Origin of the sequence: Marinobacter xiaoshiensis (assembly GCF_031631795.1) — a bacterium.
Taxonomy (GTDB): Bacteria; Pseudomonadota; Gammaproteobacteria; order Pseudomonadales; family Oleiphilaceae; genus Marinobacter; species Marinobacter xiaoshiensis.
Genome location: NZ_JAVMBO010000014.1, coordinates 1 through 57671 on the forward strand (window position 1 = coordinate 1; position 57671 = coordinate 57671).

General features: G+C 53.4%; 46 protein-coding genes, 1 other RNA gene, 1 pseudogene and 1 riboswitch (1 of these 49 running past the window's edge). Of the genes and pseudogenes, 36 read left to right on the plus strand and 12 right to left on the minus strand.

Annotation, left to right across the window (positions count from 1 at the left end; translation table 11 throughout):
* The 4 genes and pseudogenes from RKA07_RS09895 to prsK all read right to left on the minus strand — a co-directional run.
* Positions 1-266: pseudogene (locus RKA07_RS09895) on the minus strand (PEP-CTERM sorting domain-containing protein); the annotation flags it as partial.
* Between the two features lie 40 nt (positions 267-306).
* A riboswitch (cyclic di-GMP riboswitch) is annotated at positions 307-389 on the minus strand.
* A gap of 191 nt (positions 390-580) precedes the next feature.
* A complete protein-coding gene (locus RKA07_RS09900; protein WP_310966238.1) occupies positions 581-3220 on the minus strand; it encodes a tetratricopeptide repeat protein in 2640 nt (879 codons plus the stop codon).
* Positions 3221-3270: 50 nt separating this feature from the next.
* Complete coding sequence (gene prsR / locus RKA07_RS09905) at positions 3271-4644, minus strand: PEP-CTERM-box response regulator transcription factor (RefSeq protein ID WP_200200822.1); 1374 nt, start codon at positions 4642-4644, stop codon at positions 3271-3273.
* Between the two features lie 102 nt (positions 4645-4746).
* Positions 4747-6879 carry an XrtA/PEP-CTERM system histidine kinase PrsK gene (prsK, locus tag RKA07_RS09910; RefSeq protein WP_200369481.1) on the minus strand — a complete coding sequence of 711 codons (2133 nt, stop codon included), beginning with the start codon at positions 6877-6879 and terminating at the stop codon, positions 4747-4749.
* A 251-nt stretch (positions 6880-7130) separates the two neighbouring features.
* Here prsK and RKA07_RS09915 point away from each other — a divergent pair, with 251 nt between their 5' ends.
* Entirely contained in the window at positions 7131-7847 is a 717-nt protein-coding gene (locus tag RKA07_RS09915) for a PEP-CTERM sorting domain-containing protein (protein ID WP_310966239.1), read from the plus strand.
* 62 nt (positions 7848-7909) lie between these two features.
* Here RKA07_RS09915 and RKA07_RS09920 read toward each other — a convergent pair whose 3' ends face one another.
* The 3 genes from RKA07_RS09920 to RKA07_RS09930 form a co-directional block, all read right to left on the minus strand.
* The gene (locus RKA07_RS09920) at positions 7910-8869 is read right to left on the minus strand and encodes an SDR family oxidoreductase (RefSeq protein WP_200369482.1); all 960 of its coding nucleotides are present in this window, start codon (positions 8867-8869) and stop codon (positions 7910-7912) included.
* Entirely contained in the window at positions 8869-9684 is an 816-nt protein-coding gene (locus RKA07_RS09925) for a lysophospholipid acyltransferase family protein (protein ID WP_200200819.1), read from the minus strand. Before RKA07_RS09925 ends, RKA07_RS09920 begins: the two co-directional genes overlap by 1 nt.
* A 62-nt stretch (positions 9685-9746) precedes the next feature.
* Positions 9747-10664 (minus strand): D-hexose-6-phosphate mutarotase, encoded by a 918-nt coding sequence (locus RKA07_RS09930; RefSeq protein ID WP_310966240.1) that lies wholly within the window; start codon positions 10662-10664, stop codon positions 9747-9749.
* 209 nt (positions 10665-10873) lie between these two features.
* Here RKA07_RS09930 and ffs point away from each other — a divergent pair.
* The 17 genes from ffs (at position 10874) to RKA07_RS10015 (ending at position 27240) form a co-directional block, all read left to right on the plus strand.
* Positions 10874-10970: signal recognition particle sRNA small type (gene ffs / locus RKA07_RS09935), an RNA gene on the plus strand.
* Positions 10971-11101: 131 nt separating this feature from the next.
* Positions 11102-12982, plus strand: coding sequence for a DNA polymerase III subunit gamma/tau (dnaX, locus tag RKA07_RS09940; protein ID WP_310966241.1), 1881 nt, complete (start codon positions 11102-11104; stop codon positions 12980-12982).
* A 3-nt stretch (positions 12983-12985) separates the two neighbouring features.
* Positions 12986-13309, plus strand: a complete 324-nt coding sequence (locus tag RKA07_RS09945; RefSeq protein ID WP_200200816.1) for a YbaB/EbfC family nucleoid-associated protein — start codon at positions 12986-12988, stop codon at positions 13307-13309.
* 35 nt (positions 13310-13344) lie between these two features.
* Positions 13345-13947 (plus strand): recombination mediator RecR, encoded by a 603-nt coding sequence (gene recR, locus RKA07_RS09950; protein WP_200200815.1) that lies wholly within the window; start codon positions 13345-13347, stop codon positions 13945-13947.
* Positions 13948-13991: 44 nt separating this feature from the next.
* On the plus strand, positions 13992-15140 hold the full coding sequence (locus RKA07_RS09955; RefSeq protein ID WP_200369486.1) for a ribonuclease D: 1149 nt from the start codon (positions 13992-13994) through the stop codon (positions 15138-15140).
* Positions 15137-15430, plus strand: a complete 294-nt coding sequence (locus RKA07_RS09960; RefSeq protein ID WP_200369487.1) for a YcgL domain-containing protein — start codon at positions 15137-15139, stop codon at positions 15428-15430. Before RKA07_RS09955 ends, RKA07_RS09960 begins: the two co-directional genes overlap by 4 nt.
* Complete coding sequence (locus RKA07_RS09965) at positions 15427-15873, plus strand: YcgN family cysteine cluster protein (RefSeq protein WP_310966242.1); 447 nt, start codon at positions 15427-15429, stop codon at positions 15871-15873. Before RKA07_RS09960 ends, RKA07_RS09965 begins: the two co-directional genes overlap by 4 nt.
* Complete coding sequence (locus RKA07_RS09970; protein ID WP_200200811.1) at positions 15873-16217, plus strand: hypothetical protein; 345 nt, start codon at positions 15873-15875, stop codon at positions 16215-16217. Before RKA07_RS09965 ends, RKA07_RS09970 begins: the two co-directional genes overlap by 1 nt.
* Positions 16218-16247: 30 nt before the next feature.
* The gene (locus RKA07_RS09975; protein ID WP_310966243.1) at positions 16248-18242 is read left to right on the plus strand and encodes a VWA domain-containing protein; all 1995 of its coding nucleotides are present in this window, start codon (positions 16248-16250) and stop codon (positions 18240-18242) included.
* 18 nt (positions 18243-18260) lie between these two features.
* Complete coding sequence (locus RKA07_RS09980; RefSeq protein WP_200369490.1) at positions 18261-19103, plus strand: AAA family ATPase; 843 nt, start codon at positions 18261-18263, stop codon at positions 19101-19103.
* Between the two features lie 22 nt (positions 19104-19125).
* Positions 19126-20304 carry a vWA domain-containing protein gene (locus RKA07_RS09985; RefSeq protein WP_310966245.1) on the plus strand — a complete coding sequence of 393 codons (1179 nt, stop codon included), beginning with the start codon at positions 19126-19128 and terminating at the stop codon, positions 20302-20304.
* A gap of 400 nt (positions 20305-20704) precedes the next feature.
* Positions 20705-21202, plus strand: coding sequence for an AraC family transcriptional regulator (locus tag RKA07_RS09990; RefSeq protein WP_310966246.1), 498 nt, complete (start codon positions 20705-20707; stop codon positions 21200-21202).
* A 6-nt stretch (positions 21203-21208) separates the two neighbouring features.
* Positions 21209-22546 (plus strand): tetratricopeptide repeat protein, encoded by a 1338-nt coding sequence (locus RKA07_RS09995; protein ID WP_200369491.1) that lies wholly within the window; start codon positions 21209-21211, stop codon positions 22544-22546.
* Positions 22543-25374 carry a tetratricopeptide repeat protein gene (locus tag RKA07_RS10000; RefSeq protein WP_310966247.1) on the plus strand — a complete coding sequence of 944 codons (2832 nt, stop codon included), beginning with the start codon at positions 22543-22545 and terminating at the stop codon, positions 25372-25374. Before RKA07_RS09995 ends, RKA07_RS10000 begins: the two co-directional genes overlap by 4 nt.
* Positions 25364-25852 (plus strand): tetratricopeptide repeat protein, encoded by a 489-nt coding sequence (locus tag RKA07_RS10005; RefSeq protein ID WP_227714603.1) that lies wholly within the window; start codon positions 25364-25366, stop codon positions 25850-25852. Before RKA07_RS10000 ends, RKA07_RS10005 begins: the two co-directional genes overlap by 11 nt.
* Before the next feature lie 3 nt (positions 25853-25855).
* The gene (locus tag RKA07_RS10010; RefSeq protein WP_200369493.1) at positions 25856-26230 is read left to right on the plus strand and encodes a hypothetical protein; all 375 of its coding nucleotides are present in this window, start codon (positions 25856-25858) and stop codon (positions 26228-26230) included.
* A 5-nt stretch (positions 26231-26235) separates the two neighbouring features.
* Positions 26236-27240, plus strand: coding sequence for an AgmX/PglI C-terminal domain-containing protein (locus tag RKA07_RS10015; RefSeq protein WP_310966248.1), 1005 nt, complete (start codon positions 26236-26238; stop codon positions 27238-27240).
* A gap of 17 nt (positions 27241-27257) precedes the next feature.
* On the opposite strand, the gene RKA07_RS10020 is transcribed toward RKA07_RS10015, so the two are convergent.
* Positions 27258-27749, minus strand: coding sequence for a MaoC/PaaZ C-terminal domain-containing protein (locus RKA07_RS10020; protein ID WP_200200804.1), 492 nt, complete (start codon positions 27747-27749; stop codon positions 27258-27260).
* 186 nt (positions 27750-27935) lie between these two features.
* Between RKA07_RS10020 and RKA07_RS10025 the strand changes: the two genes are divergently transcribed.
* The 8 genes from RKA07_RS10025 to dinG all read left to right on the plus strand — a co-directional run bounded on the left by RKA07_RS10025 (position 27936) and on the right by dinG (position 41702).
* Entirely contained in the window at positions 27936-29612 is a 1677-nt protein-coding gene (locus RKA07_RS10025; RefSeq protein ID WP_200369494.1) for an AMP-binding protein, read from the plus strand.
* Positions 29613-29617: 5 nt separating this feature from the next.
* A complete protein-coding gene (hrpA, locus tag RKA07_RS10030) occupies positions 29618-33358 on the plus strand; it encodes an ATP-dependent RNA helicase HrpA (protein ID WP_310966249.1) in 3741 nt (1246 codons plus the stop codon).
* Between the two features lie 121 nt (positions 33359-33479).
* The gene (locus RKA07_RS10035; protein WP_310966250.1) at positions 33480-34601 is read left to right on the plus strand and encodes a beta-ketoacyl-ACP synthase III; all 1122 of its coding nucleotides are present in this window, start codon (positions 33480-33482) and stop codon (positions 34599-34601) included.
* Between the two features lie 64 nt (positions 34602-34665).
* Positions 34666-35454, plus strand: a complete 789-nt coding sequence (locus tag RKA07_RS10040; protein WP_227715062.1) for an MlaA family lipoprotein — start codon at positions 34666-34668, stop codon at positions 35452-35454.
* Between the two features lie 29 nt (positions 35455-35483).
* Complete coding sequence (locus RKA07_RS10045) at positions 35484-36974, plus strand: DUF3336 domain-containing protein (protein WP_310966251.1); 1491 nt, start codon at positions 35484-35486, stop codon at positions 36972-36974.
* Between the two features lie 100 nt (positions 36975-37074).
* The gene (locus RKA07_RS10050; RefSeq protein ID WP_310966252.1) at positions 37075-38754 is read left to right on the plus strand and encodes an ExeA family protein; all 1680 of its coding nucleotides are present in this window, start codon (positions 37075-37077) and stop codon (positions 38752-38754) included.
* A gap of 3 nt (positions 38755-38757) precedes the next feature.
* Positions 38758-39465 (plus strand): general secretion pathway protein GspB, encoded by a 708-nt coding sequence (locus RKA07_RS10055; protein ID WP_310966253.1) that lies wholly within the window; start codon positions 38758-38760, stop codon positions 39463-39465.
* Positions 39465-41702 carry an ATP-dependent DNA helicase DinG gene (gene dinG / locus RKA07_RS10060; protein WP_310966254.1) on the plus strand — a complete coding sequence of 746 codons (2238 nt, stop codon included), beginning with the start codon at positions 39465-39467 and terminating at the stop codon, positions 41700-41702. The genes RKA07_RS10055 and dinG overlap by 1 nt, the downstream gene beginning before the upstream one ends.
* A gap of 244 nt (positions 41703-41946) precedes the next feature.
* Here the strand turns inward: dinG and RKA07_RS10065 are convergent, their stop codons facing one another.
* The gene (locus RKA07_RS10065) at positions 41947-44697 is read right to left on the minus strand and encodes a winged helix-turn-helix domain-containing protein (protein ID WP_310966255.1); all 2751 of its coding nucleotides are present in this window, start codon (positions 44695-44697) and stop codon (positions 41947-41949) included.
* Between the two features lie 252 nt (positions 44698-44949).
* Here RKA07_RS10065 and cysB point away from each other — a divergent pair, with 252 nt between their 5' ends.
* A complete protein-coding gene (gene cysB, locus RKA07_RS10070) occupies positions 44950-45927 on the plus strand; it encodes an HTH-type transcriptional regulator CysB (RefSeq protein ID WP_200200796.1) in 978 nt (325 codons plus the stop codon).
* Between the two features lie 29 nt (positions 45928-45956).
* On the opposite strand, the gene RKA07_RS10075 is transcribed toward cysB, so the two are convergent.
* Positions 45957-46679: a phosphoadenylyl-sulfate reductase gene (locus RKA07_RS10075; protein ID WP_310966256.1), complete on the minus strand. Its 723-nt coding sequence runs from the start codon at positions 46677-46679 to the stop codon at positions 45957-45959.
* 241 nt (positions 46680-46920) lie between these two features.
* Here RKA07_RS10075 and thrH point away from each other — a divergent pair, with 241 nt between their 5' ends.
* Entirely contained in the window at positions 46921-47535 is a 615-nt protein-coding gene (thrH, locus tag RKA07_RS10080) for a bifunctional phosphoserine phosphatase/homoserine phosphotransferase ThrH (RefSeq protein WP_200200794.1), read from the plus strand.
* 55 nt (positions 47536-47590) lie between these two features.
* Here thrH and pabB read toward each other — a convergent pair whose 3' ends face one another.
* Positions 47591-48994, minus strand: coding sequence for an aminodeoxychorismate synthase component I (gene pabB / locus RKA07_RS10085; protein ID WP_310966257.1), 1404 nt, complete (start codon positions 48992-48994; stop codon positions 47591-47593).
* Between the two features lie 185 nt (positions 48995-49179).
* On the opposite strand from pabB, the gene RKA07_RS10090 reads away from it, so the two are divergent.
* Positions 49180-49773 (plus strand): hypothetical protein, encoded by a 594-nt coding sequence (locus tag RKA07_RS10090; protein ID WP_310966258.1) that lies wholly within the window; start codon positions 49180-49182, stop codon positions 49771-49773.
* 176 nt (positions 49774-49949) lie between these two features.
* Positions 49950-50813, plus strand: a complete 864-nt coding sequence (locus tag RKA07_RS10095; RefSeq protein WP_310966259.1) for a DUF6160 family protein — start codon at positions 49950-49952, stop codon at positions 50811-50813.
* Between the two features lie 165 nt (positions 50814-50978).
* Here the strand turns inward: RKA07_RS10095 and RKA07_RS10100 are convergent, their stop codons facing one another.
* Complete coding sequence (locus RKA07_RS10100; RefSeq protein WP_310966309.1) at positions 50979-51572, minus strand: hypothetical protein; 594 nt, start codon at positions 51570-51572, stop codon at positions 50979-50981.
* A gap of 337 nt (positions 51573-51909) precedes the next feature.
* Between RKA07_RS10100 and RKA07_RS10105 the strand changes: the two genes are divergently transcribed.
* The 6 genes from RKA07_RS10105 to RKA07_RS10130 all read left to right on the plus strand — a co-directional run.
* The gene (locus RKA07_RS10105) at positions 51910-52941 is read left to right on the plus strand and encodes a DUF58 domain-containing protein (protein ID WP_310966260.1); all 1032 of its coding nucleotides are present in this window, start codon (positions 51910-51912) and stop codon (positions 52939-52941) included.
* Positions 52938-55052 (plus strand): transglutaminase TgpA family protein, encoded by a 2115-nt coding sequence (locus RKA07_RS10110; protein WP_310966261.1) that lies wholly within the window; start codon positions 52938-52940, stop codon positions 55050-55052. The genes RKA07_RS10105 and RKA07_RS10110 overlap by 4 nt, the downstream gene beginning before the upstream one ends.
* Positions 55045-56076, plus strand: a complete 1032-nt coding sequence (locus tag RKA07_RS10115) for a DNA polymerase III delta subunit-related protein (protein ID WP_310966262.1) — start codon at positions 55045-55047, stop codon at positions 56074-56076. Before RKA07_RS10110 ends, RKA07_RS10115 begins: the two co-directional genes overlap by 8 nt.
* 90 nt (positions 56077-56166) lie before the next feature.
* On the plus strand, positions 56167-56517 hold the full coding sequence (locus tag RKA07_RS10120) for a PilZ domain-containing protein (protein ID WP_200200787.1): 351 nt from the start codon (positions 56167-56169) through the stop codon (positions 56515-56517).
* Between the two features lie 14 nt (positions 56518-56531).
* A complete protein-coding gene (locus RKA07_RS10125) occupies positions 56532-57476 on the plus strand; it encodes an alpha/beta fold hydrolase (protein WP_310966263.1) in 945 nt (314 codons plus the stop codon).
* Between the two features lie 4 nt (positions 57477-57480).
* A protein-coding gene (locus RKA07_RS10130) for a DUF4892 domain-containing protein (protein WP_227714609.1) crosses the window boundary here: on the plus strand, positions 57481-57671 show its 5' portion. 712 nt of this gene lie beyond the right edge of the window; the window shows 191 of its 903 coding nt (coding positions 1-191); the start codon lies at positions 57481-57483; its stop codon lies off the right edge, out of view.

The window sequence follows — 57671 nt, forward strand, 5'->3', positions numbered from 1 at the left end:
GTTCCAGCGTTGCCGGCAATCTCCATTACAAATGTGCTAACACTGCCGCCAGTGCCTGTGATGTTCCAGTAGCTGTCTAAACCATCATCAAGTTGATCAGTGTTCACGTTAACTGATGAAGGGCCACCAACAGTTACAGTGTCAAGAACGTTCTGAATACCTGTACCTACGCCGTCAAGGCCGTCGTTGGTAACGAATATATTGGCTTGTGCTGAGACTGACAGTGCTGAAGCGGCAATGGCAGCTGCTAAGAGTTTGAGTTTCATAATATTTCTCCGGTTGTCTAGCTCTAATTCCATATAGTTTGCTTGCAACCAGGCTGTCTCTTATTGCTTTAGAGATCCTTGGCTTTCCGTCCCACCCTCACAGGTGGTTTGGCATACGACCGGTAGTACCCGATCCTATGGGTAATACAAAGCGATTCGCGTGCCAAGTTTTCAATACGCTGATATATATAGATATTTATTGGGCTCTGGATGTGACATGTAAAAAAAATCGACGAGCGTATAAAAAAAGGCCTGAGACGCTAATGCCTCAGGCCTTTTGTGTATTCGAACCCGACAGGGCTTGTCGAGGTTCTTTACATGGCTTTTTTAACAGCCTCTAGATGCTCTTCAATCTCGGCATTACCTGGTGCGAGATCCAGTGCTTTTTCTATCACTGCTTTCGCTTCTGTCTGTTGACCAGACAGGTGCAGGATCCAGCCATAGGTGTCCAATACAGCTGGGCTGTTCGGTGCGAGCTCGCTTGCTTGTTTCGCCAGATTGAGTGCACGCTTGGGGTTTTCTTCGCGAAGCGTCCAGGCAAGGTTGTTGAGCGCAGTTACGCTGTTTGGTTGTTTGGCTATCACCTGTTCATAGTGACTTACAGCAGCCGTCTCCTGACCATTGGTCAATAGCCAGTCGGCTCTTGCCATGTGTGCGGCAAGGCTTTGTGGTGCTTCCTGTACCCAGTTTCGGGTTAAGCCATCCATTGAGTCTGGTGCGCTCGCTTGGGCAAGCACAATGAGGGAGGGCATCAGGCTTGGATTTTTGGTGGCCTGCCATCTTTCTGAAAGATAGGCGTACGCACCTTCAGGGCCCTTTTGTTGTTGCAAGAGCCTGGTACGCGACAGGATGGTTGCGGGTAGTTCGCCGTGAATTTTTTCGACGCCATCCAGAGCACTAAAGGCATCGTCTAGTTTGCCTTCCATCTGTGCGATGCCTGCGGGCAAGAGTGCAAAACCGATGTTTTCCGGCTCAAGGGCTATGGCTTCGGCAGCTTTTGCCCGGGCTTTTGTCCAGTCCTTTTTGTCGGCTGCAGCCTTTGCTTCGGCCAGTAGCAATTGGCCGTGGGCGCGTTTTACAGTTATGGAATCGCTGTCTTTCCATTGCGACAGCGTGGCTCTGGCGGATGCCAGTTCGCCTTGGGTGATGGCGATCAGTGCGGTGAGTGTGTCTGTGTTCTGTTTAAGCTCAGGGTGCGCTTTGGCGACATCGGCTAACCAGCTTTTCGCCTCGGGTACTGTGTGGTCTTGCATGTAGATCTGGCCGGCTTGCTGCAGCGGGCGGATGGCATCTGGTGTGATGGTGGCAGCATCTACCAGTAAATCAACGGCATCACTGCGTTTGCCGGTTTGGGCATAGAGGCTTGCAAGTGCAACTTTCGGAGCCTGTAGCTCGGGGCTTTCTTTTGTTAGCTTTTCGAGGCGTGCTATTGCTGCATCGGGGTTTCCAAGCCGTGCGTCGGCAAGGCTTGCCAGCAGAATTGCCCGGGGTTGGTCTCCATAGCCGTTAAGCAGTGAGTCGCGGATTTCTGCGGCTTCCTGCTGTTCACCCTGCTGGATCAATACGTTCAGGTAGGTGCTGGTAGTAGACCAATCTGAGGGGTCGGAGGTGAATGCCATGCGCAATTGGCCAAGGGCCTGCTCGGGTTGGTCGTTTTGCAGGTAATGCCTTGCGAGGGCCAACCGCAACCTTACGCGCCCAGGCTCGTTTCCAACAGCTTTACTGAGGCTTGCGATACCAGCGTTCTCGTGGCCGGGCAGGCTGAGAGCAAGAATACCGTGCATGGCCAGCAGCTCGTTATCATTCGGGCGAGCCTCTATGGCACGGGTTAAGGTTGCAAGTGCATCTTCTCTATCGCCGGTATCAATCTGGGCCATGGTGGCCGCCCGTATGAACTGTACGGGGGTTGTTTCCGGGTCGAGGTTTTCTTTAAGTAGCTGGGCGCCTTCATCAAGATCGCCGGTGCCAGCGGATATGGCACCTAACATCAGGGCGACCTGCTCATTTTCAGGATCAAGCTTCAGGGTATCGCGAAGTATGGCTTTGGCTTCCTCAAAATTGCCTTCTTTGAGTGCAGCAACAGCGGCTTCGGCTTGTTCACGTGCGCCAGTGTTGATGTTTTCTGCCAGTATCCGGTTATAAATCTGGGCTTCGGTTATCTTGCCTTGCTCGGTAAGCACTCGAGACAGGGTGGTGAGTACATTGCGCCGAATGGGCAGGAAAATATCGGATGTGGGCAGCTCGCCAACCGCATCTGTGAGTGTCGCAGCGGCCAGATCAAGTTGATTCAGCCGGTACTGGGCCTGGCCTTTCCAGTAAAGAACTTCTGGGGCCGCCTGGTTTTTTGCAAGCCAGTTGTCGGCGGTTTCTACTGCTTGCTCGTTTTTGCCGAGATTGATCTGGGCTTGCAGAACACCGGTGATCGCCGGGATGCTAGAGCCATTGCTTGTGGCCAGGCTGGTGTACAGGGCAAGGGCTTCGGCTACTTCGCCGGATCTGCGCAAAGCTTCTGCCCGGATCAGTGAGGCTTCAAGTTGGTCATCTGGAGAGCTTGGGGTTTGCAGTGCCAGCGTTTCGGTTGCTGAAAGGTGCTTACCCTGTTCTACATAGGCGCGGGCCAAAGTCAGGGCCACGGCGTTTGGTTGTTCTTTCACCCAGGGAGCCAGGAGTTCTGCGGCTTCTTTGGAGGCGCCCAGCTCTAAATACATATCCGCCAGGCGAACGATGTGCTCAACATTGTTCGGGTCTTTCTGGATGGCATTTTTGATTTCCAGCAGGGCCGAGCGGTATTGTCCCTGGTCAGAATATGTCTCTGCACGTGTAATGTGAGAGAGCGCCTCCGAGGTATCTGGACCGCTGTTGCAGCCGGATAATAGCAGCGGTGCTGCAAGCATAAGGCTGCTCACCAGAACCAGCCCGGGAAGTGTTTTCTTTTTTGTTTGCCTTGTGATCATGTAAAACTGCTCCTTGAGCTGTGCGCTGCCATCGTGTGCCGGAGGGTTGCTTATACTTCCGGAGCCACTGCCGATGTGTCGATTTTATATTTGTCGGTGAGGTTGTACAGGGTAGGGCGTGTAATGCCCAAAAGCCGGGAGGCCTGAGTCATATTGAAGCCGCTGGTCTGAAGCGCCTGCATTATTGCTTTGCTTTCGGCCTGCTCCCGTACCTGGCGCAGGTTCAGGTGGCTTACTGCAGGCTCATCGCACCCCGGCAGTTCCAGGTCTTCGGCGGTTATCCGCTTGCCATCCGCCATGATGGTGGCTCGCTTCACTTTGTTGATCATTTCCCGAACGTTGCCTGGCCAGGAGTAGCTGTTAATGGCGTTTACGGCGTCGTCTGAAAAGGTAAGGTTTTGTCTGTCCATTTGCTTGCCAAGGGACTTCAGCAATGATTGGGCGATAACCAGTGCGTCACCATCTCGCTCCCTTACGGCGGGAACGTCGAGGGTTATTTCGCTGATCCGGTAATATAGATCCTCACGGAAATCACCGTTCTCAATAAGCTGGGAAAGCTTTTGGTGTGTGGCGCACACTACTCTTACGTCTACGGGAATGGGTTTAACAGACCCCACCCTGTCTACAACACGCTCTTGCAGGAAGCGCAGCAGCTTGGATTGAAGCGACATAGGCATGTCGCCGATCTCATCGAGAAAGAGAGTGCCGCCGTTGGCGCTTTCGATCTTGCCTTTTTTGGCTTGCGTAGCTCCAGTGAAGGCGCCTTTTTCGAAGCCGAACAGCTCGCTTTCCAGAAGGTTTTCTGGAATGGCGGCACAGTTAATGGCGGCAAAGGCATTGCCTGCACGAGGGCTGAGGTCGTGCAGTGCGCGGGCAAGAACTTCTTTGCCTGTACCTGTTTCACCGATGATGAGGGTGGTTACATCTGTAGGTGCAACTTTCTCCAGCGTGCGGCATACGGCCATCATTTGCGGGCTGGCTGCGATGATACCTTTGATGCTGGTACCGTTGTTTTGCTGAGAAAGATCCTGATTTTCCCGCTCCAGCTCGGCCAGGCGAAACGCGCGGTTAACTACAAAGGTGAGGATGTCGGCTTCCAAAGGCTTCTGGTAGAAGTCTGATGCGCCCATGCCGATTGCTTTGACGGCATTTTCCTTGTCCTCCCGACCGGTTACGACAATGACCTTGGTTAAAGGCGCAAGCCGCAGAATTTCCTCCAGCAGGGCAAAGCCTTCCGTTGCGCCGCCTGGATCTGGCGGCAGGCCAAGGTCCAGCGTTACCACGTGGGGTTCTTCGCGCCGCAGCGCGGTGAGGGCAGCTTCCCTGTCTGAGGCGACAGTCACTTCCAGGTCGTCGCTGAAACACCAGCGCATCTGGCTTTGCAGGCCCGGATCGTCTTCTACAATCAGTAGTCGTCTAGTCACAACAGCAACAAGTCCTTTGTTTTAATGTTCCAATATATCTGATTCTCAACTGAACATTGACACTTTGCAATGATCGATTCATCTGTTGTGCTTGCTCGCCATTTAATTGACAAACTCCGGCGGGCTCGGCAGGTCGATAATCGGCTGTTTATTCGTCTGATTTCCGTGTTCCGAGCGTTCTGCCAGGGGTATTCGCACTGAAAAACATGACCCTACGCCAGGTTCGCTGGTGGCATCTATTGTTCCGCCCAGCTTTTGTATGTATTCCCGGGCCTGGTAGGCGCCAATTCCCATGCCGGTTAGCCCTTTGGTACTTTCAAAGGCTTTGAACAGCCGATCATTAATAAAGTCATCACTCATTCCACAGCCGGTGTCTTGAATAAACAGCACAACATTGCCTTTGGCAATCTTTAGCGACAGGCTGACCTCGCCATCGGGGGGAGTGGCATCCTGGGCGTTTTGTATCAGGTGGCCGAGTACGCTTTTTAGCTGTTCGGGGTCGGCTTTCACGAGTATGTGCGGTTGACCACCGTCGAGTTTCGGTGCCGGTTGTTGCCTGCTGTAGTGATCAACGAGTTCGCTTACGAGTTCTGTCAGGTCCAGCTTTATGCACTTTTCCATGTCATCTGCTGCAGGTTTGCGAATGTGGGCTAGCAGGTTGGACATTTTTCGAACCGCATGGTCTGTGGTGTTGATCATGTCTTCAATAAATGCAGGGTTGTTTTTGTGTTTCTGCGCGTTGTTTACCAGTAGTGTTAGTTGCGCAACGACTGTTTTGAGGTCGTGCACCATGAAGGCAGATGCTTTGCTGACGGCTTCAAATTGCATGGCGCGGGATAGCCGGTTCTGTGCGTCAGCCTGTGCCAACAGGTTACAGGTTTGCCGGGCAACCACCTTAATAAGGTCGAAGTTCTCCCAGTTCAGGTCGACACGGGCGTAGGGTTGGCCAATCATTGCTATACCGTAGAGTTCATTGCTCAGGTACAGGGGGATAATCAGCCAGGCATCCGGGGTTTTGGCAATGGCATCGGGAATCTCCAGCAGGTCGTAGCTCACAGGGTCGGCTCTGTATTCGTCTAGATTGACTATCCATTCTTTTTCGTTGAATAAGCGCACCAGTTCGGCATCTTCATCTATAACTGTGTATCTGGGTGTGGCGAGATTGGCAGATTCTCTCAGGGTGTAGGCCCCTTGATCGCTTTTGAGCCAAATGGCGCCTGCGTTGCTCTCCACCAGTCCCGCCAGAATGCGGATTACTCGTTGGGTGAGGGGCGGTTCATCGGTCAGGTATGCCAGCTCTTTGGTGAGTTTTAGCCATTCATCCCGGTAATCGTATTTGTAGTCGAAGAAGTTCTGGCTGATCAGAACCATGAGTTTTGCTCGTATCCTGCGAGAGAGTACCAGGGTTGCCAGAAACACCAGAGCAACTGCAGACAGGAGTACCTGTAAGGCTTCGCCCCAATCGCCACCAAGAATTCGAACGTAATATCCACTCACAGAGAGGAGTAGCAGGTAAGCGCCGGCTATGATGAGCGTGCTGGCATGAAATACTGCTGAACGGGACAGTTGGAAATCAATAGGTTGTTTGCGAGTGTTGACTACGTTTATTGCAAACAGAGGGACCAGTGCTGCGTTAACGAAGCCCCGTGCGTTCCAGAATGAATCTGCAATCGAGCCAAACAGCAATGCGTCGGCGTACATCAGGAAATCAAAAATAAAGATGGTAGCAGTGCCTATGCACAGATACTTCATGCTGGACCGGCCGAGCGCGGGTGCATTGCGCCAGATCTGTTCTACCAGAGAGAGCCCGAGAAGTGACAGGGCAATCTGGCCGATGAGTTTGGTTTTGCCGTCCACCAAGGCGATGCCGAATATGAATTCAAGACTACCAATGACGAGTAGTGTGATGAGCAGAATGCTTGTCGCGCCACCAAGGAACTTTTTTAGTTGCCCGCTAAGCCGCCCATGGCGAAAGGTGTCTCGCAGCATTGCAAACAGAAGGAGGATCCAGGAGGTGTCGCGGAGCAATTCCAAAAGGTAGCGAATAAAAAAGCCGGGATGGCCCCATAGGCTTTGGGTAACGAGGGTTGAAGCCCACAGGGTGGTAACCAGGGCAGCAAGGAATAGAGCCCGATCTATGTCGCGACGCAGGTAACGAGTGCCTACAAGCACTGAAAGTATTGCAAATACCACAGCCGCTGCGCCGTGACTTATCACGCTCAAATCTGGAAGCATGCAATCTACCTATTCCATGGATAGGTGTAGTTTGAGGTTGCCGGCGGTTCTGTGCAACTCCCATGAGTTATTACTGAACATGCAAGCAGGTTGTATATGTCGGTAAATTTTACATGACAACTGACTGTTAGGCAGTTTCCCGTGTCGGGCTCTTTCTATGTGTATGAAAAATAGTCAATTGCGTATTGCTGGTGTGACTATTGCTGTTTTGGGGATGGTACAAACCGAACAGGATGCAAAAGGATCGCGCTATGAACAAAAAACTTAAATTGCTTGCTATTGCTTCGCTATCTGGTGCCATGTTTGCCGGGAATGTCGCTGCTGGCCCAACTATTGATTTGGATTATCAGGGGGCCACCCACGGCTTCAACAGTGGAAATCTGTCGAACACAGCTACAAGCAGTAATTACAACAACTACAATGCTGGCATGTTTAATTTCACAACGAGCAACGCTGTTGGAGCTTCGCCAATTGCCTGGACTGGCGCTCTCGACGCATTCTGCATTGACCTTGATGTGGTTCTGGATGAAAGCAACAGAACGTATGAGCTGAAAACGGCGGATAGTTATTTCAACAACGCAAATTTGGTGTCATCCATTAGCAAGCTTTACACCGGATACCAAAGCAGCGTAGCTGGTGTAGGTTCATCTGCTGCTTTCCAGCTTGCTTTGTGGGAAGTTATCTATGAGACAGGCGGTTCTTATGGCCTTCAGAGCGGTAACTTCCAGGCTGATACCGGTTTTAGTGGCTCCCGCACACTCGCTGATGGGTGGCTAGCTGGATTGGCTGGCCAATCTGAGGATTACGTTATGTATGTTCTGGACGCCGTCACTGTTCCAGGCGGTGCAGACTCTCAGGACCTTTTAGTGTTCACGCCCAAGCCTCCGGTAAGTGTGCCTGAGCCAGGCACTCTTGCGCTTCTGGGTCTGGGCCTGGCCGGACTGGCAGCCCGGCGTAAAAAAGCCTGACACTCGTCAGTTAATGCAAAAAGCCACCGTAATTCGGTGGCTTTTTGCATACTGCTTCATCTCTACAAAGGCTTTTTGTTGTCCCTGTAAAACCGGAATATTTCCTTAAGTGACCGTTTCGGTGTAAAGCCATACTCATTCTCAAAGGCTCTGCCGTCAATTACCACCGGATACTTGAAGAAATCCATCAAGTACGCAGGAAAGCGCTTTAGCCCGATGGTGCGCAGTATCAATCGTGGCAGTGCGGGTGGCACGGAGGGTATTGGAACTCGTGTGCAACCGCAGAGTTCCAGTGCTCGTTGGTAGGCTACCCAATCGTTTGGTGCCACGTTGAAAATTCCCCGTGTTGGCTTTTGGCTGGCGAGCACTATGGCGTCTGCCATGTCATCGATGTGTATAAACTGCATCATCGGGGAAAAGCCGGCCATTACTGGCGCCAGAGGGCTGGCGAGTAGTTTGGCTATTGTGTTGCGAACGCTGGGACCCACTATGTTGCATGGGCGCAGGACGCTGATGTTCAGCTCCGGGTAGCGCCACAAATAGATGCTTGCAAGGTTCTCCAGCTCTACTGAATCAATCAGATCGGCACTCAGGCCAGCACTCTTGAGAGGTGCCGATTCGTCGATCAGGGCCGGGTTGTAGGCCATGGCGCCGTATACATGGTAGGTGGAAAGCACGACAACTCGGCGAATACCGTACTTGTGGCTGAGGTCCAACAATTTTTGCGTGCCTAGCACGTTGGCGTTGTAGCGACGCATGCGGGAGAGTTGGCTGGATCGGATTCGGCCCATGTGTATCACGGTGTCGAACTGATAGCGGCGAAACAGGTCTTCGAAGGTGCGCTTGTTAAAATCGATGCAGTAGCTGGGGATCTGGTCGCCAAGTTCTACCCGTACGCGAGCGTCTACTGCCACAAGGTTGCAGGTTTCTCGCAGGCGCTGAATCACTTGTTGCGCGAGCGCGCCTGCGGCGCCTGTGATCAGAATGCTGGGCTTGGGTTGCTTGTTTTTGTGAGCGGGCATCAGAACAACCTTTTTCTTTCTGTCAGGCCTTTTTCAATGAGGCGGTTTATTTCCGTCTTTACTTGATCAACCCGTTCATCTATCTCTGCGTCTGAAAAGTCTCCCCCCTTAAAGTACATTGGCGGGCCGAAGTTAAGGTGAACCTTGGCGGGGAAGACAATCGGCAGTGCAAGCGGGACGTAGGGCACGCTGAGTGCTTTTGCCAAGGGTTTGATGTTGGCGATGGAGGGGACGGTTTCTTCACACCCCACTATGCCAACAGGCACGACAGCCGCATTGTATTTCATGGCCAGATGCATGAATCCGGCGCCAAAGCGCTGGAGTTTGTAACGATCCCGGTAGAGCTTGCCGGAACCACGCACACCCTCCGGAAACACTATTATTGCTTCGTTGTTGGCCAGCATTCTGGCGCAGTTCACCGGATCTCCGAGCACAGCGCCTACTTCATTCAACAGATTGCCGAGCCAGGGTACCGTCGGGAAGAAGCGTTCGATCATTGCGCGGGGGATGCGGGGGTTTTTCTTGCGGGAGGCCAGGGCATAACCAACAAGTATGCCGTCAATCGGGAGTTGGCCGCTGTGGTTCCCTATAATCAGGACAGGCCCCTCCGCCGGAATGTGGTCAACGCCATGGGCCTCGGTGCGAAAGTATTTCTCATAAATTGGCTTAACCAGCGAGAACCCGAATTTGACGGCCTCGTTATTATAACCCCAGGGGTCGTAGCCCAGTGTGCCTATGGGTTTTCGGATGCGGTTGATTTGTTCATCCAGTTCCGATGAGACCAGCAGGGATTTCACAAAGGATACCAAACTCATGTGCACTCCCTATATAGAGCCATGCTGTAGCCGCTATCTGCTGCCACTGATTGTTGTCAGTTTTAGCCACGCCCGATGAGAACACCAAGAGTGTGGCTCTGACCACTATTAAGCACTCTATAATCGCTGGCTGCATTGGCAGTTTCGACACATAGCATTGTCTGCCAGGCAGTGTCCGGGAAATCGCTTAGTTTTAGGGCTTTCTTCGGCCCCGGGTTCCATACCACGGTGGAGTCACTACCAATGGCTGTAAGTTTGCGGCTTGTAGCGGGTGTCACTACCGTGAGAGGGTCGCCATTTTCGTAAATTCGGTCGGTTTCCCCATCAAAATAGACAGGGCCGTCCTGGGTGCAGTATTCCCAGTTTTTCAAGGTATCTATGTAGTGGGCAAACCCTAAGCCCAGAATCCTTGTACCTTTGATATCACTTGTTGGTAGATAGGTGTGTAATGCCTGGCTGAAGGCGAGGGGCTCGCTACCGAGGTTTGTAGTGGTGAGGGCTAGTTGGCAACCGCGTACCGAAAAATTGAAGGTGAGCAGGGCCAAGGCATGGCCATGCCAGACATTGTCAAAATCCTGGTTGGCGTCAAGCGACAGGGATATTTCCACTTCATGGGCGCTTTCGCATACATCTTCAAGCTTCCACACAGCGGTGCGGCCAAGCCCATGTGGGCCTTGGGTTTTGATACGTTTTCGCACCTCGGGCGCATTGCGGGCGGGGTCGCCGAACCATGGCCAGCAGATGGGAATGCCGCCGCGAATTGCTCGGCCCGGTTCGAATCGAGCGGTTGGGCTCATCCATAGCCAGTTTTCATCGCTCTTGGGAATAAACCGGGTGAGATGCGCACCCTGCAGAAACAGCGTGGCTTCGAACAGGGGGTGGTGAATTTCCAGTGCTTCCAGTTGCCCGATTGTATTCCAGCGGATAAAGGACCATTGGCCCGGAGAAAGGGATAAAGGCGGTTTGCTGCTTTCAGGCATAGGGCTCTGTTCCGTACTTAAGTGCATCTGCTTGCTTCAAGAGTAAGTCAAAACCGTGTTTTGGGCGACTCCTGTCATACAATAGCTATCGGCACTATTTAATAGCAATTCGACGGTGTTGGGGATTTGCCGTTGTAGTCCGCAAACCCTTTTGTTAAGATTCGCGCCGCTTTCAGAGAGTTTGTTCTGAAACGCCGATATGGTGGCTCCATTGGTGCCTCCGCAACATGAAACCGCGAACCCGGTCAGGCCCGGAAGGGAGCAGCCGCAGCGGTGGAATTGTGTGCCGGAGTGTCGCTGGTGGGGCCACCCCCAGTTTTGCCCTTGGTTTTTCTGTCGAAATCCCCCTCAAGCTTTCATTCCCGCACCCTTATAACTTCTTATAAATCCGTGTCCGTGCTAAAGTTGCAGGCGTTTTTCTCAGCATTTGGCGGATCATGAGCTATCAGGTACTTGCCCGTAAATGGCGCCCTCGCATCTTTGAAGATATGGTGGGCCAGGAACACGTTCTCCAGGCGTTAATTCACGCATTGGAAAACCAGCGCCTGCACCATGCTTATCTGTTTACCGGCACTCGAGGCGTTGGTAAGACTACCATTGGGCGTTTGCTCGCTCGCTGCCTTAACTGCGAAACCGGGATAACACCTCGCCCTTGCGGTACCTGCTCCAGTTGTGTGGAGATTCAGGAGGGCCGGTTTGTTGACCTGATTGAAATTGATGCCGCATCCCGCACCGGCGTGGACGATATGCGGGAGCTGACGGATAACGTTCAGTACGCGCCCAGCCGCGGGCGCTATAAGGTGTACCTCATCGACGAGGTGCACATGCTTACCAATCAGTCGTTTAATGCGTTTCTCAAAACCCTTGAGGAGCCGCCTGAGCATGTCAAGTTCCTGTTGGCGACCACCGATCCTCAAAAGTTGCCCGTAACGGTTCTCTCGCGTTGCTTGCAATTTAATTTGAAGCGCATGACACCGGAACATATTGCCGGGCATCTCACAAACGTTCTTACGGCCGAGCAGATACCCTTTGAAGAGCCTGCACTTTGGCTGTTGGCCCGTGCAGCTGACGGCAGTATGCGGGATGCGTTGAGCCTTACGGACCAAGCCATTGCATTCGGTAACCAGAAGCTTTCTGCCAGCGATGTCAGCAGCATGCTGGGGACCATTGACCAGCGGGACATTGAGCGGATTGTAAATGCGCTGGTAGAGCGGGACGGCCCGGCCTTGCTGGCGGAAATCAACCGTATCTCGGACTTTGCCCCGGATTACAGCATTATACTCGCGGATCTTCTGTCGCTGTTCCATCGGGTAACTATGGAGCAAGTGGTTCCGGGAAGTGCCGATAACGCGCTGGGCGATGCCGCGCAAGTGCAATCCCTGGCCCGTAAGCTCAGTGCAGAAGATGCCCAATTGTTTTATCAGGCTGCGCTGATCGGCCGAAAAGACCTGGCAATTACTCCTGATGCCCGCATGGGTTTCGAGATGACATTGCTCCGTATGCTGGCCTTCCGTCCTGGCTCTGATCGCCGCGCGCCACCGGCTGCGAGCAATGCGGGCTCTGCAGTCGAAGGGGAGTCCAGGGATGAACCTGAGCCTGCCGCTGCTGCACCCGCACCCGCGCCAAAGGCAATCGAGCAGCCAGTGCCTGAACCTGAACCGGCGCCAGCGCCCGATCAGGAAATTGAGCCACAGGGCTACACCGATGCACCTGCCGACGATGCCTGGCTAGCCAGCCTTGATGCTCAAGCGGAATCTCAGCCAGATTATCCTGAGCCTGAGCCTGAGCCTGAGCCTGAGCTGGCGCGCGAAACAGAAGTTGCGCCACAGGCTGAGATGGCTAGCCCACCAGTTCCAGCAGAGACCTCGACAACGCCTATTCAAGACATGCCAACGCCAATGGCAGAGGGGGAGTTTGTCTGGGAGCGGGATTTTCGCAGCCTCGGCATTGTCGGGATGCCTGGCAATCTGGCCAGCAATGGCGCTATGTCACGCAGTGGTAACACCATCACGCTGCTGATTGATGATGGCCACGCCAGATTACTGAATGACAGGCACGAAGAAAAAATTCTGGCTGCCTTGAGAAATCACTTTGGCGACGCCATTCAATTGAAGATAGAGCAGGGTGACCCAGGCCCGAACACGCCAGCGGCTTTTGAAGAGCGCCAGCGAGTTCTGCGCCAGAGCGCTGCCGTAGAATCCATTCGTAACGACCCGCTGGTGCAGTCCATTGTGGAGCGGTTTGAGGCGCGGGTTGTTGAAGATAGTATCAGGCCAGTAGCAGCAGACGACCGGCCAATAGAAACAAGCAGGAGATAAACCATGCTGAATGATATGGGGGGGCTGATGAAAAAGGCCCAGAAGATGCAAGAACAAATGCAAAAGGCTCAGGAGGAGGCAGCCAAAGCTGAAATTACCGGCGAATCTGGTGCTGGCCTGGTAAAAGTAACCATGAATGGCCGCCACGATGTTCGCAAGGTGGAAATCGACCCCTCCTTGATGTCGGAAGAAAAGGACATCCTGGAAGACCTGCTGGCCGCGGCTGTTAACGATGCCGTGCGCCGGGTAGAAGCCAACCAGAAAGATGCAATGTCTGGCATGATGTCTGGGATGGGTATGCCTCCCGGCTTCAAAATGCCGTTTTAAAGACTCTATTCTGATCTGCAGTTTGAGGATGTTTCATGGCGTTCAGCCCGCTGGTTGATGAACTTGTCGAATCCCTTAGGTGTTTGCCCGGCGTTGGCCAGAAAACCGCCCAGCGCATGGCCTTCCACTTGCTTGAGCGTGCGCGCTCCGGTGGTACCCGGTTATCTGATGCTTTGAGCAACGCTATGGAGAAGGTCCGCCGCTGCGAAAGTTGCCAGAACTTTTCGGATACTGAAGTGTGCGGGATTTGTGAAAACCCGGTTCGTAGCAATGGCACACTCTGCGTGGTAGAAAGCCCATCGGATTTATTAGCCATTGAGCAGGCGGGGGATTACAAGGGCAGCTACTTTGTTCTTATGGGGCATTTGTCTCCCATAGACGGTGTCGGCCCTGATGAAATCGGCATTGAGCGCCTTTTGCGCCGGGTACGCTCCGAAGGCGTTACCGAGCTCATTCTTGCCACTAACCCTACGGTGGAGGGTGAAGCCACTGCCCACTACATCTCTGATCGACTTGATGGTTCCAATATCCTCATCACGCGCCTTGCCCATGGTATACCGGTAGGTGGTGAGCTTGGTTACGTTGACGGTTTTACTCTCACACATGCGTTTCGCGGCAGAAAACCCCTGCTGGACTGATTCCGCACTGGCGCCTGTATGGCGCTTTTTGACTGGCCTTTTTTATGACACTTCCTGAATCCGCTATTGCCGTTCCTCCGGCACCTGAAACCATCACCTGGATTGCAAAACCGGAGGAGTTAAATGAATGGCTGGACAGTGCACCGGGGCTACCCCTTGTTCTGGACACTGAATTTGAGCGGGTAAGTACCTTTTATCCCATTCCCGGGCTGGTTCAACTTGGTCTTGGAGACAGTTTTTGTCTGGTAGATCCGGACGTGGCCGAGCGGTCCACCCGTTTCCGGGAAATTCTGGCTGAACCTTCGGTGACCAAGCTACTCTACGCGATGAGTGAAGATCTTGAGCTCTTTCGTGATTGGCTGGGGATTAACCCAAAGGGTGTCGTAGACCTGCAAATTGGGGCGGCAATGGCTGGCGCCGGCTTTTCACTGGGTTATGCGCGGTTGGTTGAAACATTGTTTGGCGAAGCGCTGGATAAATCTGTTACCCGGTCTGATTGGGTCTCTCGCCCCTTGAGCGAGGCCCAGCAGCGCTATGCCATTGAGGACATACGCTTTCTGGCACCCATGTACGAGTGGGTTAGCGCACATCTGAGGGAGCGGGGCCTGGAGGCGGCGTTGGTGGAAGAATCTGCCCGCTTTGCAGAGGAACTCGCCGGGCAAGACGACCCGCACCATCATTATCTGCGTTTGCGAGGAGGCTGGGCTCTCACTGCCGAACAACAGTTTGTGCTGAAGGAATTGGTTATTTGGCGGGAACTGGAGAGCAGAGAGCGCAATCGCCCACGGGGTCGAGTGTTGGCAGACCCTCTGCTTATTGCAATTGCCGAGCGAATGCCCGGCAGCCTTAACGAGCTTTCGGATATCCAGGGTGTGCCCGGTGGCGTGGTTCGGCGCTATGGCGAAGCGTTGCTCAAGCTTGTTGACGAGGGGCGTGGTGCTGATACCACCGGGCTCGATCGTATAGCGCCGCCGCTAACCAGGGAGCAACAGGATTACTTTAAAGGCCTTAAGCGGTTTTTCAGGAAGGCGGCGGAAGCTGCTGATATTCCTATTGAATTGCTTGCGCCCAGGAAGCGGCTTGAGAAAGTTGTACAGGAAAGCAGCCTGGCTGGAAGCCCCTTTTTCCATGGCTGGCGCACAAGAATCCTTGCGCCGGTAATGAATGATATTGAGGATTACCTGCAATCATGAAAGATCGGGAGTTTGTGTCTGTTTTCCGGAGCAGCAAAAAAAGCGATACCTATATGTTTGTTCGTCGCGGGCAGAAGTGGGAAGAGTTGCCTGAGAGCTTGAGATCCATTTTTGGCGCGCCTGTGCATTCAATGGATCTGATCATGACACCCGAGCGCAAATTGGCCAGAACCAGTGGTGAGCAGGTACTTAAGGCTATCGAAGAAAAAGACTTTTTTTTGCAGATGCCTGAAGAACAGGATTCTTACGTTGTGGATTTCCGCACTAAGCCGGGAATGAAACATTCATGATTGCGCAAATCCCGTTCTGGCAACGCAAACGCCTGAATGAGATGACGCAGCAGGAATGGGAATCTCTGTGCGATGGCTGCGGAAAGTGCTGCCTGAACAAGCTTGAAGATGAAGATACGGGTGAGGTGTACCACACGGATCTTGTTTGCCGATTCATGGATGAAGATACCTGCCGGTGCACGGTTTACCCCGACCGGCTTGAAAAAGTACCAGGCTGTACAGTGCTGACACCGGACAGTGTAAGCGATTACCATTGGTTGCCCCATACCTGTGCTTACCGCACTTTGGCTGAGGGCAGGCCGCTTTCCGATTGGCATCCGCTACGTAGTGGGAGCCCGGATACGGTACACGAAGCCGGTGTTTCCATACGCCACAAGGTAATCCGAGAGGATAAAGTGGCAGAAGAAAACTGGGAAGAACATATCATTCACTGGGTTCTGTAATGATCGATACTGACGCACAAACTGCTTACGCCGTCTTCTGGGCGGCTTATGTCATAGCATTCGCCGTGTTCTTTTACATGATGAAAAAGCTGTTTCGTTTTTTACCCTTGTACGGTTTGCGCACGCTGCTTCTCGCAGCTTTGGTTGCTGTGCTGCTGACGCCTGTAGAATCCCCGGAACTGGCCGGTTGGTGGATACCCGCGTGGCTTTTCGGTGGGTATGAACTGATTCTCGGTGATGCAGATAACGCAGGCCGGGCTTGGCTTAACCTGGGTATCGGGGGGCTGGCAATGCTGCTTGTCTGGATTCTGGACTTGGTTCGCTATCGCTTATCCCGGCGCTGAGAAACCCCACTCATTCCTCCGAGAACAACAATGCCAAGATTCCTTTCGCTGATTTTGTTTACTGCTTTGTGGTTGCCTGCAGCTTTGTGGGGACAAGAGGCCACAAAGCTGACTCTGCCAGAAAGCCCGGATGTCCGGATTATTGTCGACATCTCAGGCTCCATGAAAGAGACCGACCCAAATAACCTGCGCCAACCTGCCGTAAGGTTGCTGGCCAGGATTATCCCTGAAGGCAGTACCGCCGGTGTGTGGACCTTTGGTCAGTATGTCAACATGCTCGTTCCCCATGGCGAAGTGGACGATACCTGGCGCCAGCTGGCAATTGATCGTACGCAACAAATAAACTCTGTAGCCTTGCGTACTAATCTTGGTAAGGCTATTGAAGTTGCCAGCGACGATTATGTAACGGGTGGCACCCTCCAAAATACCCACTTCATCTTACTGACAGACGGTAAAGTGGATATTTCAGACACTGCCGAAGTAAATCAGGCTGAAGAGAAACGTATCCTTGGGAAACTGCTGGACAGCCTTGTGGCGAAAGGTGCTACCTTTCATCCGGTTGGCCTGTCGAATCAGGCTGATGCGGCATTCCTGAAAACCCTTGCAGAGAAATCAAACGGCAGTTTCCGCATTGTAGAATCAGCTGAATCCCTTAATCTGGCTTTTCTTGACGCCCTGAATACAGCCGCCCCCCAAGAGCAGATACCGATTGAAGGTAATGCGTTTACCGTCGATGCCGGGGTAAAAGAGTTCACCGCGCTGATCTTTCGTGGTGAAACAGCGTATTCGGAAGAGCGGGGTGAGAACGCGCCAGCTGTTCTGGAGTTGGTCAAGCCTGACGGTGAAACTCTTCTCTACTCTGCACAACCGGATAACGTACGTTGGGCCCGGGAAGCTGCATACGACCTGGTGACCATTACCGAACCGGACGCTGGTGAGTGGCGCGTAACCGGTGAACTGGGTGAGGGCAGTCGCGTTACCGTGGTCAGTGATCTGAGAATGGTGGTCAGCCCCATACCGGCAACCTTTACTGCCGAATCGCCTGTGGATATCCGGGTGGCATTCTTTGAAGAAGCAAAAAAATTAACCAATGCAGAATTTCTCAACGTATTGAGTGTAACGCTCAGCTTGACCTCTGAAGACGGCCGAAGCGGCAGAAAATCACTCTCAGCTGATCGGCCGCCTGCGGATGGTGAATACACGGATACCATCAGTAAGCTGCCGACCGAAGGCTTGTACCGCATAGATGTGGTTGCAGATGGCAAAACCTTCGCACGCAAATTTAGCGCTACAACTGAATTTATAGTGCCCACGGGAATGGTTGAATCCTCCATTGGGGCCCCGATAGATACAAGCATGGTTGAAGAGGTGGAAAATTTACCACCCGCGCCGGTGGCGGAACAGGCTGTCGAACCCGAGCCGGCTGTGGAGCCTGAGGTTGCTGCTGAGCCGTCAGCACAAACAGACCCAGAACCTTTGGCTGAAGCTGAGCCTGAGGATGAGTCAGGTGAACTGCCAGTGCCGTTATCGATGATCGGCGCGGGTGCCGGAGCTCTAGTGGTTCTCGCACTGTTGATTTTCCTGCTGATACGCAAGCGCCGCAGTGGATCGTCTGCTGATATGACAACCGATGAAGAGGCTGAAGGCTTGAATGAATTGCAACAGGAAATGGCCAATATCGAAGCGGAAACTCCGATAATAATGCCTGAGCCTGAGCCTGAGCCTGAGCCTGAGCCTGAGCCTGAGCCTGAGCCTGAGCCTGAGCCTGAGCCTGAGCCTGAACCTGAACCTGAACCAGTGCTTGAGCCGGAGCCTGTGCTTGAGCCAGGGGAAGAGGATATACCGGTTGCGGATACGTTAGTGGAGCCCGAAGAGGCAATTCCCGAGTTGACGGAACCGGCAGACGACGATGATGACGAAGAGTTCGGTCTGGATGATTTTGACCTGTCCGAATTTGACGATTTACCCGATTACGAATTACCTGATGATCTGGACGAAAAGCCAGATGATGAACAGAAAAAGTAACTAACAGGAACTCTACGCATGAAGTTTACCGGTACCGAAAATTACGTAGCCACTGCTGACCTTCAAATGGCCGTAAATGCGGCTATTACGCTGCAACGCCCGCTGCTGATCAAAGGCGAGCCCGGCACCGGCAAAACCCTGCTGGCCGAAGAAATGGCCAGCTCGCTGGGCATGAAGTTGATTCCCTGGCATATCAAATCAACCACCAAGGCTCAGCAGGGCTTGTATGAATATGATGCGGTATCTCGTTTGCGGGATTCCCAGTTGGGTGATGAGAAGGTTAAAGACATCAGCAACTACATCGTCAAGGGTAAGCTTTGGGAGGCTTTCGAAGCTGACGAACAGGTCGTTCTGCTGATTGATGAGATCGATAAGGCAGATATCGAGTTCCCCAACGATCTATTGCTGGAACTCGATCGCATGGAGTTCTACGTATACGAAACCCAGCAGTTCGTAAGAGCAAAGAAGCGTCCTATCATCGTAATCACCAGCAACAACGAAAAAGAACTGCCCGACGCCTTCCTGCGCCGTTGTTTCTTCCATTACATCAGCTTCCCGGATCATGACACCATGAAGAGCATCGTGGATGTACACTTCCCGGGTATTCAGCAGCAGGTAGTGAAAGACGCACTGGAAGTCTTCTTTGATGTGCGCAAGGTACCGGGCCTGAAGAAAAAGCCCTCCACCTCTGAATTGATTGACTGGCTTAAGCTACTGATGGCAGACGAATTGACCGCCAAGATGTTACAGGAAAAGGACAGCAGCTCAGCGCTACCACCTCTGTACGGTGCTCTGGTTAAAAACGAACAAGACGTACACCTGTTGCAAAAGTTAGCATTTATGGCCCGCCGTCGCGGCTGAAATTCGGCAAGAGTGCGGTTTTATGTTGATTGATTTCTTTCTCGAAGTGCGGCGGGCCAAGGTGCCTGCCAGCCTGCGTGAATTCCTCGATCTGCTGGAGGCGTTACAACAGCGCCTGGCATTTGCGGATATGGAAGAGTTCTATTACCTCGCGCGTTTGTGCCTTGTGAAAGACGAGCGCCACTTCGACAAGTTTGATCTGGCCTTCAAATCCTATTTTGAAGGCATCGAGCATCTTGATCAGATGCTGGAAGCGCTGATTCCCGATGATTGGTTGCGTGCCGAGTTCGAGAAAAACCTGACAGAAGAGGAAAAGGCCAAGATTGATTCTCTGGGTGGCCTCGAAGAGCTGATTGAAACCTTCAAAAAACGCATGGAAGAGCAAAAAGAGCGCCATGCGGGCGGTAACAAGTGGATTGGTACCGGTGGTACATCACCCTTTGGTGCCGATGGATACAACCCTGAAGGTTTCCGTATTGGTCAGAAAAAAGGCCGTCACGGCCGTGCAGTCAAAGTTTGGGAAAAACGCGAATTCAAGGATCTGGACGACAGTGTCACCCTTGGTATCCGTAACATCAAGGTAGCGCTCAGACGCCTACGCAAGTTCGCCCGCCAAGGCGCAGCAGATAAGCTTGATCTGGACGATACCATTCGGTCAACGGCCAGAAACGCGGGGTATCTGGATCTGAAAATGGTTCCGGAGCGCCATAATGCGGTAAAGGTGCTGATATTTTTCGATGTGGGTGGTTCCATGGACCCCCACGTTCGGGTGTGTGAGGAGCTGTTCTCCGCTGCGCGCATGGAGTTCAAGCACATGGAGTATTTCTACTTTCACAACTTCGTTTATGAAAGTTTGTGGAAGAGCAATATACGGCGCATGAACGAGACAACCAGCACCTGGGACATCCTTCATAAGTATTCGCCAGACTACAAGGTTATCTTCGTGGGCGATGCCACCATGGCACCCTATGAAATTTCCCATGCTGGCGGTTCGATTGAGCACTGGAACGAAGAGGCTGGTGCGACCTGGTTTCAGCGCATCAGTGAGCATTTCCGCAAGGTGGTGTGGATCAACCCGTTACCCGAAGGCTATTGGGGAACCGGCGGTTCTCTGGGAATGACCAAGCAATTGGTAAATAACCATATGTATCCGCTCACTGTGGAGGGGCTGGAGTCGGCCATGAAGCATTTGAGCAAATAAAAAAGCCGATGCGGTTGAGACATCGGCAAAGCTCGGCATATCAAGCGGGGGCGTTAACAACGTATCCCCGCTTTTTATAATTAGCAAATATAGGGCCAGAAATATAAATCTGAAAATATACAGATAGTTATCAATTGATTGAGCCCTTGCTTCGTTACGTTTCCCTCAATGGCCAAATGCCCTGTGTCAAATAACTCGACGCTTTCCACGCAAGCACTCCGATAGTTAGGCTGGGGCGCCGGGTTTCCGATTTGGTGATCTGCATACCGTTCTTGCCGGTTACCAAGTGTTACTCTTCCTGTCAGCTTGTAACTGAGACGGTGGGAGTAATAGGCTTATGTTCGGCCTGAACAAAACACAAGGATGCCGGCGCGGCCAGGGGAGTGGATTCGTTAAGGCAATGAGTGCAAGCCTCCTCGTGATGTTGCTGATTGGGTTGAACCCGGTTGCAGCTTCACCCCTCGATGATGAAATCGAAACACTCAAAGCCGAAACCTCCGCTACCGCAAAAGATATGGCCACGCTCGAGCAAAAAGTGCGACAGCTGGTTGATACCCGTGTTTCGGTGTTTCTGACGCTAGGCAGCCGGGACGGGCTGGATCTGGATTCGGTGGAGTTGTTTGTTAACGGAAAACCTGCGGTTTCTCATCTTTACACGCCCGCCGAAAGCAGGTCGCTGAAACAGGGCGGAATTCAGCAGTTGTTCATGGGTAATCTGGTCAATGGCGCTCACGAACTGCAGGCGGTGATTACGGCCCGGGCAGCCAATGACCGTTTTGTGCGCAGAGAATCCTCCCACAGTTTCAAGAAGCGGCCGGGTGAGCTACGTTTGGAGATGGCTCTGGAAGCCAATGCGCCCGATTACGAACCCCGTGTTTCATTTATTGAGTGGAAGTAGCCAGTCATGAGGGTGTTCTTGCTGAGCTATGTCGTGCTTCCCACTTTCCTGTTCGGCATACTGCTGGCACCAGCCCACGCTGCCCAGCCGGATCCCTCGGCACTTAAGGCAGGCCTTGATCAGTTTGCTCAGGCCGCTACTAGCTGGAATGCAGGCTCTCAAACCGATACCGCCCCAAAATCAAATCAGCAAAAACTTTACGAAAAAGCCGAAGCTGCCCGGACCCGCGGCGATGCTGAAGGTGCAGGCAAAATCCTTGCGACAATGGATGAGGGTTACTGGTCAGCGGTTGGCTATCTGAACCTTTCGGCGGATTATGCCCGCAACGATCTGAAACCTTCACGGGCGCTTGTCGCGCTGCGTGTGGCCCTGGCGATGGCTGATAAAGACACGGATGTTCACAGAAAATCAGCACTGCGCAGCCGTATCCTTCTGCGCGCCGGGTACCTTGCCTACACAAGCGCGGATTATGAGAAGGCCATTGGTTTCCTTGAAAAAATACCACTCGATAGCCACAAAACGCCCCAGGCGCTTTATTTGCACGGTTTGGCACTGGCGGAGCAAGGCAATCACCGCGCCGCGATGCAGAGCTGGCACCGCGCTAAAAAATATCCATTGGCATACCCGGGGGTTGCTTACGCCTGGATAGGCATGGGGCGCGGTTATGACCTCTCAGGGTATCTTGGGCAGGCCGGCGAAGCCTACCTGGCAGCAAATGCAGCCTACGAGGGCGAGCGGGTTACTTTGCGTGCCTTGGCTACCCAGATTGAAGATCAGGGTGCTTACAAGGCACTGGTACTGGATGCGAGAAGTCAGAATACAGCTGCCGCAGGAGCCGGAAGGGCAGGGTCTGGTAAAACAACCTTGGGTAGCCCGAAGGTGGAATGGTTTCTTGCTGACAGTCGCACGCTAACCCAGCCACGCATGGCCTATTTACTGACCATGATGGAACAGCCGGCTGCACAGTTAGCGGTCGACCGGGTTGCAAAACTGGCACAAATAGCGGCTGATCTCGAACGCAACGCGCAGGATCTTGGTGTATTTATCAGCGCCTTAACTGAGGAGCTTGATAAACCGGGAAGTGTGACAGATAGGCGCTCTGACAACCTGCGAGGATTGCTCGCTGACAGCGATGAACTGCGTAACAAGACGCTTGCACACCTCGAATCCGTTTCGGCTTTACGTATTCAAGCTGAAAACTTGTTGGATCGCCTTGCACTGGATTTTGTTGCCGCGCAAGATCAAAAAATGGTGTATGCCCTGGATAAAACCGAGCAGCAGATTGCCCATCTTTATGAATACCTGGCATTGCAGGAACTGGATTCCGGGGAGCAAACGCGATGAAAGGTTTAAAGGCTTTGCTTCTGCCTTTTTGTTTGTTCTGTGGTGTCGCCAGCGGGCAGGAATCGTTTCGTGTAGAGCTGGGAAAAGACGGCGAAACCATTGCAGATATGCGTCCGGTGTTTCTGAAGTTCGAAACCAGGCCGCTTCCGGCGATTTCACCAGCCGAGGTTGCCAGGCGCTATCAGAAACTGTTCAGCACAACGGATGAGCCGTCTGTACGAGTGGATGCATTAAACCGCCTTACCAATATTCGCGATCGCTCCGGCCAGGACATAGGGTTCAGTCCTGCTGAAGAAGCGGTAGTGTATCAGCAGGCCATCGAAAGTTATGAATCCATTCTTGAGCGGGGAGCGTTTGGCGGTCGCTTGGACGAGCTTCTATATCAGATGGCCAAAGCCCATGCTCTGACCGGTCAAAACGAGGCGTCTGTCAAACGCCTTCAACAGTTGGTGGGTCTCTACCCGGATTCAGCTCTGGTACCTGAGGCTTGGTTCCGGGTTGCAGAGTCGGCGTTTGCTGCAGGTAGCTATATAGAAGCTGAGTCGGGATACCGCAATCTCGTTGACGGCAAAGCTGATGCTGGCGACTTGAGAAATAAAGCTCGCTATATGCTCGGATGGTCGCTCTACAAGCAAGGGCCACATGCCTGGGAACGCGCTGGAAAGCGATTTGTGGCGGTTCTTGACGAGTCCTTGCCAAACACTGAAAGCCTGCATCAAGTGTCTGAATCCAGTGTGGATAGTATTGACGACACGCTTCGCATACTTGCGCTGATGGCCAGCCAGCGCAATGGCGCAGAAACCTTGATGGCTTGGTTACAGCCGACACCTTTGCGCTCATGGACTCCGCTGGCGTTTGATCGCCTTGCGGATCTCTATGCGGTGCAAGGTAACGCAGAGGAAAGTGTAGCCACTAACCGCGCTTTTGCGACTTACTTCCCCTCACACCCCCAGCGTGCCGGCTTCATGGCGCAGGTGGTTGATGTATGGAACCAGGCCAGCCAGCCGGTAAAAGCCAGAGCGGCCATGGCTGACTATGTTGCGCTGTTTGATAATCAAAGCGATTACGCCGCTCTTGAGGAACGCTACCGTACAAAATGGCGGGATTTCAGTCGGGTTCTCGCTGATTTTTACTACACGGAGGGCGGTGCAGGGAGTGGCAGTGTTGCTGCCCGTAACTATGCCTCAGCCGCTACCTACTATGAAGGTTTGGCAAGCCGCAGCCCGGCGGCCGGAGAGTTCTACCGACTTGCTGGCGATGCGTGGCTGCAGGCCGAAGCATATCCTGCCGCCCTTAAAAATTATCGGTTTGCTGCCTACGATGTACCGGGTTACGAACACACGGCAGATGCTGGGTGGGCAGCAGTTGCCCTGATCAGGGCAGGTGTTAGTGGTGAACTGGCGCCTTCGGAATACAGGCCGGACCTGAACGAACTCGCCGTCGAAACGGATCGGTTCACGGCGCAGCATGGTGCTGATCCTCGCGCACCAGAGTTGCTCGCCTATGTGGCCAACCGTTGGCTTGAGGCAGGCAATGATGAACAGGCTTTGAACTATGCTGTGCGAGCCGTTACCCACGAACAGTCCGGGCCCAAAGTGCGCTACGCCGGATGGCTGGTTACGGCACAGGTGCGTCAAAATATGTTGGAGTACGGCCTTGCCGAAAGAGCTTGGCGTGAGGCCTTGGCATTGGCTGCAGGTGAATCCGCAACCGCCGCCATGAAACAGGAAATGCCGGAACTGCAACAGCAACTTGCTACCGTGATCTATCGCCAGGGTGAGCAGGCTGCTGAAGCTGGTAAGCCTGCGATAGCAGTTGCGCACTTTCAGCGCATTGAGACGGTATTGCCTGGTTCTGAAATAGCTATAAAAGGGCGTTTTGATGCGGCGAATACGCTGCTCAGAGCATCAGAATGGCAGCCCGCAATCAACGAGCTAAACCGTTTCAGAGCAGATTACTCAAGCCACGCCCTGGCGTCAGATATCAGCGAGAAATTGGTGTTGGCCTACACGGCTTCAGGCCAACCCGTTCGCGCAGCCGGAGAACTGATGGATATGGCGGATGGGTATATTGATAACGGCCAGTCAATTGCCACGGGTGAAGGTGCTTTGTCCTACCGGCTTCGGGCTGCGGAATTGTTCCATGCGGCAGAAGCAAATGATCAGCGCGATGCCATATACATAGATTACCTTGCATCAAGCCCTGTAGCTGAAGATGCCGAGGAACACATTCGCCTGCAGACTATGCGTCAGCGCTTGATAGAGTCCGGTAGACGTACAACACAGTGGCGCGTTGACCTGGTTTCTGCGGAGCTGCAAAGCCGGTGGCACTCAGAGCAAACCTTGCAGTGGGCAGCACAGGGTGCACTGACTCTTGGTGCTGAAGCCGCTAGAGAGTTTGCTGGAATTGAACTCGATATACCGCTTGAGAAATCACTGGCCGATAAACAGGTGGCCATGGAAAGAGCGCAAACCTATTTCCGCAATGCAGAATCTCTTGGAGGTTCTGAGGTTTTACCTGAGTCCCTGTATCGCAGGGCCGAGCTTCACCGCATTATGGCTAGTGATCTCATGGCGTCAACGCCACCGCCTGAGTTGAATGAACTCGAGCAGATGCAATACGCCATGCTGCTGGAAGAAGAAGCCTACCCATTTGAAGAGCGTGCGATTGCATTGCACTCTGAAAACCACCAAGGGATTGCGACCAATGGTTTCAATGCCTGGGTGGAAAAGAGTCTGAATGTTCTTGCTGAGTTGCACCCTGGCCGTTATCAGCGGTCTATGCGTTGGATGAGTGTGTCAGTTGAGGGAGGCAATGATGGTGCGTGAAACTTTCCGTCGGCTTTGGGTTATGAGCTTTCTGGTTGGCTCAGCGGCTGCGCTATTCGGCTGTGCTTCAACACCTGTGGAACCAGTGAGCAAACCGCCTGTGCTATATCCTCAGCAGGCTCAGGTACATGTTCAGCAAGGCGCCATCGCCTACGAACAAGGAGATATTTCAGCGGCGATAGAGGCCTGGAATCTAGCGGTTGAACTTAATCCGGCCGATGCGGTGATCGTGAATAACCTGGCCCTGCTGCTGAAACAAAAAAACCGTTTCGATGAGGCCGCTGCATTGCTTGAGAATGGGCTTAAGCTCTCACCGGAGGTTGCGGAACTGCATTACAACCTGGCGGTCATTTCCGAACTCTATTTGCTGGATCTCGACAGAGCACTTGTCCATTACCAGCGCTATCAAGGGCTTTCTGCTGATGAAGATAAAAAAGTAACCGGATGGATTGCAGATCTGGAAAGGAGGCTGGATTAAATCATGATCAGTTTTTTCCCCCTGTTACGCCGGGTTGGCCCTATTTGTCTGTCCGGCATATTTGCCTTGATTACACCTGTTCTTTGGGCGGCCTCTGGGTCAGGCAGTGAGGCGCAGCTAAAAGGTGTCAAAAGTAATTCACCAGCACGCTTGAGCATCGAAGGTATTTCCGCAAATGTCGGAGAGGATGAGCCGCGGGTGTTGACCATACTGCCCTGGCGAGCCCCTACCTTGCCGCGCCGACCAAGGGCAGAACTGGAAAGCATCGCACCGGAACTGGTTGAGCCACTGGATGCCCTTGTACTTGAGCGTCATCGGATATTTCGTCAGAACCTGGGTGTTGCTAACTCTGGCGGACAGCCCGGTGCACGGCGATGACAGCTATGAACTCAATGCCAGCCAGCAGTAGTATTGGCCTGACCAATACTTTGGGTAATGTGGCTTTGTCTTCGCTGTCCTGGAGTAAGGAAGAGGGCGAACGCTTGCGTCTTACCGTGATCACGGTGGTGGCGCTTTTGCTTTTCGTTCCATTGGCAGCCGTGATTACGACAACAGATGTACCTGAGCCCGCGCGGGAAAAAGCTGAAAGTGTGCCTCCCCAGCTTGCCAAGCTGCTTGTAAAGCCGGAGCCAATAACGAAGCCTGCGCCCAAACCTGTTGAAGAAATTGCGCCGCCAGAGCCAGTCCCTGAGCCGGTGAAGCCCGAAGCCCAGGTGGTAAAGCCCGTCGTGAAACCTATACCCGCACAACCTTCGCCAATCCCGGTAAGCCAGAGCGTGGAGCAGGCAAGGGAAAAAGCATCCCGATCCGGTTTGTTAAATATGAGAGATCGCCTGGCCTCTATGCGCCAACCAGCAGCTGCAGCTGCCCCTGTAATTCAGGCCAACACAGGACATATGGCAAGCGCTGAAAGCGGCGTTAAGGCTGGGGCAATACCGGATAGCAATGCACTAAAAACCAGCGGTGGTGTAAGCGATGCACAGGCACCACAAGTTGAAGTTGCGGTTGCCGGGCACGAAGTAAGGAAGGTGGAGGCTGCTCGGGAACCAGCGCCGGTTGTGGCAAGCGCCCCAGCTCGCAAGCAGACGCCTGCGGTGGGTGAGCGGGCAATGAGTAACATCCGCCAGGTATTTGACTCAGGCAAAACAGCTCTGTACTCCCTTTATCAAAGAGAGTTGCGACAGGACCCAACCTTGGCCGGTAAAGTTTTGCTTGAGCTGGTAATACAGCCAGATGGCTCAGTGTCTGCCTGCAAGGTTGTAAGCTCAGAGCTTGATAACCCGGCCCTGGAGCAAAAGCTTGCAATGCGGGTGCGCCTTTTTAACTTTGGCGCAGCTAATGTGGAAGCCCGAAAGGTTAGATTTCCGATTGATTTTCTTCCGGGCTGAGGTTGTATAAAGAGTAGTCAGTCGTAGCCATCTATGGTGATTTTTGGCAGTGTTGGCTTATAAAGGTCAACCTTTTCCGTCGGGGCAATCACTTTGGCTTCACCGGTAACTACTTTTTGATCATTCTGGTTTATCACATCGCACTGAAAGACCACCCGGTTTTTGGGCTCTTTTCTTAGTACCGTAAGATTAACAGTAAGCGTGTCGTCCAGTTTTACCGGGCGTTTGAATGAAAGGCTCTGTTCCAGATACACCGTGCCCGGGCCAGGCATAACGGTGGCAAGCGCTGCAGAAATCAAGGATCCACTCCACATACCGTGGGCGATACGCTCTCCGAACATAGAGCTCGCAGCATATTCAGGGTCCAGGTGTACCGGGTTAAAATCTCCCGATACAGCGGCGAACAGCACCAGTTCTTTTTCTGTTAGTGATCGCGTAAACGTTGCTGTATCGCCCTCGTTGAGCTCGTTGTAGGTAATGTTTTCAAGCGTATCAAAGGTGTCGCTCATCATCTGCTCCATGATCAAGGCGTGTTAGTACTGGTCTTTGGGGTTGGCGTTTGAAACTACCTCAACGTTACCAAAACTGCTATTCTCTCCCAACTTTTTTAAGGCTGATACTTATGTCGAGTTGACCAGGCTGGCGCTCGATGTTCGTGAATCACTATAAACAGAAGCGCCAGACAGGAGATGGTGATGGATTTCGAGAAGTTCTATCAAGACAAATACCCTGCCAGTGTTCCCCGTGAGGTGGATCTGAACAAATACAGCAGCATGGTGGATGTATTTGAGCAGGCGGTTAAAAAATACGCTGACCGCCCAGCATTCAGTGCTGTTGGTGCAACTCTGACCTATCGCGATCTGGACACCCAAACACGTAACTTTGCTGCCTGGTTGCAAAATAACACCGATCTTAAGCCTGGCGATCGTATTGCCGTACAAATGCCCAACCTGGCTCAGTATCCGGTTGTTGTGTTTGGTGCCATGCGTGCCGGCTTGATCGTGGTTAACACCAACCCGCTTTACACCACGCGCGAGATGGAACACCAGTTTAACGATTCTGGTGCCAAAGCACTGGTAGTGCTTGCCAACATGGCTGAAAGCGCTGAAAAAGTGCTGCCTCATACCAGTATTGAGCATGTAATCGTTACTGAAATTGCTGATATGCATTCGCCCATCAAGCGTACTCTGATGAACGCGGTTGTGAAGCATGTGAAGAAGATGGTGCCGCCTTTCAACATCCCTCAGGCCCACAAATTGCCGGCTGTACTCAGCGCTGGCGCCCGGGAGACGTTTACTCCGGTTCAGGTTAAATCTGACGATATTGCTGTGCTTCAGTACACCGGTGGCACAACTGGCGTGGCCAAGGGAGCCATGCTCACTCACGCTAATCTGGTGGCGAACCTTCTGCAGGTTCGCCCGATGATGGAAGACACGGTTATAGAAGGGCAGGAGGTCGTTATTGCACCGCTGCCCCTGTACCACATTTATTCGTTCACCCTGAACTGCGGCATTATGCTCGAGGCCGGTGGCCACAACATTCTGATCCCGAATCCCCGTGATATACCAGGCTTCGTGAAAGAGTTGAAGAACCACAAGTTCACCGCGTTCCTCGGGCTGAACACACTATTTGTTGCGCTGTGCAATAACGAGGAATTCCAGAGCCTCGATTTCAGCCATCTTAAACTCACATCTTCTGGCGGTATGGCACTTACCAGTGACACCGCAAAAATGTGGGAGCGTGTAACTGGCTGTCCTATCTCCGAAGGCTACGGTATGACAGAAACCTCGCCCGTCGTTACCTTTAACCCTCGTAGTGCCATTCAGTTGGGAACCATTGGCTTGCCGGTACCATCAACGTCGGTGAAAACCATTGATGATGAAGGCAAAGAAACAAAGCTGGGTGAGCCCGGCGAGCTTTGCGTGAAAGGCCCTCAGGTTATGCGTGGTTATTGGCAGCGCCCGGAGGATACCCGCAAATCTTTCACTGAAGACGGCTATATTCAGACTGGCGACGTTGCTGTGATCCAGGAAGATGGCTATATCCGTATCGTCGATCGCAAGAAAGACATGATTATCGTTTCCGGGTTTAACGTGTACCCGAACGAGATTGAAGATGTAGTAAGCAGCCACCCGAAGGTGGTTGAGTGTGCAGCAGTGGGTGTTCCCGATGCCAAGAGTGGCGAAGCGGTCAAGGTGTACCTGGTTGCTTCAGCTGAGGGTGTCACTGAAAACGAACTTAAAGAATTCTGCCGTGAGCGACTGACAGCCTATAAGGTGCCTCGCTTCTTTGAATTCCGCGATGAGCTTCCGAAAACAAACGTAGGTAAAATCCTGCGCCGTGAGCTGCGCGACGAACCAGGTAATAAGTAATAACGGTGACTTCAAGAGCTGATATTCGGGCGGCCCTGCACAAACCGATCAGTTTTCCGGCAGGGTTGCCGGTTTCTGATCGTGTGGATGACATCCGCGAAGCGATTGAGAACCATCAGGTTGTCATCGTTGCAGGTGAGACCGGATCGGGTAAAACCACTCAAATACCCAAAATCTGCATGAATATGGGCCGCGGCATTCGCGGCCTTATCGGCCATACCCAGCCAAGACGTATCGCCGCCCGCAGTGTCGCAGCTCGAATTGCCGAAGAGCTTGGCGAGCAGGTAGGCAATCAGATTGGCTACCAGGTACGTTTTACCGATAACACCTCAGAGCAGACCCGTGTCAAAGTCATGACCGACGGGATTTTGCTGGCAGAGATTCAGCACGATCGCTTCCTCAAGCGCTACGACACGCTGATTATCGATGAGGCCCACGAACGTAGCCTGAACATCGACTTTCTGTTGGGTTATCTCAAACAGCTTCTGCCCAAACGTCCTGACCTCAAAGTTATTATCACCTCTGCCACCATTGAAGTGGAACGCTTCAGCGAATTCTTCAACAAGGCCCCGGTACTGGAAGTTAGCGGACGTACCTTTCCTGTGGATATCCAGTACCGTCCATTAACAGGTGATGAAGACGATCGGGACCAAGGCTGGAACGATGGCGTGCTGGCGGTAATGGACGAAATCGAACAGCATGAGCGCAGTGCCAAGCTGCCGCCGGGAGATGTGCTTATATTTCTGCCAGGCGAGCGCGAAATTCGTAACATGAGCAAGATGTTGCGACATGCGGAGCTCAGGCACACCGAAGTGCTTCCTCTGTATTCCCGGCTGAGCAATCAGGAACAAAACCGGGTATTCCAGAATCACAGTGGCCGCAGAATAGTGCTTTCCACCAACGTGGCAGAAACCTCACTTACAGTGCCGGGGATCCGCTATGTTATCGACGCCGGTGTGGCACGTCTTAGCCGGTATAGTGTTCGCTCCAAAATTCAGCGCCTCCCCATTGAGCCGGTTTCTCAAGCCAGTGCAAACCAGCGGGCAGGGCGCTGTGGCCGGGTTGCGCCGGGTATCTGTTTTCGGCTGTACGACGAAGCCGATTTTCTCAACAGGCCCGAATACACAGATCCTGAAATTCTTCGCACCAATCTGGCAGCGGTTATTCTGCAAATGGCCACTTCCGGCCTGGGTGAAATCCGCCACTTCCCGTTTATAGAAGCGCCCGATAAACGCCTGATTAATGATGGCTATAAGCTACTTGAAGAGCTTAGTGCGGTAGACGGCAAGCGCCGGGTCACAAAGCTTGGTCGCACTATGTCCAAGCTGCCGCTGGACCCGCGCCTTGCCAGAATGCTCGTAACTGCCGCAGACCACGGTAGTCTCGCAGAAACTCTGGTGATTATTGCCGGGCTAACGGTTCAGGACCCCAGAGAGCGGCCACAGGACAAACAGCAAGCGGCCGATCAGGCCCATGCGCCTTTCAATGATAAAGAGTCCGACTTTGTTACCTTGCTGAATATCTGGAATTTCTACGAAGAGCAGCGCCAGGAATTGAGTCAGAATCAGCTGAAAAAGCTATGCCAGAAGAGTTTTCTGAGCTGGATGCGTATGCGGGAATGGCGAGATATCCACCGACAACTCACCCTGATTTGCCGAGAGCAAAAGCTGGCTCTCAACAAAGAAGCTGCCTCCTATGAAGCCATGCACAAGGCGATTCTGGCGGGACTTCTGGGCCAGGTAGCCACCAAGGTGGAGAAAAAAGAATACCTCGCCACTCGGAATCGCAAAGTGATGATCTTCCCGGGCTCAAAAGTGTCCAAAACCGGGCCCAAGTGGATTGTGGCCACTGAAATTGTGGAAACCAGCCGAGTATTTGCTCGTATGGTGGCGGCGATTCAGCCTGAGTGGATAGAGCCGCTCGCCGGCCACGTGGTGAAGCATCATTATTTCGAACCCCACTGGGAGCAGAAGAGAGCCCAGGTGATGGGGTATGAAAAAGTCACCCTTTATGGCCTTGATGTGGTGCCCAAGCGCAGCATCGCCTTCAGCAAAATAGACCCGGTTGAATGCCGCAACCTGTTTATTCGCCACGCCTTGGTGGTAGGCGATTACCGTTCGAAAGCGCCGTTCATTGCGCGCAACCGGGAGATGCTCACCAGTGTCGAAAACCTCGAGAGCAAAACCCGTCGGCGGGATCTGCTGGTAGACGATGAAGTGCTGGTCAGCTTTTATGACGAGCGCTTACCGGCAGAGATTGTTAGCGGTCGCCATTTTGAAAACTGGTGGAAAGGCCTGACGGCGGAAGAACTGCGTAACCTTGAACTGACCGAAGAAGACGTGTTGCAGCGCCCGGTAGATGCTCAGGCTGCCGAACTCTACCCGGATTTTCTGGAGTGGGAAGGGGTTCGTTACCCACTCAGTTATGAGTTTGAGCCTACCAGTGAGCGGGACGGCGTTACCCTCCACGTTCCGCTTATGGCACTCCGTCAGATTCCCTCCCGACGTCTGGAATGGCTGGTGCCCGGGCTTTTAAGGGAGAAATGCATAGCGCTGGTAAAAGGGCTTCCAAAAGCCCTGCGGCGCAATTTCGTGCCAGTGCCAGATTTTGTTGATGCCGCCGTTGCCAACTTACAGCCTTCCAATGAGCCTTTGGCTCTGCAATTGGGAGAGCAATTGCGCCGAATGACAGGTGTGCGTATTGATCCCGAAATCTGGCCTCGGGATGAACTTCCAAGGCACTTGCGAATGAATCTGAGGGTGCTCGGGGATGGTGGCAAGGTGATAGCTGAAAGCCGCGAAGCTACCACACTCCAGGATCAGCTTGAAGGGCGGGCCGAGGCGGCACTGGCATCAGCAACCAGCGAAGCTACTGATAAAAAGCCTGCCCTCGAATACACCGAGTGGGAATTTGGCGAGTTGCCCGCCAAAGTTCAAACTGAAAAGGGCGGTATGCAGATAACGGTGTATCCGGCGCTTGAGGATTTGGGCAAATCGGTGAAGGAAATTCGTTGTCTTGATCGGCTCACTGCAGAGGATACAACCCGTAAGGGTATTGCACGTCTTATTCTCAATCGGTTTGGCAATACGCTGGACGATCTGGAGCGCAAGCTCCCGCGGTTTAAACAATCGGCTTTGATGTTTGCGCCCATTGGCAAGGCAAAGTTGCTTCTCGACGACCTGCTTTTATCGACGGTAATGGCGCATTTTTTAAACGATCAGATGCCCGATTCCCGGGCGGCATTTGATGCGCTGTTTGACCGGCACAGGGGGGATTTTATACCGGCCCTTGAGCAAGCCGACGAGCGTCTGTTTCAGGCTATGACGGGCTACCAAAAAATAGCAAAGAAGCTGAAAGGCAAAATCAATCTCGCCTTGGCCAACAGCATGTCGGACTTGAAGTTTCAGCTGCAGAATCTTGTTTATCCGGGTTTTCTGGTTGCTACACCACCTGAGTGGTTAGCAGAGTTTGGCCGCTATTTTGAAGCTGCCCTGGCAAGGCTTGAAAAAATGCCGAGAGAAATGGGCCGTGAAAGAGAGTTCCTGCATGTTATGGAACCGCTTTGGGGCCGTTATGCGAGCAAGCGGGATGAACAGCAAAGGCAAGGAGTACGGGACCCGGAATTGGTTATTTACCGCTGGATGCTGGAGGAGTTTCGCGTATCGTTTTTTGCTCAGCAATTGGGCACTGTTATGACGGTATCCGCCAAGCGCCTTGATAAACAATGGCAGCTAACTCGCGTGTGACAAACGAATCCCCGCGTTTGCGAGTCCAGGCGGGGCGGGCAAATTCTGCGGACTGTGTTAGTATTTCTGATAGAGCAATTTACCTGTCTTCTTATTTTCATATTCATGACGTGGGGTTAGCGTGATTAAAGCCGTCATTAGCGGAACCGGCCTGTACACACCGCCGGCAACCATCGATAACGATGAACTGGTCGAAGCCTTTAACCAGTATGTCGAAATGTACAATTTGGAACATGCGGACGCCATTGAGCGCGGTGAAACAGAGGCTTTGCAGCCGTCGTCTTCAGCGTTTATAGAGAAAGCCTCGGGTATAAAGCGTCGGCATGTCATTGACAAAACGGGCATAATTGATCCGAAACGCATGGCTCCCTACATCCCGGAGCGCAGCAACGACGAGCAATCCGTTCAATGTGATATGGCGGTTGTGGCCTGCAACGAAGCACTGGCTCAGGCCGGCAAGACGGCTTCTGATGTAGATGCGGTTATCGTTGCCTGTTCCAACATGCAGCGCGCCTATCCTGCTGTCTCTATTGAAGTCCAGGCTGCTTTGGGTATTGAAGGATTCGCCTACGACATGAACGTGGCATGCAGCTCAGCAACGTTTGGCTTGCAGGCTGCAGTCAACTCTGTAGAAAGTGGCTCAGCTCGGGCGGTGCTGGTTGTAAGCCCGGAAATCTGTTCTGGCCACCTTAATTTCCGTGAGCGGGACAGCCATTTCATTTTTGGTGATGCCTGCACGGCGATTTTGGTTGAGCGGGAAGAAGATACCCAGCCCGGGCATGGCTTCGAGATTCTTGGCACTCGCCTGAAAACGACCTTTTCCAATAATATCCGGAATAATTTTGGCTTCCTGAACCGGGCGGACGAATCCGGTATTGGTAAACCTGATAAACTGTTTATCCAACAGGGTCGTAAAGTATTCAAGGAAGTGTCGCCACTGGTAGCCGAAACCATCCAGAGCCATCTGGATAGTCTGTCACTTGCGCCAGGCGATCTGCGCAGAATGTGGCTGCATCAAGCGAACCTGAACATGAATCAGCTTATCGCCCGCAGGGTGCTTGGCCGGGACGCAACGGAAGATGAAGCCCCGGTTATCCTTGATGAATACGCTAACACCAGTTCAGCAGGCTCCATCATTGCCTTCCATAAGCACAAAGACGACCTGATATCCGGTGATACGGGTGTTATATGCTCCTTCGGTGCAGGTTATTCCATTGGTAGTGTAGTAGTGCGCCGGCGCTGATGGCTTTTGCAGCAGCGCTTCGGGGCTGCTGTAAACGCAAAAGTCGACAATCCAAGAGTTGAGCATGACAAAATTTTCACCCCGGGGCTGGCTTGCTGCCATGCAACTCGCGGCAGCTTTCGCACTGGTGTTTTTCGCAGGCACCGCCACGGCACAGAGCGCGGCGGAGCCGGCACCTGAGGGCGCGCGTGCCGTCAACCCGCAGGACCCCTACGAGAACTGGAATCGCAAGGTTTATACATTCAACGACACCATTGACCGGTGGGCGTTGCGCCCTGTGGCACAAACCTACCGCACCTTTACGCCGGATATTGTTGATCGTGCTATCACCAACTTTTTCAACAACCTGTCCGAAGTAAGGAATTTCACCAACAGCATTTTCCAGCTGAAGGGTGAATCAGCCATTGTTGCTGCCGGGCGCTTCACTTATAACACGGTGTTTGGTCTGGGTGGGTTGATTGATGTTGCAACGGCATTTGATCTGCCAGAACGTCCAGAAGACTTCGGCCAAACCCTGGGGTACTGGGGTGTTGGCTCTGGCCCTTATCTGATGCTGCCATTCCTCGGGCCATCCAGCCCTCGGCATTTTAGCGGGTTGGGTGCAGATGGTTTTGTATTGCCGTCTCTGTGGGATAATGTGGATAGCCCTTATAATTACTATGCACGGGGTGTTCAGATTATCGATAAGCGAGCAGACCTGATACCCGCAGAGGGGTTCGTCTCGGGCGACGTTTATATCTTTGTCCGTAATGCTTTCTTGCAACGTCGCGAGTTTCTGATTAACGACGGCATGGTTACTCAGGATCCATTCGCCAGCGAAGATGATGACGACCTGATGCTTGACGACTTCTGATTCGGACATCTGGCTCAAGGAGAGGCGCGGTGCTGAAAGACCCAAGGATTAGTAAATTCCGAAAGATGCTGGCTGAGGCACCGAATTATGAGGTGTGGAAGGCAGCGGCTCTCGAGCTGGACTTTCTGGAAGGTAATGCCGAGTGGAAAGAGGATTTTGTCTCAGAACACTACCATTACGAATTGCTGTATGACCGCCTGAGCAGTATCAAACAGTATCGCCAGCAGAATGATTTTGAACGCCTCAAGCGCGCATTGCGAGAAGGGCTTCATCATGACCTTGGCAATATGGGCAACCCGGCGCTTTACACACGCTCCCGGGTTGGTACCAAACATCTGATTGAAGAGTACATAGCGCAGGCTTGCGAAGCCCTGGATTTTCTGTGCGACCACCCGGTGCCCGGCTTTCCGGTTGCTGACAAACTTCAGTTTTTTCGCGACACCCTCACGAGTTATGGTCGACCCACACTATTGTTAAGTGGTGGCGCCAGCCTTGGCATGTTTCATTTTGGGGTTATCAAGGCGCTATGGGAGAGAGGGCTGCTGCCGCAGGTTGTTACAGGCTCCAGCGCTGGCGCAATTGTTGCGGGCATGCTTGGCGTGCACACAGACGCTGAAATCCCCGAGATGCTGGTCCCGGAGAACCACAATCTGAAAGCCTGGAAGTGGCGCGGTATAGTCAGTGCCATGCGCGGCGAAGGTTTGATGGATCAAGAGCAGTTGCGCACGTGCCTGCGAACTAACATCGGTGAGTACACGTTTGAAGAGGCTTACCAGCGTACGGGCCGATCGATTAACATGAGTGTGTCGCCGGTGCAGGCTCACCAGAAGGCCCGACTGTTATCCGGTTACACCTCGCCTTATCTGATGGTGTGGAGCGCTGCGCTAGCCAGTGCTGCGGTACCGGGTATATTCCCTCCGGTTACCCTGATGAAAAAAGATCTTAAGGGTCAGGCGCTGCCTTACATGCCAAGGCTCAAGTTTGTGGATGGTTCTGTTGTGAGCGATCTGCCCATTGAGCGGCTGATGCATCTTTATGATGTGAATTTCACTATCGTCAGCCAGACCAATCCCCACGTTGTGCCTTTCTTGAACGATCGGGGTACAGACGACAAGCTGTCTTTGGCCAGACTGCCGTTGCACTTGCTCAAGTCCGAGATCCAGTTTCACGGGCAGGGAGTGTTCGATTACCTCCGTAAGCGCGCGCGCCCAGAACTGTTGCGACAGGTTTCCGGCCATATGTACACGATCATGGCCCAGCGATACTCCGGAGACATAACCATTGCGCCTACCTATGGGTTCAAGGATTACACCCGAATGCTTGCCGATCCCAATCCGGAGTTCGTGCGGGAAATGACGCTGGCCGGAGAGCGCGCAACCTGGCCTAAAATTTCAACGATTCGCTCCCACGCGCGTATCTCCAAAACCCTGGAGCGCTGCGTTCGCCGCCTGAAACAACAAAATCGCCGAAGCGTTGCAGATCTCAGGCTGATAAACAGTGCTGATTCCGGAACATCCTGAGATGACAGGCCTGCGAGGCGGGCGGTATGATACGCTGCTAAAGAGCCTGGCCCGGTAATAGGCCGATCAGCCCGGCGCCTGAGCATTAGACTGGACGCCCATGTATTACGACTTCTTCGGCTTCAGAGAGCCACCGTTCTCGATTGCGCCTGATCCCCGCTACCTCTATTTGAGCGAACGCCACAAAGAGGCGCTTGCGCACCTGATGTATGGTGTTCAGGGGCAGGGTGGCTTTATTGTGATCACCGGCGAAGTGGGTACGGGCAAAACCACGGTGAGCCGGTGCTTTATCGAGAATGCGCCGGCCCATGCAGACATCGCCTTGATTCTGAACCCCCGGCTTTCTGCCCGTGAATTACTTTCCTCAATTTGCGACGAGCTGGAAATTGCTCACCCGGCCGGCGCCACCATCAAACAGATGGTGGATTTGATCAATAAGGACCTGCTCAAGGCTCATGCAGCCGGCCGGCACAAGGTTCTGATGATCGATGAGGCCCAGAATCTGTCTGCCGATGTACTGGAACAACTGCGCCTCCTGACCAACCTCGAAACCGCAGAAAAAAAGCTGCTGCAAATTGTGTTGCTGGGCCAGCCTGAGTTGCAGCAGATACTCTCGCTTCCAAAACTTCGACAGTTGAACCAGCGGGTAACTGCGCGCTACCACCTGGATGCCATCAACCGTGATGAACTGCCGGCCTACCTCAGCTACCGACTTGGTGTGGCGGGCATGCGCGGCGATGTGTTCGCACCCGCGGCAGTTCGTAAACTTTATCGGTTGAGCAATGGCATTCCTCGCCTTATTAACCTGATCAGCGATCGTGCATTGCTGGGCGCCTACGCCGAGGGTGAGCATGAAGTGTCGCCTGCACATATACGGCAGGCTGCGAAAGAAGTTGGAGGCAGCAAAAATATAGGGCCTGGTCCAACGAGGATGACAGGCAAACCGGATCTACCCGGCATTCTGTTGGTCGCGGCATCATTACTGCTTGCTATCGTGAGTACCTATTGGGTCTACAAGCAGTGGTCAGGCCCGGATGTGATATCTGAGGTAGACGCAGCCCCCGCTCAGCTTGTCGGTACTGTGCAGCGTGAAGACCCGCCGGAGATCCAGTTGGCACCAAAAGATGAAATAGAGCCATACCCGATTCCAGTATTCAGGTTCTCAGATCAGGCGGTGAGCTTGTCTGAAGCATTTCGTGGGCTGTTCGGTATTTGGGGCTTGGCGTACAACGCACAGGAATCGCCAATTGCCTGTGAGTTTGCTCGCAGCTCGGGTCTTGATTGCCTGGAGCGTCAGGGTAGTCGTCGTAGTCTGGCGTATCTCGACAGACCAGCCATGCTGATGCTTCAGGATGATAGCGGCAACCGGGGTTATGTAGTGCTGCGACACATTCAAGGTGATGTAGCAGAAATAGTGATGCATGAGGGCTCGGCGGAAGTATCATTTGCCAGCATTGAGCCCTTCTGGTTCGGTGAGTACCGCGTGTTGTGGCAACTTCCGGATTACGTAACCTTCCGCACCGATGCCAGAGACGTCGCCGGCGAAGAAATGTGGATTGGGGTTCGCATGATGGAACTTGCGGAGACCTACGGTGAATCGCCTGCAGATGTGGCCAGAATCAAACGCATGACAGCGCAACAGCAGGTGCGCTGGTATCAGTCGTTAAAGGGGCTCACGGTTGATGGTATTGCCGGCGCTATGACCGTCATTCAGATCAACAGCGACCTTAATGCAGATGTTCCGAGGCTGATGATCAAAGAGCCTGAGGGGAAGGGATAGAGTATGTCCTACATTCTTGATGCGCTCAGGAAGTCTGAAACTGAGCGTCGCCAGGGTAAAGTCCCGGATCTTGGGCAACAGGTGCAATTGATACATCGCCCCAAGAAAAAGCGTACACCCCTGATGGTGTGGGTGGTGCTTGCACTGTTTGTGAATGCCGGAGTGCTGGCTGTTGTATTCTGGCCGAAACCGGCAGTGGAGGCTGTACAAAAGCCAACCCCCAAGCCAGGGCCAGAGTTGGCTGTAAAACCAGCGCCAGCTGCTGAAGTATCAGAGCCAGAGCCAGAGCCAGTGCCAGTGCCAGTAGCCCAGCCTGAACCCGCCCGGGTTGTTGCTCCCCAGCCGGCTGCTTTGGTCAACGAACCAATAGCTGAGCCTGAACGCCAGTGGCCTTCCATTATCACTCCGTCTTTGCGCCAGCAACGTGACCCGCCGGATGTGGCCCGGAATGGGCCCAAAGAGCGTGTGCCACACCTTGTTGAATTACCCCTGTCATTCCAGAAGAGTATCCCGGATCTGATGTTTAACAGTCATATTTATTCAACAGATCCATACGCCAGTCGGGTAATGATTAACGGTCATTATCTTGGCCAGGGTGATGCTTTTTCCGGGATCATGGTAGAAGAAGTGACGGAGAATGGCGTTATTCTAAGCAAACAAGGCAGAAGTTTTCGGGTGGGTATCGTCCGCGACTGGGTGAGCCCGCGCTAATGGCATTAACCGAGGACGTAAAACAGCAAATTCAACAAGCTTATCGTGATGTGTTGGCAGGCAAAGGAGTGCGCGCCCGCTATGGCCAGCGCCTTATGATCGCTGAAATTGCCCGTTACATGGGAGAGATTACCGATAACGATGGCCAGCGAACCTCGCCACCAGCGGCCTGTGTGGTTGAGGCCGGCACCGGTACGGGTAAAACACTGGCCTACCTGATTGCAGCTATTCCCATAGCTCGGGCTTTGGGCAAAACCCTGGTGATCTCCACTGCTACCGTGGCATTGCAAGATCAGATTGTTCTTAAAGATCTGCCGGATCTTAAAAAACACAGCAAAATGAATTTCAGCTGGACCCTCGCCAAAGGCCGTGGCCGGTATTTGTGTATGTCCCGCCTGGAATCGCGATTGCACGATGAAGGCAATGGCGACAGCGATACCATGCCTCTGTTTTTGCTGGATAGCCCAGGAACCGAAGAACCAGGAACCCGGGCGTTTTTCGAAGAAATGCTGGCAAGCTATGGCTCCCGCAAATGGGACGGCGACAGGGATCACTGGCCTGAGCAGATACCCGATGACGTTTGGCGCCAGGTAACTACCGATCATCGCCAGTGCACGAACCGGCACTGCAGCTATTTCGACAGCTGTGCATTTTTTGACGCTCGCAAGGATCTGGATGAAGTGGATATCGTGGTGGCCAATCATGATCTCGTACTTGCTGACCTTGCGTTAGGTGGTGGTGCAATACTTCCTGAGCCAGAAAATGCGCTGTTCATCTTTGATGAAGCCCATCACCTGCCAGATAAAGCGCTGAATCACTTTGCGGCGTCTGTTCCGTTGAACTCAACACGCCAATGGCTTAAACAGCTATCCCAAGCGTTAGTCAAAATGCAGCCCTACCTTTCCCCGGCTACTCAAGCCGCTAAATCGGTTGAGCGCATAAGCACCGCCTCGCGGGATGTTGACCTCATACTGGCCCGCGTTTATGAGGAGGCCGAACACAATACCGGCTGGGAATTCAATGAAGAGCGCCGTTCTGCACAATGGCGATATCCCGAGGGTGAGCTGCCCGACGCTCTGGCGGAGCTGGCTGCTGAAAGCAGAATCGCTACGGCCAATCTGGTGCGTCACTTGGGCGCGTTGGCGGATGAACTGCAAGGTGCCTTTGATGAACGTAAGCAACACGAGATAGACAGGGACACTGCCGAAGCCTGGTACCCGGTAATTGGCGCATTCCACAGCCGTGCCGAAGATCAGTTGCGGCTTTGGGCGGCCTGGACTGAACAAACCGGATCACCAAAGAAAACCACGGAAAGCGAGCAGGGTTCCAGCGAAGGCTCACCAGAAAGCATCCCGGAAGATTCCACTAACGGGCCGGAACCGAGGGGCCGAATCTACAAAAGCCCCCCTCCGGCACGTTGGAGTGTGCGGCAGCGTTGGGATCATGCGGAAGACATCACTCTGTTCAGCTCGCCAGTGCTTGCAGATAATCTGCTTTATTCGAGGCTGTGGTCGCGGGCTTACGGGGCAGTGTTAACCAGCGCCACACTGACGGCGCTTGGCCGCTTTGATCGCCTGCAGGCACGGGCCGGTCTGCCGGAAGCGAGTCGTTTGTTGGTGGTACCCAGTTCTTTCCGGTATGCAGAAATGGCGACCGTTGAAGTGCCGGCCATGGCTTCCATGCCTACGGATGATGGTTTTGCCGAAGAGCTTATCAAGCGTGTACCCGAATGCTGGGCCGGTGAAACCGCTACGCTGGTGCTGTTCACCTCCCGTCGCCAGATGCATCAGGTTCGGGATGCCCTCGCGCCTGACTATCCGGATCTGATTATTACTCAGGATGATATGTCACGGGGTGAGGTGCTTCGCCAACACCGGGAGCGGATTGATGAAGGCAGAGCCAGCGTGTTGTTTGGTGTGGCCAGTTTTGCAGAAGGAATCGATTTGCCCGGCAAGTATCTGCACCATGTGGTGATCACTCGCTTACCCTTTTCTGTGCCGGACGACCCCATAGAAGCAGGGCTGGCAGAATGGATCAGCCAGCGCGGTGGTAATCCATTCATGGAAATTACAGTGCCAGACGCATCCATTAAGCTCGTTCAGGCGGTTGGCCGGCTGCTGCGAACGGAAGAGGATACGGGCAGGGTAACTATTTTGGACCGCCGCATTGTCGCAAGACGCTATGGACAACTACTGCTTGATTCATTGCCACCATTTCGGCGCATTATCGCCCGCTGATCAGACAGAAAAGCGGCAAAAAAAGAGCCAGCCCGAGGGCTGGCTTTTTAAGGGGGGCTTTCGCAAAAGCACTGCGTTAAATAACGCGTTACAAGAAGTCTGAAGGCCTGAAGTTTCAGAATTCGTAGTGAGGGGTTGCCTCACCGTGGAAACAATAATAAGGGAGTAGGGGGCGTAGCCGAATCGTCCAAAGGGCGTAGCAAGGTTAAAAACTTATCGCGCAGTGTGATGTGCGTCACAAGAATTACCCGGTGAGGATGCCTAGTTCTCGCGCTTTGGCCAGAGCTTCGGTCCTCCGGCCTACGTCCAGCTTGCCATAGAGGTTGCGTATGTGGGCTTTTACCGTGGCCGGAGCCACTCCCATGCGCACCGCAATATCCTTGTTCGCATAGCCTGCGTTGATCAGCTCCAGTACTTCCAATTCACGCTGACTCAGAGGTTCCGCAAGCTCCCGGGCGGGGCGGCTGGCATTGGTTTTACTGGCCATAGGCTGAGTCCCTGTCGCAGTGGCTGAACTCGGCTCACTGTTCGGGCTCAGAAGCATCTCAGTCAAGTTGCGCTGCCAGTTTCCGCCATTTTTCAAGGCAGGGGATTCAAGCAATAGCGCCTGTAACCGGGGGCTTTCTTCGGCAAATAGCCTTAAGAATCCGGCCTCTGCAGCGACACTCAATGCCCGTGCGAGCCGCTCCTGGCATTCTTCACTGCGATTTTGCTGGTCGAGAGCTTCGGCAGACACAAGTAATGCTTCAACAACGTGCCGGGTATGCTCGTTATGCATGGCAGCCGCCATCAATGAATCAAGGATTTCCAGCGCCTGTTCCGGCTTACCCTCATCAACCAGCAGCCGCGCATAGCTGATGCTGTTTTGTTCACGGTTCAGCGGGTTGGTCAGGGTATGGCTCTGAACAGACTCAAGAATGGAGCGGGCCCGGGCGACTTGCCCGGCCGCAAGGTGACAGCGCGCAAATAGTGCAGAACTGGCGGGAGGTTCAAAGACAATATGCTCCCGGCGTTTACGGCCAACTTGCTCCGCGTCCGCCAGATACTCTATTGCTTCCTGATAGCGACCATCGCTGAAGGCCAGATGCCCGCGAACATGCTGGATAATTATATGTTGTCCCGGCTCAGCACCCTTGTTTACATGCTCAAGCAAAGGCTCCAGGTGGGCAGCTGCATCCCGAAGCTGATTTCGCTCCCGGAAAATTTCCGTCAGTGAGGCGCTTAGCCAACAGGAAATAAGCCTTGGCTGGCTAGGGTCTGCATAGTGTTGATCTACCCACTTTCGTACGTTGGTGCAGGTTTCCAGAGCAAGGTCCATATCGCCACGGTTGTACTGTATCCATGCGAGTAAACCACCGCTTGAAAGAACGGTGCTTGGCTTGCGCTCAACCTGTCCGTAATGAACCGCAGATTTCAGCGCTTCTTCGGCCCCTGGCAAATCACCTTTGCCGTAATCGTCGAGGCCTAGGCCATAGTAGGTTACGGATTTGAGGGGGATTTGCGTATGGTCTATTTCTGCAAGAACCTGGCGAGTCAGATCACTGGCGTTCTTGTCATCGCTGCGTGAGCGGGCAAGGTAGGAGCGTATCAACGTTATCTCGCTTTGTACGCCAAGTGCGCCTTCGGCATCTGGAGCGGAATCGGCAACGCGCCGGTCAAGCAAGTCTTCTACATTGGCCAGCAAGTGCTCCAGGTTATCGAGTCGATTCGCGAAAAAATGGCCCCAAACACGCAGCATCTGCAACTGGGGACTTTCTTTAACTTCATCCGCGGGCAACTCATCGAGCCAGTTCAGGACCGGCAAGTGGTACCCCCCATGAATCAGGTTGTTTCCATGGGTTGCCAAAACCCTCGCCAGCCAAGGCCAGTCTTTGTTCTGCACAATTTGCGCAATGGCTCCCTGAACCTGCCCGTGGTCAAGCAACCACTCAACCGTTCGCTGCCAAAGTTGATGCGCCCGGGTGGGGTCGGCGTGGCCAATCCGCTGCAGCAGTGCATCCCGAAACAGGTCGTGGTAACGGAACCACTCGTTATGATTGTCCAGAGGAATCAGAAACAGGTGCTGCGAAAGCAGGCTTTCAAGCAACTCCTGGCTGTTGTCAGTTTCACGAATTGAGTCGCACATTGACGCGCACAGCCGGGGGCAACAGGCAGTATCGAGCAGGAAGGCAACGATTTCATCTGGTTGCTTATCCAGCACTTCGCTGAGAACGTAATCGCTGATATGCCGTTCATCGATGCTCAGTGCAGCGGTGGGCGCGTCTTGTGCCACGCCCGATTTGATCTGCTCCAGGCCTCTGTCGCTGCCTGATAAAGCAGAAAGCTGCAGGGCCGCTACCCAGCCTTCCGTGCGTTGGCAGATGGCCTGCACGTCCTGGTCTGGAATGACCATGCCCATGGTGCTGTGAAAAAACTCCCGACACTCATCTTCCGAAAATGCCAGGAGTGCCGGGTGAATTTCCTGTACCCAACGTCGCACACGCCAACGAGCCAGAGGCAAGGGCGGTTCGGAGCGGGATATTAGCGTAACGGTCACACCAGCAGGGAGGTAGTCCACAAAGTAGCCAAACTGCCGGTGAATCCGGTCGTTGGCAGCAAACTGAAAATCATCCAGCACCAGAACCCAGGGGCCACCATCCGCAGCCAGGGCATTAACCAGTGCCGTGATCGCGCTGTTAATGCTGTCATCCGTGCTGCCGGAAAGGCTTTTTTGGCAGGGCTCAAGCCCCGTTAGACCCGCATGCTCGAAAGCGCTGGCAACGTATTGCCAGAAGCGCTGGGGGTCGTTGTCATGCTCATCCAGAGAGAGCCAGGCAATTGGCCCGGAGGTGCGCGCGCACCACTGGCTTACCAAGGTTGTTTTACCAAACCCTGCCGGGGCTAATACAAGGTTGAGCCGCTTCGGGTGGCCGGGCGCTAAAAGCGAGCTGAGTCGGTCTCGCTGCACGGCTCTGGGGTCGGTGGCTGGCCTTAGGAATTTGGTAGTTAACAGCATTGACGTCCTGTGTGCCGGAAATAAAGTTGTACCGGGATTGTGTGCTTTGTGTCTCGCAAGTCAATGGCTGGAGAAACAAACACCCGTGTTACAGGCTGCGCCGGCGAGATTTTGGTCTAAACTGAATCAAAGCGCCCATCTATACTTAAAAAGAATGAAAAGCGGCGCCGTTATGCGTATTCTTAGCTTCTGTTTCCCGTATACATCCACTTGCAGTCCGCCTAAGGCAAAACTCAGGGAGCGACAAAGCCCATGAAATTACAACAGCTGCGCTATATCTGGGAAGTTGCGCACCATGATCTCAACGTGTCGGCAACCGCCCAGAGTCTTTTTACGTCTCAGCCGGGCATTTCCAAACAAATACGCCTTCTTGAAGATGAGTTGGGGTTAGAGATATTTGCCCGCAGTGGCAAGCATCTCACCCGCATCACCCCAGGGGGTGAAATTATCGTTCGTGAGGCGGGTGAAATTTTACGCCGGGCGGAGGGAATTAAAAAGATCGCTCAGGAGTTCAGTAACCAGCGTAAAGGTGACCTGAGCATAGCCACCACTCACACTCAGGCGCGATATGCATTGCCGCCAGTTATCAGCGGCTTTATCGAGACTTACCCGGATGTGTCCCTGCACATGCACCAGGGAACACCCATGCAGATCTCTGAAATGGCAGCAACGGGCGCCGTTGATTTCGCCATAGCGACGGAAGCCATGGAGTTGTTCAACGATCTGATTATGATGCCGTGCTACCGTTGGAACCGCACGGTTATCGTGCCCAAAGACCACCCGTTGGCTAAATTACCTGAGCTGACGCTGGAAGCGCTCGCAGAGCACCCTCTGGTCACTTACGTGTTTGGTTTTACAGGGCGCTCCAAGCTTGATGAGGCCTTCAAATCAAAAGGCCTGACGCCCAAGGTTGTGTTTACCGCAGCAGATGCCGACGTAATCAAAACCTATGTGCGCTTGGGGCTTGGGGTTGGAATTATCGCCAGCATGGCGTTTGACCCTAAAACGGACCCGGACCTGGTTGCACTGGACGCAAAAAAGCTGTTCAGCGCGAGTGTTACCCGCATCGGTTTCCGCAAGGGTACATTCTTGCGAGGTTACATGTATGAGTTTATCCAGCGCTTCGCACCCCATCTGACAAAAGAGGTGGTTGATGCTGCTGTTGCGCGCCAGAGCAGCCGCAGCGAGATAGAAGCCCTGTTCAAAGATATAAAACTGCCAATTCTCTAAGCGCCTGGTCAACAATCAACCGCCAGTCCTTACTGGCGGGCGATCAGGTTTCCTGCATGAAGGCCACACTCTTTCTGTGTGGCTTCTTCCCACCACCAGCGTCCCTCGCGCTCGTGCTGCCCTGGTAACACAGGGCGGGTGCAGGGCTGGCAACCAATACTGACAAAACCTTTCTCGTGCAGCGTATTGTAGGGAGCTTCCGTCATGCGGATGTAGTCCCACACCTCTTTGGATGTCCAGTTGGCCAGGGGGTTAAACTTTACCAGTGCTTTGCCGGGAACAGAGAAAGTTGCGTCTTCTTGTACAACAGGAACCTCATTTCGTGTACCCGGGCTCTGATCCTTACGTTGGCCGGTAATCCAGGCGTCAACCCCTGCGAGTTTGCGCTTGAGCGGGTTTACTTTGCGAATCCCACAGCATTCGCTGTGGCCATCCCCAAAAAAGCTGAACAAGCCCTTTTGGTTCACCAGATCCTGCACTTCATTGGCATCTGGAAACAGAACCTCAATGCTGATGCCGTAATGTTTGCGCACCCGTTCTATAAATTCGTAAGTTTCCGGGTGCAGACGACCGGTATCCAATGTGAACACCTTAAGGTTGTCCGTCAGCTTGTGAGCCATTTCGATGAGCACCACATCCTCTGCGCCACTAAAAGAAATAGCGATGTTTTCATAGCGCTTGAAGGCAGCCTTCAGAATCGCCCTAGGGCTTTGATCGGCCAGTTCGTTCTGTAGATCGTGGATATTGCGCATAAAATACCAGTACCTGATGCGAGTTTTGTGCAGATTAGCACTAAATCTCTAATTCCATAAAGGAATGACCGTCTATATGGTTATAGCCAGGCGGGCAGGTAAGACCGGTAAATCTTGGTGTTTTCTTGGGATGCACGATGCTTTTTGCCCGGATATTTCTTATGATACCGCGTCTATAAAAGGGGGCAGGCCATGCTCTCATTCAGACTTAACACTTGAACCATTGAATCAGGAGATCACTGTGGAACTGGCATGTCTTGACCTTGAAGGCGTATTGATCCCGGAAATCTGGATCGCATTTGCAGAAAAAACCGGTATTGAAGAGCTCAAGGCCACCACCCGTGACATTCCGGATTACGATGTTCTGATGAAGCAACGTCTTCGAATTCTGGATGAGCATGGATACGGCCTGCCGGCCATTCAGGAAGTGATCGGTACCCTGGACCCGCTGCCAGGCGCCCGCGAGTTTCTGGACTGGCTGCGTGAGCGCTTTCAGGTGGTGATCCTTTCAGACACCTTTTATGAATTCGCCATGCCGCTGATGAAAAAACTGGGCTACCCGGCGCTGTTGTGCCACAAGCTGGAAGTTGCCGAAAACGGCCAGATCACTAACTACCTGCTGCGCCAGAGAGATCCCAAGCGCCAGTCGGTGCGCGCTTTCCAGTTGCTGAACTATCGCGTGATTGCAGCGGGTGATTCCTACAACGACACCACCATGCTGGGGCAGGCGGAAGCAGGCATTCTCTTCCATGCACCTGAAAACGTGATCGAAGAATTTCCGCAGTACCCGGCCGTGCATGAATTTGAAGATTTGAAGAAAGAGTTCCTGAAGGCGAGTGCTGTTCACAGCGTTTGATTAAAATGTACGCCTGGAGGCCCTTGTATAAAGGGCCTTGGTTCCAGAGCGGCGTTCAGCCGCTCGGGGACAGGTTTTCCAGGAAATCCATCAGCGGTTTTACTTTGGTGAGGGTTTCCTGGTATTCGCTTTCCGGGTCTGAATCCGCAACGATTCCGCCACCGCCCCAGCAACGAATGCTCCCTTTCTCCTGAGCTTGTCCTTCAATCTCTTCTTTGTCACACAGCATGGTACGAATGGCAATATTGCTATCCAAAGTGCCATCAAGCCCCCGATAAAATACGGAACCGCAATAGGGCCCTCGCCAATGTGGCTCAAGCTCCCGAATGATTTCCATGGCTCGAATTTTAGGCGCGCCCGTTATAGAGCCGCCGGGGAAGGCATCGAATAACACCTGCATTGGTGAAGCACCTTCCGCCAATTCTGCGCGAATGTGGCTAACCAGGTGATGGACATTTCTGTAGGTCTCAAGGGCAAACAGGCTGTCTACGGATACAGAGCCTGCTGCAGCGTGCACACTCAGGTCGTTACGCAGCAAGTCCACAATCATCAGATTCTCTGCCCGATCTTTCTCCGATGCCTCAAGCTCTGCTGCGTAGGCCTTGTCTTCCGACGGGATTTTACCTCGTGGCCGTGTTCCTTTAATCGGACTGGTTTTAACCGTGCGCCCGCGAATTTCAAGAAAACGCTCCGGGGAAATAGACAGGACAGAGCTGGAATCTACTTTCAGGAAAGCGCTATAAGGCGTCGGGTTAGCTTCAGTTAGCGCCTGAAATGCAATCCAGGGTTGTCCTTGATAACTACCCTGGAATTCCTGGGAGAGATTTACTTGGTAACAGTCGCCTGCGTTGATGTAGTCCTTAACCATGCCCACGCCGTTAATGAACTCTTGTGCAGGCTGGCGCGCCTTAAACGGCGATATCATTCTCCAGTCAGCGGTCTTTTCAGCCACGTTTTTGCTGGGTAGCGGCATAGCGCGCTGCCACCGTTGAAGGTTGCTGCAAACCCATTCGGGGCACTCCGGGTGAATCCATAGGTGATAGGTGTCGGTGTTCCGGTTGTGGCTTGCGGCCCAAAGGTAGAAACCCGCAAAGAGCAGGGGGGGTCTAGGAGTGGGGCACATTGGTGCAAGACGGGGCTCTTTCAAGTACCCGAATTCGTAACTCAGAAAGCCCACCCAGCCACCTGTCAAATGGGCTTGAGATTCCGGTAGCGGAGTTTCGTAGCGCTGAACCATGCCCTCCATTTCTTTGGCCAGCATGTGTGTGTCGAGCGCCTGGATATGCCCTGAATCAACGCGCTTTGTGGAAATCGCACAGGCTGTAAACCCACTAAACGACCCCCGGTTATTACCATTTCCAATGCTTCCCAGGTAGGCGAAGTCTGGTTGGTTGGCAGCGTGGGTAAGCAGTTGTTCGTAGTCTTCGCGACTTAGCGGCGAGGAAACAGGAAGTAGCAAATTAACTCCGGTTAATTGGAATAATGATACTCAGGCCACAAAAATCGCATTGTCGGACCTAGAAGGCGGCTGGTCTAATGAAAAAACAAAAAAACGACGACTGCCACCTCAGTACTGGAAAGTCGCATTCTAGCTGAGTTGCAAGTCTTAGCGTAGAAGCTACCGCCAATAAAACAGGATCAATAATGAAGTCTTATCTTGGTAAATCGCTGCAAACCGCTCTTTTGCTCACTGTGTTTTTTGCTCTTCCTCCAGCAAGCGCAGAGGAGACGCCTCCCGCAGAACTGACGCCAGAGCAGGAGATGGCAATAAAACTGGAGCTGTCAAAATACGCCGTTCTGGGTCAGCAGCAGATACTTCATTTGACCGAGCAGGCGACCGATGAGTATACGGCGACTCTAACCGATTCAGGGCCTAACTTACCCTCGGCCTGGATGCTTTTAGAGGACGGCGCTACCGTCAAGCGGATTAACATAGATGAACAAGCGAAGGATGCACCGGCTCAAATCCGTATTCTCATGTACCGTGCAGCACTGAAGTCGCTGGCCCGTCGCGGAAAAATTCATGGGTCGGTGATTCTCTACACAGGGAAAATCCGTGAGGGTAGCGACGATGAGGCGTTGGTTATTGAGTTTGAGCATCGCTTGGGTATTTCTGGCAACAAGGTTGTTCCATACCAGGTAACGAATGGCCATGTGACCTATTCTGAGCCGGTTACTACTGAGAAGCCTTTTCAGATTTTCCATGACGGTAAACCCGAATCCGATGCTACCAACTGAAATGAGAGCCAGTCGCCGGTTCGTTACAGGATGTAAGCGTTGTGTTAGCGAACTGTGAATGGGGTCACGGACTAAGACTGTAAAACAATCTTAAATGGAATTGTGGAGTAGCGAATTCCACATCCAAAACTAAAAACTCAGTAAGAAAAACAAAACGAGTTTATAAGGAGAACAATATGAAAGGCCTGAAGAAAATTGCTCTGATCACTGCTATGGCTGCTGCCCCTTTCGCAGCTAACGCAGAACTGCAAGCCATGAACGATACCGCAATGGGCGACGTAACCGGTCAGGCCGGTGTCACCATTGAGCTGGAAACCAAAGTGTCTATTGGCCAGTTCAAGTATACGGATGAAGGTTCCTTCGCCGTGAACGACATCGTTCTTGGTGGTGCTGGTGTTACTGCAATCGGTGCTGGCGCTGGTTTTAATGACCTGCTGGACCAGATCAAGGTTGATATCGACATCGCTGACGACGGCGACGCGATTATTCACGTTGGCACGCTTGATGGTAACCCGATCGACTGGGGTCTGGAAGTTGGTTCCATGCAGTTGTTGGCAGGTAATACTGGTAGTGATAGCACAACTCTGATCTCGAATCTGAGCGGCTTCGGTATGCTGGCTCAGTTGGATATCAAGGTTGATACAGCTACTGATCACCTGAACCTGGTAGCAGCATTCGATGTTCAGAACATGAACTTCGATGTTGATTTCTTGGGTGTAGGTGTTCGTGGTCTGAAGATCTCAGGTGCGGGCGCTGATGCTGATGCAGTAGCTATGTACACAGCTAATGGATATGATTTTGGGAATATGCCACCGGAGCAGCAGGCTGTATTTGCAGGGTTTGCCAATGCTAACCTTGACGTATACAAAGGTACCGGCCTAGGCGCCTCAACAGCAGTAGACGTACTCCGCATCGATGTTAACAACATCTTCATGGATGTGTCTGTTGCAAGCATCGAAATCGGTGGAGCTTCTATCGGTTCCGTTGCACTCGACAACGTAGCAGTAACCAACACCAAGCTGGCGGTATACGGTCACTAATCTGATCTGAACACCAGTAGTGTTAAAACGCCCCGTTCGTCGGGGCGTTTTTTGTTTCCGGGAATTGAATAAAAGATCTGTGTAAGATTACAGTCAATAAAAAACGGCCGCTTGAGAATACAAGCGGCCGCTTTTTTAAGTCCTTATTGAGCTTGGCAGAACTACCTACTGATCAGGCACCCTGATAGAAAGATCAAACCCACCACCCGGTCTGGGTGTTAACAAAATGGGCCCTTCATTAATCCCCTGTGGCAGCTGAATCTGATCTATTCCCGGTGGGTTACCGATGGAGAAGTTCAGGTTCTGCCCGTCAAAACCAATACCCAGCTGATCGTTAAGAAACGATTGGGTGAATGGCTCATCCGGAATCTGCATCTGTTGGCCGAAGATCAGCGGTGCAATGTTCGGCGTAAAGTCTGCCTGGGGCTGGGCTCTTGCCAGCTCTTCCTGAGGGAGCAATAGCGCTCGGCGCAGGAATTCTTCTTCAGCGCTAATCAAAGCATCCGATTGGCCTTCTTCGGTAAGCCGTTGCAGGCCTTCGCGGTAGGCTTCTTCTTCCGCTTCGGTAACAACTGGCTCACCTGGGGAAATGGTGAGAGAGCGGATAATGCGCTGGCGGTCGGCTTCCGATTTACGGCCTTCTCTGGGTACGACAATAACCGCAGAATCTTTAACGTAGGTGTCGACCATTTCATCGGAAGTCATGGACTGAACACCCCCAAACGCCGGCATCGCAGCTGCTGCAAGTGTTGCGGCCATGGCCGCTGCGATAGGGGTGGTGCTTTTATTAGTACTTCTAATAAGACTGGCCATGCGGGGATAGTGCCCGCCTGGCAGGTTCAGGTGTTTCATAATCTGGCCTCTTGCTGCGATAAACTCAGGTACGAGGCGTGTCTGAGGTTACAGCAATCAGTACGCATCTCTCTATCAAGCAGTATTCGGGTTGTTCCGCATCATTTCAAGGGTGTGAGTGTCAGTTTGTGATCAGAATCCTTGATTGGCCGTAGAGTTATAAAAGCGCTGCGATGCGGGTTAACATGGCAGTGAATGTTCGATGTGTTGAACTTTTATTCAATCTTCCGGCCTCAGGGACATAATGAGCAGACTAATCCGCAGCCGCTGGCAGCGCTGGATCAACCGTCGAATTCCGCGCTCCGATGTCCAGCTACTTACCCAGAAAAATCTTTTCATCTTGCCTACGGCCGCGGGCGTGGTGTTCGGCGTGCTGTTGCTGATCATGCTGCTCACTGCCATTAACTATCAGAACAGTCTTATTTATCTGGTCACTTTTCTCCTTGGTGCCGTGTTTGTGGGTGCCATGCACCAAACCCATCGAAACCTTTCTGGCCTGGAGCTCACATTGGTCCAGGCGGGGGAAGGATTTGCGGGTGATGACATTCTTTTTCGCCTGCGAGCTGCCGCTGGCAAAGACGACGCCATAGCCATTACGCTTTCAGATGACGACACTCAGGTTCGCTTGGGCCATGTGCCATCCGGGCAGTCTGCAGATGTGGCATTGCCGGTGGTTTCTGCCTTCCGGGGCTATTTGCGACCAGACAGTATCCGAATTGAAACCCGTTTCCCCTTTGGCTTACTCAAGGCCTGGTCCTGGATGAGGCCGGTGTCAGCGGGCGTGGTGTTTCCTCGGCCAATAGCAGCCCCCGATGTTGTCAGCGCGGTGGACGATGGCGACCAAACGGCAAGTGCACGATCTCCCGAAGGCAATGATCATGCTGAATTAAGGCCCTGGCGTGATGGGGATATGAGCCAGCGCGTTATGTGGAAGCGTTTTGCCCGCAGCGGCCAAATGGTGGTGGCGGACTGGGAAGCCGACAAAGGCAGCCCCCATTGGTTGGATTTTAATGCATTTGCCGGGACTGACCATGAATTGCGGCTCAGCTACCTGTCCTGGCTTGTGATTGAGCGCGGCAAGAGTGGGGCACGTTTTGGCTTGAACCTGCCCGGCCAGGTAATAGAGCCAGACTCTGGCCAAGCCCATGCAACCCGTTGCCTTCGGGCGCTGGCGGTTTGGGGCCAGGAAAAGCCAAGGGATATGCAAGGCGCGCCCCACGGCACGCGCAGCAATACGGATTCAGGTAAGAAAGCGACGGCAGGGGCGAAGATATGAGTTTTTGGAGCCGGTCAATGCCGGAACCTGAAAAGCAAAGCGACAGCCTGCCATCCCGGGCGCTGCTCTGGTTGATGGCAAGCTTTGCGCTCTTGCTGTCGCCGCAAATTGACCGGCTGCCCGTGTGGCTGGTCCTTGTGTGTGTCGCCTTGGCAAGCTGGCGTTGGCTGGCTCAGCAAGGCCGAGTGCGTTTGCCGGGGCGCTGGTTGCGAACCGGGATTATGTTGGCGCTTATTGCAGTTTACCTGGTACGTGTGCAGGGGAGCTTTACCGTGGATACCGCGGCTTCGTTCTTTGTACTCACAGTTGGTTTGAAATGGCTGGAAACTCGCACTGCCCGTGATTTCTATGTGCTGTTTTATATTCTGGTGTATCTGGCCACTGTGAACTTTCTGTTTCATCAGGAAATCCATTGGGCGCTGGTTAACATCGGCGCCATCGCCTTATTACTGATTGGCTTGCAGGTGCTCAATGCACCGGACTTGCCCGGAGGCATAAAAGCCGGCTGGCGCAGGCTGGCAAGCATGCTCCTTAAAGTGCTGCCGGTTGTTGTGCTGTTGTTTATCTTCTTCCCGCGCATGGAGCCGCTTTGGAGTGTGCCTTTGGTTTCTGGTCAGGCCCGCAGTGGAATCAGTGACACCATGCGGCCAGGGGATATATCCAATCTTGCGCAAAGCAGTGCACGAGCTTTCAGGGTGACCTTTGGCGGCCCCATGCCAGCTCACCGGGACAGGTACTGGCGGGGGCTGATACTGGATACTCTCGATAATGGAACCTGGCGCCAGAGTGGTTACGAGCCTTTCCGGCGACCTGGCCGGGTTGATGTGGACGGCGGCATAGGTGAACTTGAGCCCGGGCAATACGATGTCTTGATGGAGCCAACGGACCAGCGCTGGGCGTTTGCGCTCGAAAATTCCGTAGCGGTTTCAGACAACGTGGTAAAGGAGTCAGGCGATCTGTTTCGCTTCCGCCGGCCTGCAGATAGCGCCGTGCGTTACAGGTTGGCATTAGATGATTCCGGTGAGCAAGTAAGCGAAGCTCTAGCGCCCGGTGAAGCGCGGCGTTATTTACAATTACCGGCATCGGGTAACCCGAGAGCTCGCGAATTGGCAGAACAGCTACGGCAGTCCACTGATGATATGGGCGTAATTCGCACCCTATTGAACCGGTTCCGCGAGCAGCCCTACTTCTATACCTTGCGCCCGCCCAGAATGCCAAGCGACGGCATAGACAGCCTGCTTTTTGATGAAATGCGCGGGTTCTGTGCCCATTACGCGGGAGCAACCACGTTTGTGCTGCGCTCCGCCGGAATCCCAGCGAGGGTTGTGGTGGGCTATCAGGGCGGTGAAAGCGGGGCGGGCAATGAATATCTGGTAGTGCGCCAGTACGATGCCCACGCTTGGGTGGAGGCATGGGTTGAAGGCCAGGGGTGGATTCGAATTGATCCCACCGCTGTTATTTCCCCAAGCAGGATTGAATCTGGTTTGCGAGAAGCAGTTGCCGAAGAAGGTTCTTTCCTTGAGAACAACTGGGCATCAGCCCAGCGTTATGGGAACGTGGCCGCCATTAGATGGGCAAGCCAGCAGCTTGATCGCATCAATTACCAATGGCAGCGCTGGGTAGTGGGTTATCAGGGGCAGAGCCAGCTGAATCTAATGTCCCGTTTGCCCGGCGGGTTTGGTATGAAAGAATTGGGCTACCTCACCGCCGGAATAGTCGGTGCAGGCCTTTTGATTGCGGGCCTGATATCGGCTCTGCAAATGCGCAGGGGGCGCAGCCGGGATCGCTATATGCGCGTATTGAATGGCTGGTATCAGTTGTGTGGGCGCGCAGGGGTGCCGGTTCGAAGTGGCGAAACCCCGGCAGCTTTGGCTTCAAGACTAGCGACTGCTGAACCTGCGGTATCCGATTCGGCAAGGCTTTTTGCCCGGATGGTTAACAGCCATTACTATAGTGCTGCATCTGCGGCGGGTTCTAATCGTGCCACTGATGATGAACTGAAGCGCCTACGCAGATTGCTGAGTACCATGAAGCGACAGCTTCGTAGAGCTGGTAAACCTCAGCCTCGCATATCGAGTTCCAACGCCCAATCAGGAAAACACAGTGACTGATATTGCCCTAGAAATGCCTTGGCTGCAGAAACCCTGGCAGATGATCCAAGGCCTTCTGTCTGATGGCAGGCTTCCCCATGCTTTATTGGTTACGGGGGAGTGTGGTGTAGGCAAGCGCGCATGGGCGGATGCAGTTTCTGGCTTATTGCTATGTTCTGCGCCCTTGAACAAGGAGGCCGGAACGCCGATTGCCTGCGGCCAGTGCCGTCAATGCCAACTGCTGGCAGCATCAAGCCATCCGGATGTTCGGGTGTTTTCACCGGAAAAGTCCCGGATGATACGAATCGAGCAGATTCGGTCGCTCTCGGCGTTCGCAGTCTCATCACCGCAAGTTGCTGGTCGCAAGATTGCGGTAATTGATCGCGCCGACCAGCTCAACGTCAACTCTGCAAATGCCCTGTTGAAAACCTTGGAGGAGCCAGTACCGGACTTTGTGCTAATACTCCTGCAGGAAAGTGGTCGGCCCGTATTGCCCACTATTCGTTCCCGATGCCAGGTGTTGTCTATTTCGCTGCCGTCAACGGAGCAGGCTGACAAGTGGCTAGCTGGCAAGGCTGCGGATATGGATGGTGACAAAAAACCATCCGCGGAGTTACTGGCAAAATCACTAATGCTGGCAGGTAATGCACCACGTCTGGCCCTGGAATATGCTACCGGTGAGTTTCCCGCGTTACGGGATGAAGCATTCGACAAGTTCCGTCAGTTCATGAGAGGCCAGGTGGCAGTAGCGGAAGCCGCAAAGGCATTCAAGGCGCTGGGGCTGGAAGATATGTTGTGGTTGTTTGAAGGCTGGGCCGCAGATTTGGCGCGGTTATGCGCTGGAGGCAAAGCGAGCGACCATGAAGCCGGAGAAATGCTAGGGTTTCTGGCCAGCAATAACCCGGCCTGGCGCGCCCACGATCTGCTGGACAAAATTCGGGAGGCTCGCATGGCTGGTGTATACAACGTAAACCCCGAGCTTGAGGCCAGCCGATTGCTGATTGCCTGGCGCGAGCTTATGCCCACAAAGCGTCGTGCGTCCTGATTACGCTTTTCGCAAGAACTCCTGCTATCATCGGGAGTTATAAAGGGTTTTTGTTTAACCTAAAATAACCAATTTCAGAAGGTGTCAGATATGGGGCCCGGATTCGGTGCGCGCAGCGGCATTCTTACCCTGACGATCAAGGATAAAGCGGTTTTGTACGCCGCCTATATGCCATACATTCGCCAGGGCGGTCTGTTTATACCTACGCAAAAGCAATACCAGCTTGGCGACGAAGTATTTTTGTTGCTGAACCTGATGGATGAGCCAGAAAAACTTCCGGTTGCAGGCAAGGTTATCTGGATTACACCCAAGGGTGCGCAGGGTAACCGGGCGGCTGGTATTGGCGTACAGTTCAACGGTGATGATGAAAGCGCAAAAACCAAGATTGAATCCTATCTTGCCGGTTCTCTGAGCTCTGATCGCCCAACACATACAATGTGAGGGGCATTAAACAAATGAACGATCTTGCCCTATCGCCCGATATTCAGGGCAGCGGTGCAGTGGTACGCGAGATGCTGTGGCCGTTGCAGTACATCACGCTCACGGGCCTGAGCTGGCCCGCTGAGGGCTCTCCAGAGTCCCATGAAGGCTCTGAGCCCGCGGCCCCGCCCGTTATAATGCTTCACGGCTGGCTGGATAACAGCCTGACGTTCTCCCGAATAGCGCCAGAGTTGGCGAAGGGGGCGGCATTGTTCGCAGTGGATATGGCGGGCCATGGGCGATCTGGTCACCGCCCACCGGGGCAGAGTTACCAGTTGATGGATTACGTAGCGGATCTTGCCGAGTTGATCGAAACGCACTTTTGCGGTGAAGGTCAGGCTGGGCAAATCGACATTGTCGGGCATTCATTGGGTGGCATTGTGGGTGCCCTCTATGCAGCAGCGTTTCCGGACAGGGTGCGCAAGCTGGTGATGATCGACAGCCTCGGCGCACTGAGTCATCCGGCCAGCGAAACGATTCCACAGTTGCGCAAAGCCATTAAAAAGCGAATCGCCGGCTCTGGCCGCCCTGTGGTTTATCCGGATATGGTTGCTGCTGCCAAAGTTCGTGAGGGCGGGTTTAGCCCCCTGAGCCATGAAGCGGCGCTGGCTCTGGTTTCCCGAAATGTAAAACCCGAGGGTGAAGGATACGGGTGGTGCACAGATGCCCGTTTACGGCACCCGTCTCCATTGATGATGACTGAGGAGCAGGTTTTGGCTTCTCTCAAAGCAGTTAGAGCGCCAACGCTGTTTGTGAGGGCTCGTGAAGGGCTGCTGGCGAAACGTAAAGGGCTTGATAGCCGTGCGGACGCAATATCAGATTTGAAAACGATTGATGTGCCTGGTGGGCATCATTGTCATCTTGATGGGGATACCCGCCCGGTTGCCGATGCTGTCAGACATTTTCTTGAGAATGAGTGATACCTTGCCAAAGAATCTTGTATTTAGCTTGTTGGTTTCTGCTTTGCTTTCGGCAGGCTCCAGCTTCGCCACTGCTGCGACCCCTGAGACCGCGCCGCAGCCCTTTGCCCAGTCAGCACTGGAAGTGACTACCCGTATCGAGTCTAGCGGTCATCTTGTGCTGTTCAGCCCTGTGCGCGAAGTTAACAACGAGAT

Excerpts from the sequence above, each read along its gene's own strand:
- RKA07_RS10025 (WP_200369494.1), top strand. The coding sequence starts at position 27,936 with ATGGATTTCGAGAAGTTCTATCAAGACAAATACCCTGCCAGTGTTCCC.
- RKA07_RS09975 (WP_310966243.1), top strand. The coding sequence starts at position 16,248 with ATGCCAAGATTCCTTTCGCTGATTTTGTTTACTGCTTTGTGGTTGCCT.
- RKA07_RS09970 (WP_200200811.1), top strand. The coding sequence starts at position 15,873 with ATGATCGATACTGACGCACAAACTGCTTACGCCGTCTTCTGGGCGGCT.
- RKA07_RS09965 (WP_310966242.1), top strand. The coding sequence starts at position 15,427 with ATGATTGCGCAAATCCCGTTCTGGCAACGCAAACGCCTGAATGAGATG.
- RKA07_RS10105 (WP_310966260.1), top strand. The coding sequence starts at position 51,910 with ATGAGCAGACTAATCCGCAGCCGCTGGCAGCGCTGGATCAACCGTCGA.
- cysB (WP_200200796.1), top strand. The coding sequence starts at position 44,950 with ATGAAATTACAACAGCTGCGCTATATCTGGGAAGTTGCGCACCATGAT.
- RKA07_RS10090 (WP_310966258.1), top strand. The coding sequence starts at position 49,180 with ATGAAGTCTTATCTTGGTAAATCGCTGCAAACCGCTCTTTTGCTCACT.
- RKA07_RS10000 (WP_310966247.1), top strand. The coding sequence starts at position 22,543 with ATGAAAGGTTTAAAGGCTTTGCTTCTGCCTTTTTGTTTGTTCTGTGGT.
- RKA07_RS09960 (WP_200369487.1), top strand. The coding sequence starts at position 15,137 with ATGAAAGATCGGGAGTTTGTGTCTGTTTTCCGGAGCAGCAAAAAAAGC.
- prsK (WP_200369481.1), bottom strand. The coding sequence starts at position 6,879 with ATGCTTCCAGATTTGAGCGTGATAAGTCACGGCGCAGCGGCTGTGGTA.
- RKA07_RS09925 (WP_200200819.1), bottom strand. The coding sequence starts at position 9,684 with ATGAGTTTGGTATCCTTTGTGAAATCCCTGCTGGTCTCATCGGAACTG.
- RKA07_RS10075 (WP_310966256.1), bottom strand. The coding sequence starts at position 46,679 with ATGCGCAATATCCACGATCTACAGAACGAACTGGCCGATCAAAGCCCT.
- RKA07_RS10125 (WP_310966263.1), top strand. The coding sequence starts at position 56,532 with ATGAACGATCTTGCCCTATCGCCCGATATTCAGGGCAGCGGTGCAGTG.
- dinG (WP_310966254.1), top strand. The coding sequence starts at position 39,465 with ATGGCATTAACCGAGGACGTAAAACAGCAAATTCAACAAGCTTATCGT.
- RKA07_RS10020 (WP_200200804.1), bottom strand. The coding sequence starts at position 27,749 with ATGAGCGACACCTTTGATACGCTTGAAAACATTACCTACAACGAGCTC.
- RKA07_RS09900 (WP_310966238.1), bottom strand. The coding sequence starts at position 3,220 with ATGATCACAAGGCAAACAAAAAAGAAAACACTTCCCGGGCTGGTTCTG.
- RKA07_RS09930 (WP_310966240.1), bottom strand. The coding sequence starts at position 10,664 with ATGCCTGAAAGCAGCAAACCGCCTTTATCCCTTTCTCCGGGCCAATGG.
- RKA07_RS10095 (WP_310966259.1), top strand. The coding sequence starts at position 49,950 with ATGAAAGGCCTGAAGAAAATTGCTCTGATCACTGCTATGGCTGCTGCC.
- RKA07_RS09985 (WP_310966245.1), top strand. The coding sequence starts at position 19,126 with ATGTTGATTGATTTCTTTCTCGAAGTGCGGCGGGCCAAGGTGCCTGCC.
- RKA07_RS10120 (WP_200200787.1), top strand. The coding sequence starts at position 56,167 with ATGGGGCCCGGATTCGGTGCGCGCAGCGGCATTCTTACCCTGACGATC.
- RKA07_RS10050 (WP_310966252.1), top strand. The coding sequence starts at position 37,075 with ATGTATTACGACTTCTTCGGCTTCAGAGAGCCACCGTTCTCGATTGCG.
- RKA07_RS10065 (WP_310966255.1), bottom strand. The coding sequence starts at position 44,697 with ATGCTGTTAACTACCAAATTCCTAAGGCCAGCCACCGACCCCAGAGCC.
- RKA07_RS10010 (WP_200369493.1), top strand. The coding sequence starts at position 25,856 with ATGATCAGTTTTTTCCCCCTGTTACGCCGGGTTGGCCCTATTTGTCTG.
- RKA07_RS10005 (WP_227714603.1), top strand. The coding sequence starts at position 25,364 with ATGGTGCGTGAAACTTTCCGTCGGCTTTGGGTTATGAGCTTTCTGGTT.
- RKA07_RS10015 (WP_310966248.1), top strand. The coding sequence starts at position 26,236 with ATGAACTCAATGCCAGCCAGCAGTAGTATTGGCCTGACCAATACTTTG.
- RKA07_RS10055 (WP_310966253.1), top strand. The coding sequence starts at position 38,758 with ATGTCCTACATTCTTGATGCGCTCAGGAAGTCTGAAACTGAGCGTCGC.
- RKA07_RS09920 (WP_200369482.1), bottom strand. The coding sequence starts at position 8,869 with ATGCCCGCTCACAAAAACAAGCAACCCAAGCCCAGCATTCTGATCACA.
- RKA07_RS10110 (WP_310966261.1), top strand. The coding sequence starts at position 52,938 with ATGAGTTTTTGGAGCCGGTCAATGCCGGAACCTGAAAAGCAAAGCGAC.
- RKA07_RS09945 (WP_200200816.1), top strand. The coding sequence starts at position 12,986 with ATGCTGAATGATATGGGGGGGCTGATGAAAAAGGCCCAGAAGATGCAA.
- RKA07_RS09995 (WP_200369491.1), top strand. The coding sequence starts at position 21,209 with ATGAGGGTGTTCTTGCTGAGCTATGTCGTGCTTCCCACTTTCCTGTTC.
- RKA07_RS10040 (WP_227715062.1), top strand. The coding sequence starts at position 34,666 with ATGACAAAATTTTCACCCCGGGGCTGGCTTGCTGCCATGCAACTCGCG.
- recR (WP_200200815.1), top strand. The coding sequence starts at position 13,345 with ATGGCGTTCAGCCCGCTGGTTGATGAACTTGTCGAATCCCTTAGGTGT.
- RKA07_RS09990 (WP_310966246.1), top strand. The coding sequence starts at position 20,705 with ATGAGTGCAAGCCTCCTCGTGATGTTGCTGATTGGGTTGAACCCGGTT.
- dnaX (WP_310966241.1), top strand. The coding sequence starts at position 11,102 with ATGAGCTATCAGGTACTTGCCCGTAAATGGCGCCCTCGCATCTTTGAA.
- RKA07_RS09955 (WP_200369486.1), top strand. The coding sequence starts at position 13,992 with ATGACACTTCCTGAATCCGCTATTGCCGTTCCTCCGGCACCTGAAACC.
- RKA07_RS10100 (WP_310966309.1), bottom strand. The coding sequence starts at position 51,572 with ATGGCCGCAACACTTGCAGCAGCTGCGATGCCGGCGTTTGGGGGTGTT.
- RKA07_RS09915 (WP_310966239.1), top strand. The coding sequence starts at position 7,131 with ATGAACAAAAAACTTAAATTGCTTGCTATTGCTTCGCTATCTGGTGCC.
- RKA07_RS09980 (WP_200369490.1), top strand. The coding sequence starts at position 18,261 with ATGAAGTTTACCGGTACCGAAAATTACGTAGCCACTGCTGACCTTCAA.